Annotated in this window: 57 protein-coding genes (2 of these 57 running past the window's edge); 29 read left to right on the top strand and 28 right to left on the bottom strand. The window is 71.7% G+C overall.

The annotated features are described in order from the left end of the window. From AC069R_RS20240 to AC069R_RS20230, 3 genes are all read left to right on the top strand, one after another. On the top strand, positions 1-1049 hold the 3' portion of the coding sequence (locus AC069R_RS20240; protein WP_478768196.1) for a family 2B encapsulin nanocompartment shell protein. 358 nt of this gene lie to the left of the window's left edge; the window shows 1049 of its 1407 coding nt (coding positions 359-1407); the start codon falls outside the window, past its left edge; its stop codon occupies positions 1047-1049. Between the two features lie 112 nt (positions 1050-1161). Next, positions 1162-2298, top strand: coding sequence for a family 2 encapsulin nanocompartment cargo protein polyprenyl transferase (locus AC069R_RS20235; protein WP_478768195.1), 1137 nt, complete (start codon positions 1162-1164; stop codon positions 2296-2298). Positions 2299-2456: 158 nt separating this feature from the next. Next, positions 2457-2807, top strand: a complete 351-nt coding sequence (locus AC069R_RS20230; protein WP_478768194.1) for a DUF952 domain-containing protein — start codon at positions 2457-2459, stop codon at positions 2805-2807. A 6-nt stretch (positions 2808-2813) separates the two neighbouring features. Here the strand turns inward: AC069R_RS20230 and AC069R_RS20225 are convergent, their stop codons facing one another. Both AC069R_RS20225 and AC069R_RS20220 read right to left on the bottom strand, forming a co-directional pair. Then, the gene (locus tag AC069R_RS20225; protein WP_478768193.1) at positions 2814-3230 is read right to left on the bottom strand and encodes a VOC family protein; all 417 of its coding nucleotides are present in this window, start codon (positions 3228-3230) and stop codon (positions 2814-2816) included. A gap of 62 nt (positions 3231-3292) precedes the next feature. After that, positions 3293-3691, bottom strand: a complete 399-nt coding sequence (locus AC069R_RS20220) for a helix-turn-helix transcriptional regulator (protein ID WP_478768192.1) — start codon at positions 3689-3691, stop codon at positions 3293-3295. Positions 3692-3865: 174 nt separating this feature from the next. On the opposite strand from AC069R_RS20220, the gene AC069R_RS20215 reads away from it, so the two are divergent. The 4 genes from AC069R_RS20215 to AC069R_RS20200 all read left to right on the top strand — a co-directional run bounded on the left by AC069R_RS20215 (position 3866) and on the right by AC069R_RS20200 (position 6910). Beyond that, complete coding sequence (locus AC069R_RS20215) at positions 3866-5020, top strand: inorganic phosphate transporter (protein WP_478768191.1); 1155 nt, start codon at positions 3866-3868, stop codon at positions 5018-5020. A 16-nt stretch (positions 5021-5036) separates the two neighbouring features. After that, positions 5037-5261 carry a hypothetical protein gene (locus AC069R_RS20210; protein WP_478768190.1) on the top strand — a complete coding sequence of 75 codons (225 nt, stop codon included), beginning with the start codon at positions 5037-5039 and terminating at the stop codon, positions 5259-5261. Positions 5262-5339: 78 nt separating this feature from the next. Beyond that, positions 5340-5909, top strand: a complete 570-nt coding sequence (locus tag AC069R_RS20205) for a TetR/AcrR family transcriptional regulator (RefSeq protein WP_478768189.1) — start codon at positions 5340-5342, stop codon at positions 5907-5909. Positions 5910-5944: 35 nt separating this feature from the next. Next, positions 5945-6910 (top strand): alpha/beta hydrolase, encoded by a 966-nt coding sequence (locus AC069R_RS20200; protein WP_478768188.1) that lies wholly within the window; start codon positions 5945-5947, stop codon positions 6908-6910. A 66-nt stretch (positions 6911-6976) separates the two neighbouring features. Here AC069R_RS20200 and AC069R_RS20195 read toward each other — a convergent pair whose 3' ends face one another. From AC069R_RS20195 to AC069R_RS20185, 3 genes are all read right to left on the bottom strand, one after another. Further along, complete coding sequence (locus AC069R_RS20195; RefSeq protein WP_478768187.1) at positions 6977-7576, bottom strand: cysteine hydrolase family protein; 600 nt, start codon at positions 7574-7576, stop codon at positions 6977-6979. 22 nt (positions 7577-7598) lie between these two features. Then, positions 7599-8009: a MarR family winged helix-turn-helix transcriptional regulator gene (locus AC069R_RS20190; protein WP_478768206.1), complete on the bottom strand. Its 411-nt coding sequence runs from the start codon at positions 8007-8009 to the stop codon at positions 7599-7601. Between the two features lie 153 nt (positions 8010-8162). Further along, positions 8163-9404, bottom strand: a complete 1242-nt coding sequence (locus AC069R_RS20185) for a cytochrome P450 (protein ID WP_478768186.1) — start codon at positions 9402-9404, stop codon at positions 8163-8165. A 152-nt stretch (positions 9405-9556) separates the two neighbouring features. Between AC069R_RS20185 and AC069R_RS20180 the strand changes: the two genes are divergently transcribed. Further along, positions 9557-10030, top strand: coding sequence for a MarR family winged helix-turn-helix transcriptional regulator (locus tag AC069R_RS20180; RefSeq protein ID WP_478768185.1), 474 nt, complete (start codon positions 9557-9559; stop codon positions 10028-10030). A 572-nt stretch (positions 10031-10602) separates the two neighbouring features. On the opposite strand, the gene AC069R_RS20175 is transcribed toward AC069R_RS20180, so the two are convergent. From AC069R_RS20175 to AC069R_RS20160, 4 genes are all read right to left on the bottom strand, one after another. After that, on the bottom strand, positions 10603-11166 hold the full coding sequence (locus AC069R_RS20175; RefSeq protein WP_478768184.1) for a GNAT family N-acetyltransferase: 564 nt from the start codon (positions 11164-11166) through the stop codon (positions 10603-10605). 191 nt (positions 11167-11357) lie between these two features. Then, positions 11358-11858 carry an NUDIX domain-containing protein gene (locus AC069R_RS20170; protein WP_478768183.1) on the bottom strand — a complete coding sequence of 167 codons (501 nt, stop codon included), beginning with the start codon at positions 11856-11858 and terminating at the stop codon, positions 11358-11360. 36 nt (positions 11859-11894) lie between these two features. Further along, complete coding sequence (locus AC069R_RS20165; protein WP_478768182.1) at positions 11895-12458, bottom strand: peptide deformylase; 564 nt, start codon at positions 12456-12458, stop codon at positions 11895-11897. After that, the gene (locus tag AC069R_RS20160; RefSeq protein WP_478768181.1) at positions 12455-13429 is read right to left on the bottom strand and encodes a helix-turn-helix domain-containing protein; all 975 of its coding nucleotides are present in this window, start codon (positions 13427-13429) and stop codon (positions 12455-12457) included. The genes AC069R_RS20165 and AC069R_RS20160 overlap by 4 nt, the downstream gene beginning before the upstream one ends. 148 nt (positions 13430-13577) lie before the next feature. On the opposite strand from AC069R_RS20160, the gene AC069R_RS20155 reads away from it, so the two are divergent. From AC069R_RS20155 to AC069R_RS20135, 5 genes are read left to right on the top strand one after another with little or no spacing between them, the layout of a single operon-like run. After that, the gene (locus AC069R_RS20155) at positions 13578-14729 is read left to right on the top strand and encodes a glycosyltransferase (RefSeq protein ID WP_478768180.1); all 1152 of its coding nucleotides are present in this window, start codon (positions 13578-13580) and stop codon (positions 14727-14729) included. Further along, positions 14726-15430, top strand: coding sequence for a hypothetical protein (locus tag AC069R_RS20150; protein WP_478768179.1), 705 nt, complete (start codon positions 14726-14728; stop codon positions 15428-15430). The genes AC069R_RS20155 and AC069R_RS20150 overlap by 4 nt, the downstream gene beginning before the upstream one ends. Then, positions 15427-16656, top strand: coding sequence for a glycosyltransferase (locus AC069R_RS20145; RefSeq protein WP_478768178.1), 1230 nt, complete (start codon positions 15427-15429; stop codon positions 16654-16656). Before AC069R_RS20150 ends, AC069R_RS20145 begins: the two co-directional genes overlap by 4 nt. Further along, positions 16657-17523, top strand: a complete 867-nt coding sequence (locus AC069R_RS20140; RefSeq protein WP_478768177.1) for a glycosyltransferase family 2 protein — start codon at positions 16657-16659, stop codon at positions 17521-17523. Positions 17524-17570: 47 nt separating this feature from the next. Further along, on the top strand, positions 17571-18098 hold the full coding sequence (locus AC069R_RS20135) for a P-loop nucleotide/nucleoside kinase family protein (protein ID WP_478768176.1): 528 nt from the start codon (positions 17571-17573) through the stop codon (positions 18096-18098). A gap of 102 nt (positions 18099-18200) precedes the next feature. Here the strand turns inward: AC069R_RS20135 and AC069R_RS20130 are convergent, their stop codons facing one another. After that, entirely contained in the window at positions 18201-18368 is a 168-nt protein-coding gene (locus AC069R_RS20130; RefSeq protein ID WP_478768175.1) for a hypothetical protein, read from the bottom strand. A gap of 510 nt (positions 18369-18878) precedes the next feature. Then, positions 18879-19274 carry a superoxide dismutase, Ni gene (gene sodN / locus AC069R_RS20125; RefSeq protein ID WP_478768174.1) on the bottom strand — a complete coding sequence of 132 codons (396 nt, stop codon included), beginning with the start codon at positions 19272-19274 and terminating at the stop codon, positions 18879-18881. 145 nt (positions 19275-19419) lie between these two features. On the opposite strand from sodN, the gene sodX reads away from it, so the two are divergent. Further along, the gene (gene sodX, locus AC069R_RS20120) at positions 19420-19854 is read left to right on the top strand and encodes a nickel-type superoxide dismutase maturation protease (RefSeq protein WP_478768205.1); all 435 of its coding nucleotides are present in this window, start codon (positions 19420-19422) and stop codon (positions 19852-19854) included. On the opposite strand, the gene AC069R_RS20115 is transcribed toward sodX, so the two are convergent. Further along, positions 19758-20387: a CGNR zinc finger domain-containing protein gene (locus AC069R_RS20115; RefSeq protein ID WP_397984080.1), complete on the bottom strand. Its 630-nt coding sequence runs from the start codon at positions 20385-20387 to the stop codon at positions 19758-19760. The two genes, sodX and AC069R_RS20115, sit on opposite strands and share 97 nt — an antisense overlap. A gap of 100 nt (positions 20388-20487) precedes the next feature. On the opposite strand from AC069R_RS20115, the gene AC069R_RS20110 reads away from it, so the two are divergent. Then, on the top strand, positions 20488-21246 hold the full coding sequence (locus tag AC069R_RS20110) for a class I SAM-dependent methyltransferase (RefSeq protein ID WP_478768173.1): 759 nt from the start codon (positions 20488-20490) through the stop codon (positions 21244-21246). A 156-nt stretch (positions 21247-21402) separates the two neighbouring features. Here AC069R_RS20110 and AC069R_RS20105 read toward each other — a convergent pair whose 3' ends face one another. The 3 genes from AC069R_RS20105 to AC069R_RS20095 are packed head-to-tail and all read right to left on the bottom strand — an operon-like array spanning position 21403 to position 24120. After that, complete coding sequence (locus tag AC069R_RS20105) at positions 21403-22155, bottom strand: amino acid ABC transporter ATP-binding protein (protein WP_478768204.1); 753 nt, start codon at positions 22153-22155, stop codon at positions 21403-21405. A gap of 38 nt (positions 22156-22193) precedes the next feature. Next, a complete protein-coding gene (locus tag AC069R_RS20100; protein ID WP_478768172.1) occupies positions 22194-23126 on the bottom strand; it encodes an amino acid ABC transporter permease in 933 nt (310 codons plus the stop codon). A 40-nt stretch (positions 23127-23166) separates the two neighbouring features. Continuing rightward, positions 23167-24120, bottom strand: coding sequence for an ABC transporter substrate-binding protein (locus AC069R_RS20095; RefSeq protein ID WP_478768171.1), 954 nt, complete (start codon positions 24118-24120; stop codon positions 23167-23169). 564 nt (positions 24121-24684) lie between these two features. Here AC069R_RS20095 and AC069R_RS20090 point away from each other — a divergent pair. Together AC069R_RS20090 and AC069R_RS20085 are read left to right on the top strand one after the other, a co-directional pair. Beyond that, complete coding sequence (locus tag AC069R_RS20090) at positions 24685-25908, top strand: NADP-dependent malic enzyme (protein WP_397984076.1); 1224 nt, start codon at positions 24685-24687, stop codon at positions 25906-25908. 195 nt (positions 25909-26103) lie between these two features. Continuing rightward, on the top strand, positions 26104-27066 hold the full coding sequence (locus tag AC069R_RS20085) for a zinc-binding dehydrogenase (RefSeq protein WP_478768170.1): 963 nt from the start codon (positions 26104-26106) through the stop codon (positions 27064-27066). A gap of 63 nt (positions 27067-27129) precedes the next feature. Here AC069R_RS20085 and AC069R_RS20080 read toward each other — a convergent pair whose 3' ends face one another. Both AC069R_RS20080 and AC069R_RS20075 read right to left on the bottom strand, forming a co-directional pair. Next, positions 27130-28125 (bottom strand): PadR family transcriptional regulator, encoded by a 996-nt coding sequence (locus AC069R_RS20080; protein WP_478768169.1) that lies wholly within the window; start codon positions 28123-28125, stop codon positions 27130-27132. Position 28126: 1 nt separating this feature from the next. Next, the gene (locus tag AC069R_RS20075; RefSeq protein WP_478768168.1) at positions 28127-29002 is read right to left on the bottom strand and encodes a DUF4097 family beta strand repeat-containing protein; all 876 of its coding nucleotides are present in this window, start codon (positions 29000-29002) and stop codon (positions 28127-28129) included. 208 nt (positions 29003-29210) lie between these two features. On the opposite strand from AC069R_RS20075, the gene AC069R_RS20070 reads away from it, so the two are divergent. Further along, complete coding sequence (locus AC069R_RS20070) at positions 29211-29390, top strand: DUF6104 family protein (RefSeq protein WP_003992906.1); 180 nt, start codon at positions 29211-29213, stop codon at positions 29388-29390. 90 nt (positions 29391-29480) lie between these two features. Here AC069R_RS20070 and AC069R_RS20065 read toward each other — a convergent pair whose 3' ends face one another. From AC069R_RS20065 to AC069R_RS20050, 4 genes are all read right to left on the bottom strand, one after another. Beyond that, entirely contained in the window at positions 29481-33272 is a 3792-nt protein-coding gene (locus AC069R_RS20065) for a multifunctional oxoglutarate decarboxylase/oxoglutarate dehydrogenase thiamine pyrophosphate-binding subunit/dihydrolipoyllysine-residue succinyltransferase subunit (protein WP_478768167.1), read from the bottom strand. Between the two features lie 300 nt (positions 33273-33572). Then, on the bottom strand, positions 33573-34697 hold the full coding sequence (locus AC069R_RS20060; protein WP_478768166.1) for a HAMP domain-containing sensor histidine kinase: 1125 nt from the start codon (positions 34695-34697) through the stop codon (positions 33573-33575). Then, a complete protein-coding gene (locus AC069R_RS20055) occupies positions 34694-35440 on the bottom strand; it encodes a response regulator transcription factor (RefSeq protein ID WP_397984070.1) in 747 nt (248 codons plus the stop codon). Before AC069R_RS20055 ends, AC069R_RS20060 begins: the two co-directional genes overlap by 4 nt. Before the next feature lie 111 nt (positions 35441-35551). Beyond that, complete coding sequence (locus tag AC069R_RS20050) at positions 35552-36229, bottom strand: spermine/spermidine synthase domain-containing protein (protein WP_478768165.1); 678 nt, start codon at positions 36227-36229, stop codon at positions 35552-35554. Positions 36230-36460: 231 nt separating this feature from the next. Between AC069R_RS20050 and AC069R_RS20045 the strand changes: the two genes are divergently transcribed. Both AC069R_RS20045 and lon read left to right on the top strand, forming a co-directional pair. Beyond that, complete coding sequence (locus AC069R_RS20045; protein ID WP_478768164.1) at positions 36461-37213, top strand: rhomboid-like protein; 753 nt, start codon at positions 36461-36463, stop codon at positions 37211-37213. Between the two features lie 82 nt (positions 37214-37295). Further along, on the top strand, positions 37296-39716 hold the full coding sequence (gene lon / locus AC069R_RS20040) for an endopeptidase La (RefSeq protein ID WP_478768163.1): 2421 nt from the start codon (positions 37296-37298) through the stop codon (positions 39714-39716). A 132-nt stretch (positions 39717-39848) separates the two neighbouring features. Here the strand turns inward: lon and AC069R_RS20035 are convergent, their stop codons facing one another. After that, positions 39849-40673, bottom strand: a complete 825-nt coding sequence (locus AC069R_RS20035; protein ID WP_478768162.1) for a lysozyme — start codon at positions 40671-40673, stop codon at positions 39849-39851. Between the two features lie 252 nt (positions 40674-40925). Between AC069R_RS20035 and AC069R_RS20030 the strand changes: the two genes are divergently transcribed. Beyond that, positions 40926-41417 carry a MarR family winged helix-turn-helix transcriptional regulator gene (locus AC069R_RS20030; protein WP_397984065.1) on the top strand — a complete coding sequence of 164 codons (492 nt, stop codon included), beginning with the start codon at positions 40926-40928 and terminating at the stop codon, positions 41415-41417. 15 nt (positions 41418-41432) lie between these two features. Here AC069R_RS20030 and AC069R_RS20025 read toward each other — a convergent pair whose 3' ends face one another. Next, on the bottom strand, positions 41433-42221 hold the full coding sequence (locus AC069R_RS20025; RefSeq protein WP_478768161.1) for a protein phosphatase 2C domain-containing protein: 789 nt from the start codon (positions 42219-42221) through the stop codon (positions 41433-41435). A gap of 372 nt (positions 42222-42593) precedes the next feature. On the opposite strand from AC069R_RS20025, the gene AC069R_RS20020 reads away from it, so the two are divergent. From AC069R_RS20020 to AC069R_RS20000, 5 genes are read left to right on the top strand one after another with little or no spacing between them, the layout of a single operon-like run. Next, positions 42594-45536 (top strand): sensor histidine kinase, encoded by a 2943-nt coding sequence (locus AC069R_RS20020; protein ID WP_478768160.1) that lies wholly within the window; start codon positions 42594-42596, stop codon positions 45534-45536. Next, positions 45533-46024, top strand: coding sequence for a roadblock/LC7 domain-containing protein (locus AC069R_RS20015; RefSeq protein ID WP_397984062.1), 492 nt, complete (start codon positions 45533-45535; stop codon positions 46022-46024). The genes AC069R_RS20020 and AC069R_RS20015 overlap by 4 nt, the downstream gene beginning before the upstream one ends. After that, the gene (locus AC069R_RS20010; protein WP_397984061.1) at positions 46021-46437 is read left to right on the top strand and encodes a DUF742 domain-containing protein; all 417 of its coding nucleotides are present in this window, start codon (positions 46021-46023) and stop codon (positions 46435-46437) included. The genes AC069R_RS20015 and AC069R_RS20010 overlap by 4 nt, the downstream gene beginning before the upstream one ends. Beyond that, positions 46418-47077, top strand: a complete 660-nt coding sequence (locus AC069R_RS20005; RefSeq protein ID WP_397984060.1) for a GTP-binding protein — start codon at positions 46418-46420, stop codon at positions 47075-47077. Before AC069R_RS20010 ends, AC069R_RS20005 begins: the two co-directional genes overlap by 20 nt. A 23-nt stretch (positions 47078-47100) precedes the next feature. Then, positions 47101-48354, top strand: coding sequence for a styrene monooxygenase/indole monooxygenase family protein (locus tag AC069R_RS20000; RefSeq protein WP_478768159.1), 1254 nt, complete (start codon positions 47101-47103; stop codon positions 48352-48354). 108 nt (positions 48355-48462) lie between these two features. Here the strand turns inward: AC069R_RS20000 and AC069R_RS19995 are convergent, their stop codons facing one another. The 3 genes from AC069R_RS19995 to AC069R_RS19985 all read right to left on the bottom strand — a co-directional run bounded on the left by AC069R_RS19995 (position 48463) and on the right by AC069R_RS19985 (position 50597). Next, the gene (locus AC069R_RS19995; RefSeq protein ID WP_478768158.1) at positions 48463-49488 is read right to left on the bottom strand and encodes a C40 family peptidase; all 1026 of its coding nucleotides are present in this window, start codon (positions 49486-49488) and stop codon (positions 48463-48465) included. 115 nt (positions 49489-49603) lie between these two features. Next, complete coding sequence (locus AC069R_RS19990; protein WP_478768157.1) at positions 49604-49948, bottom strand: hypothetical protein; 345 nt, start codon at positions 49946-49948, stop codon at positions 49604-49606. Further along, positions 49935-50597 (bottom strand): TetR/AcrR family transcriptional regulator, encoded by a 663-nt coding sequence (locus AC069R_RS19985; RefSeq protein ID WP_397984056.1) that lies wholly within the window; start codon positions 50595-50597, stop codon positions 49935-49937. Before AC069R_RS19985 ends, AC069R_RS19990 begins: the two co-directional genes overlap by 14 nt. Positions 50598-50716: 119 nt before the next feature. Here AC069R_RS19985 and AC069R_RS19980 point away from each other — a divergent pair, with 119 nt between their 5' ends. Both AC069R_RS19980 and AC069R_RS19975 read left to right on the top strand, forming a co-directional pair. Beyond that, the gene (locus AC069R_RS19980) at positions 50717-51295 is read left to right on the top strand and encodes a HutD/Ves family protein (protein WP_478768156.1); all 579 of its coding nucleotides are present in this window, start codon (positions 50717-50719) and stop codon (positions 51293-51295) included. Positions 51296-51403: 108 nt separating this feature from the next. Then, entirely contained in the window at positions 51404-51973 is a 570-nt protein-coding gene (locus AC069R_RS19975) for a hypothetical protein (RefSeq protein ID WP_478768155.1), read from the top strand. 69 nt (positions 51974-52042) lie between these two features. Here AC069R_RS19975 and AC069R_RS19970 read toward each other — a convergent pair whose 3' ends face one another. After that, positions 52043-52981 (bottom strand): diiron oxygenase, encoded by a 939-nt coding sequence (locus tag AC069R_RS19970; RefSeq protein WP_397984053.1) that lies wholly within the window; start codon positions 52979-52981, stop codon positions 52043-52045. A gap of 204 nt (positions 52982-53185) precedes the next feature. Between AC069R_RS19970 and AC069R_RS19965 the strand changes: the two genes are divergently transcribed. Next, positions 53186-54031, top strand: coding sequence for a hypothetical protein (locus tag AC069R_RS19965; protein ID WP_478768203.1), 846 nt, complete (start codon positions 53186-53188; stop codon positions 54029-54031). On the opposite strand, the gene AC069R_RS19960 is transcribed toward AC069R_RS19965, so the two are convergent. Then, a protein-coding gene (locus tag AC069R_RS19960; protein ID WP_478768154.1) for a DUF3291 domain-containing protein crosses the window boundary here: on the bottom strand, positions 54015-54271 show its 3' portion. 229 nt of this gene lie beyond the right edge of the window; only the last 257 of its 486 coding nucleotides appear in the window; its start codon lies beyond the right edge, outside the window; its stop codon occupies positions 54015-54017. The genes AC069R_RS19965 and AC069R_RS19960 overlap by 17 nt on opposite strands.

Raw genomic sequence — 54271 nt, 5'->3', positions numbered from 1 at the left:
AGGTGATCGCCGACTTCGGCAACCGCAACGACGGGGTGCATCTGCTCGCCCACGGCCGCGTCGAGAAGATCGGCACCGGTCCCTACGGCGACGACTCGGTGCTCGGCGTCCTCGCCGACGGCTCCTACTTCGGCGACCAGGCGCTGATCGACCCGGACGCCATCTGGGAGTACACGGTCCGCGCGGCCACCGCCAGCACCGTGCTCATCCTCAGCCGCCAGGACTTCGAGCAGATCGCCGAGCGCTCCGAATCCCTGCGCGCGCACCTGGCCCAGCTCCGCTCGATCCCGGAGCAGCGCACCAACAAGTACGGCGAGAAGGCGGTCGACCTGGCGGCCGGCCACTCCGGCGAGCCCGACATCCCGCACACCTTCGTCGACTACGAGCCCCGGCCCCGCGAGTACGAACTGAGCATCGCCCAGACCGTGCTGCGCGTCCACTCCCGCGTGGCCGACCTGTACAACCAGCCGATGAACCAGACCGAGCAGCAGCTGCGGCTCACGGTCGAGGCGCTGAAGGAGCGCCAGGAGCACGAGCTGATCAACAACCCGGAGTTCGGTCTCCTCAGCAACTGCGAGTACGACCAGCGGATCCAGCCGCACGACGGCGTGCCGAGCCCGGACGACATGGACGAGCTGCTCAGCCGCCGCCGCGGGACCAAGCTGTTCCTCGCCCACCCGCGCGCGATCGCCGCGTTCGGCCGCGAGCTGAACAAGCGGGGGCTGGTGCCGGAGACCATCGACATGGGCGGCAACCGCATCCCCACCTGGCGCGGGGTGCCCATCTTCCCCTGCGGCAAGATCCCGATCAGCGAGGCGCGGACCACCTCGATCATCGCGATGCGTACCGGCGAGGAGGAGCAGGGCGTCATCGGCCTGCGGCAGTCCGGCATCCCGGACGAGATCGAACCGAGCCTGTCCGTCCGCTTCATGGGGATCAACGAGCAGGCGATCATCAAGTACCTGGTCACGGCCTACTATTCGGCCGCCGTCCTGGTGCCCGACGCGCTCGGCGTGCTGGAGAACGTCGAAATCGGCCGGTGGAGGTGACGTTTCCGCACGTCGCGGCCGTGTCCCCGGCCGTATGGGCGGGTACACCCTCGGGGTACGCGTCCGGCCGGGCAGGCTCCGCCGGTGCCCGCGGACCTGGCGAGGGGGAGACATGGCCGAGTCCATGACGGAGATCGATGAGCGTTCCTGTGGTGTGCCGTACCCCGGCGCACCACAGGGGCGGCGGGGGACCGGGGACACCGGCCCCGGTCCGCACGACGGGCAGGAGGCGCTGGCGCTGCTGGAGCGGAGCCGGGCACTGGTCGACCCGGCGATGCGCGCCGCCGTCGATTCGCTGCCCGGTTCCATGCGCCGGATCGCGCGCTACCACTTCGGCTGGGAGCACGTGGACGGCAGCCCGGCCGCGGGCCACGCGGGCAAGGCGATCCGCCCGGCCCTGGTGCTCGCCGCCGCCGGCGCGTTCGGCGGCCCGGCGGCCCGCGCGGCCGCCGTACCGGCCGCGGCGGCGGTGGAGCTGGTCCACAACTTCACACTGCTGCACGACGACGTGATGGACCGGGACCCCACCCGCAGGCACCGGCCCACCGCCTGGACCGTGTTCGGGGACGCGGACGCGATCCTCGCCGGGGACGCGCTCCAGGCGCTCGCGCTGCGCCTGCTGGCCGAGGACCCGCACCCGGCCGCCGCTCAGGCCGCCGCCCGGCTCGCGGACTGCGTGCTGGAGCTGTGCGCCGGCCAGCACGCCGACACCGACCTGGAGCACCGCGCCCCGGCCGAGGTCACGCTGGACGAGGTGCTCGCCATGGCCGAGGCGAAGACGGGCGCGCTGCTGGGCTGCGCCTGCGCCCTCGGCGCGCTGTACGCGGGCGTGGGGCCCGAGGAGGTGGCCGCGCTGGACGGCTTCGGGCGGCAGGCGGGGCTCGCCTTCCAGCTGATCGACGACGTCATCGGCATATGGGGTGAGCCGCTGCGCACCGGCAAGCCGGCCGGTGCCGATCTCGCGGCCCGCAAGAAGTCCCTGCCGGTGGTGGCGGCGCTGGTCTCCGGCACCCCGGCGGCGGCCGAACTCGCCGCGCTGTACGCAAAGCCGTACATCACCGGGGACAGCGAGGGCATAGCGCGGACCGCGCTGGCCGTGGAGCGGGCCGGCGGCCGGGACTGGGCGCAGGCGGAGGCGGCCGACCGGATGGCCCGCGCGATGCAGGAGCTGGCCCGCGCGATCCCGGACCCGGAGGCGGCGGGCGGGCTGCTCGCCCTCGCCGAGTTCGTGACCCGGCGCAGCAGCTGAGCGTCGCGGTCCGTGCCGCCGGCCCGTCCGGCGGCCCCGAGGACCCGGAGCCTCCGGGCCCGTGCGGCTCCTGACCCCGCACGGCGCTCCGGGGGCTCCGGTCGTACGACCGCCTGAATCCTCACCGGTTGCCTGGTCCCGGCGTCTACCGTGGGGGCATGCCGAAACCGTCCCGCATCGTCCATCTCACCGAGCGCTCCCTGTGGGAGGCGGCCCGCGAGCGCGGCACCTACGAGGTGTCCACCCGCGGCCGCACTCTCGACGAGGTGGGCTTCATCCACTTCTCCTCGCGCGAGCAACTCCCGCCCGTCGCGGCCTTCTTGTACGGCGATGACGACGGTCCGGACGAGCTGGTGCTTCTGGTGGTGGACCCAGAGCTCCTGGACGCGCCCCTGAGGTACGAGCCGGGGGAGCCGGGCGGTGAGGAATTCCCGCACCTGTACGGCCCGTTGCCGGTGAGCGCTGTGGTGGAGGTGGAGCCCTGGGGGGTGAAGGGACGCCTGCCGTAGGGGCGTTCAGGCGGCCGGGCGCTGGAAGCAGCGCAGCAGATTGCCCGCCGGGTCGCGGAAGGCGCAGTCGCGCACGCCCCACGGCTGGTCGGTCGGTTCCTGGAGCACATCGGCGCCGGACTCGCGCAGCCGCTCCCACAGCGCGTCGCAGTCGTCGGTGGCCAGGATGACCCCGCGCAGCATGCCCTTGGCGAGCAGTTCGGCGAGCGCCTGCCGGTCGGCCGGGGAGGCGTCCGGGTTGGCGCCCGGCGGCTCCAGCACGATCTCCACGTCCGGCTGGTGCGGCGAGCCGACGGTCACCCATCGCATCCCCTCGAAGCCCACGTCGTTGCGGACCTCCAGGCCGAGGACGTCGCGGTAGAAGGCGAGGGCCTTGTCGTGGTCGTCCACGGCGATGAAGCACTGCGCGAGTCGTACGTTCATGCGTTCACGCTAAGCCGGTCGGGACGGCGGCGCGCGCGGCTCGGGGGAACTACCGCGCGAGATCAGTAGGGGCGGCGGGGTGGCCGGGTGAAGGCGCGGGCCACGCAGGAGGGGATCACCGCGGCCGGTTCGTGCGAGGCCGCCCGGTAGGCGCTCGGGGTCTGGCCGACCAGCTCGGTGAAACGGGAACTGAAGGACCCGAGCGACGTACACCCCACGGCCAGGCACACCTCGGTCACGGTGAGGTCGCCCCGGCGCAGCAGCGCCTTGGCCCGCTCGATGCGGCGGGTCATGAGATAGCTGTAGGGCGTCTCCCCGAACGCCTTGCGGAAGCTGCGCTGGAAATGGCCGGGGGACATCAGGGCGCCGCGCGCCAGCTCGCTCATGTCGAGCGGCTCCGCGTACTCCCGGTCCATCCGGTCGCGCACGCGCCGCAACCGCCGCAGATCCTCCAGACTCACGGCCACCAGCTTGGCACAGCCCACCGACACCGGGCCGGGACCGGTCGGCCCCGCCGCACCCACCCCGCACCCACCCCGCCCTCAACCCCGTCCCCACCCCGTCTCCGCCTCGGCATCGGAGGGCATTCGCTCCCAGTTCGCGCGGGATTGGCCGGGTCTTGGTTGGCTGGAGTCATGGACCACTTCACGTTCCTCGTGGCGGTCGTCATCGTGACGGCGCTGGCGTTCGACTTCACGAACGGGTTCCATGACACCGCGAACGCGATGGCCACCTCCATCGCCACGGGCGCGCTCCGGCCCAGAATCGCGGTCCTGATCAGCGGTGTTCTCAATATCGCGGGCGCGTTCCTGTCCACCGAGGTGGCCCGGACGATCTCCGGGGGCATCGTGGACGACGCCCTGGTCACCCCCGCGATGATCTTCGCCGGGCTGGTCGGGGCGATCCTGTGGAATCTGGCGACCTGGCTCGCCGGGCTGCCCTCCAGTTCCTCGCACGCCCTGTTCGGCGGGCTGATCGGCGCGGTCTGGGTCGGCGCGGGGTCCAAGGGCGTGCACTTCGAGCAGGTGCTCGACAAGGTGCTGCTGCCCGCCGTCGTCTCCCCTCTCGTGGCCGGCGCGGCCGCCTGCGCCGCCACCTACCTCGCCTATCTGCTCTCCGCCCGCGCCCGGCAGGAGCAGGTGACCAAGGGCTTCCGGCTCGGCCAGATCGCCTCCGCGTCCCTGGTCTCCCTCGCGCACGGCACCAACGACGCGCAGAAGACCATGGGCGTGATCACGCTGACCCTGATCTCGGCGGGCGCGCTCGGCCATGACGCCGGGCCGCCGGTCTGGGTCATCGGCTCCGCGGGACTCGCGATCGGCCTCGGCACCTATCTGGGCGGCTGGCGGATCATCCGCACCATGGGCAAGGGCCTGACGGACATCCAGTCGCCGCAGGGCTTCGCCGCCGAGACGGCCTCCACCGCGGTGATCCTCACCTCCGCCCACCTCGGCTTCGCCCTGTCCACCACCCAGGTCGCCTCCGGCAGCATCCTCGGCGCGGGACTCGGCCGCCGGCTCGCGGAGGTCCGCTGGGGCGTGGCCGGGCGGATGGCGCTGGCCTGGCTGATCACCCTGCCGTTCGCCGCGCTGGTCGGCGGCCTCGCGGCCAGCGTGGTCAAGCACGGCGGCAACGTCGGCACGGTCGTCGTCGCCCTGGTGGCGCTGGCCCTCGCCGTGGGCGGCATCGCCGTCTCCCGCCGCAACCCGGTGCACGCCGACAACGTCAACGACCACCACGAGGTCACCCTCCGCGCCCAGGCCCCCACCGACATCGGCTCCGCCGTCTGAACTCCGGGAGTCCGCCATGCACATCGACTGGTCCGCCCTCGCCCGCGTCGCCGCGGTCAGCCTCGGCGTCACCGTCACCGTGGTCGTCGTCTTCACCCTCGGCGTGCTGGGCCTGTCCCGCGCCGCCGACCGCCGCGCGGGCGCCGCCACCGCGGCCCGCGCCCAGGCGGGGCTGTGCTTCCTGGCCTGCGCGGTGGTGGTGGGGTACGGGATCCACCTGATCGTGCCGCAGTTCCACTGACCGCGCCGGGCACCCGGCCGCCGGTCCCGCACGCAGGCGAGTTTTACAGATTTCCGCTTGGCTGTTAAATTCGTAGCCATGTCCAAGGTTGCGTCCGCCCAGCTCGTCCTCGAAGGCGCCTACCGCGCCTTCTGCCGTCACGGTTTCCGCCGTACGACGATGTCGGACATCGTCGAGGAGTCACGGCTGTCGCGGCCGACCGTCTACAAGTACGCCGGGACCAAGGACGAGGTGTTCGCCACGCTCGTCCGCACGGGCCTGGAACGGGCCGCCGCGGCGGCCGAGCGGGCGGCGGCGGACGCCGGTACGACCGAGGAGAAGGTGCTCGGCGTGCTCACCGTGAAGCTGGAGGCGGCCATCCGGCTCTGGCAGGACAGCCCCACGCACGCCTACGAGCTGCTGGCCGCGGCCTCCGCGCACACCCCCGAGCCGGTCGGCGCCTACATGGACACCCTGGCGCGGCTGCTCGCCGACGCCCTGGCCGAGGCCGTCCCCGGCACCGCCCGGCAGGCGGCCGACGTGCTGCTCACGTTCACCCGCGGACTGGAGGACGACCTGCGCGATGCCGACACGGCCCGCCGGGACCTCCGTACCGGCGTGCGGATGATCACCCGAGGGGCGCTGAGCCGCCCCCCAGCCCCCGCCTGACCCACCAGCAGGCCCCAGCCGGAAGGCACCCCCTCATGAGCTCCACCACCCCCACCTCCTACCGCGACCAGCGGGCCTGGCGCGACCTCCAGCGCTTCCTGCCGGAGCGGCTGCGCCTGACCGACGAGAGCGCCCCGCGGGAGGAGTTCTGGGACTGGCGCGGACACCGCGTCCACCTCGACCGGTACCCGAACCCCGAGGCCCGCGCCAAGGTCGTCCTGCACCACGGCGTGGGCACCAACGGCCGCCAGATGTCCCTCATCCTGGGCGCCCCGCTCGCCCGGCTCGGCTTCGAGACCGTCGCCCTCGACAACCTCGGCTACGGCCTCACCTGCGTCGCGCCGGGTACGACACCCTCGTACGACGACTGGGTCGATCTGGTCGTGGACTTCCTCGCCCACGAGCGCTCCCGCGACGACCGCCCGATCGTCCTGTACGGGCTCAGCGCGGGCGGCATGCTCACGTACCACGTGGCGGCCAAGGCACCGCGCGGCACCCTGGCCGGCATCGTCGGCATGACCTTCCTCGACCAGCGCCTCCAGCAGGTCCGCGACGAGACCGCGCACGACCGGATCGCCGCCCGCCTCGGCGGCCCCGTGCTGGGGCTGCTGGCCAGGACCCCGGCCGCTGGGCTGAAGTGCCCGATGAGCCTGGCGAGCAAGATGTCGGCGCTCGCCAACGACCCCGGCGCGATGAAGGTGTTCCTCAAGGACCGCACCTCCGCCGCGAACTGGGTGAGCGTCCGCTTCCTGGACCGCTACATGAACTACGCCCCCGCGGTCGAACCCGAGGACTTCGACGCCTGCCCGGTCCTGCTGACCCAGCCCGCCGAGGACCGCTGGACCCCGCACCACCTCAGCGTGCCGGTCCTGTCCCGCATCACCAGGGTGCCGGTCGACACCGTCATGCTCGACAACGCGGGGCACTACCCCCTGGAGGAGCCCGGCCTGCGGCAGATGCAGGACGCCATCGCGGACTTCGTCACGAAGCACACCGCGTGAGCGGCCGCGGCGGACGGCCGCGCGGACCGGGCCCCTGTGCCGGCGCCTGTGATCAGGCGCAACGCGTCAGGCGGAACCCAGCAGTTCGCGCAGCCGCGCGGTGTCGATGACGTGCGCCCGCATCGGGAACACCTTCTCCAGCAGCACCCGGTGGACCTCCGGGTCGCGGTCGGCGACCCCGTCGGACAGCACGATGACGCGGTAGTCGCGGTCGGCGGCGTCGGTCAGCGTGGACAGGACGACCCCGCTGGTGCTGATCCCGGAGAGGATCAGCGTGTCGATGCCGCGCGCGTCCAGCTGCTCGTACAGGTCGGTCGTGGAGGCCGCGCCGATGCGGACCTTGCGCACCACGATGTCGCCGTCCTCGGGCGCGATCCGCTCGTCGACCTGCGTCGCGGGGTCCTCGTGGTGGTTGAGCCGGGCCGCGGCGAGCGGGCCGAAGGGCTTGTTCCGCTCCGGGATCGCGGCCCAGTCCTCCTCGGTGAAGGCGACCCGGACGTAGCCGATGGTGCCGCCGGCGGCGCGGACCTCGGCGATGGCGCCCTTGACCAGCTCGATCAGCGCGTCCGGGTCCGGGGCGTGGGAGAGGATCCCGCCCTGGAGGTCCATCGCCAGCAGGGCGGTGCGCTCGGGGGCGATCGAGGTCAGGGTGGCGGGGGTGGTCATACGGTGGTTCTCCTCGCGGATCTCATGGGGTGTGCGGGTGGATCTCGGCCCCGGCGAGACGCTCCAGCAGCTCGACGGCCTTCTCCAGGTCGTCGAACTCCTCCGGGGGTACGACCTGTGCGATGGCGCGGGCCAGGAAGGAGGCGCGCCCCGCGAGCAGCCGTTCGATCAGTTCGCCGGCCGAGGGGTCGGCGCTGATCAGCTTGCGGCGGCCGTCGAGCGGATCGGGCGCGCCGTGCACCAGTCCGGCGGCCTTCAGCACCGCGAGGCTCTGGGCGATGGCCTGGGGCGTGACGTGCTCCAGCGCGGCGAGCCGCGCCGCCGTCACCGGCCCCTCGCGCACCACCTCGGCCAGGACGGCGAGCTGGGTGGCGGTCAGACCGGTCGCGTGCTGCCCCGACTCCGCGCGCAGCCGCGCCCGCAGGCGCTTCATCGCCTGGTTGAGCCGCTGCGCGGTGTCGGTGGGGGCTGGCGGGAAAGTGGGGGCGGAGCCGGAGGTCACACCCTCACCGTAGAATTCATCAAGCAACTTTGCCAAGTTGCTTGATGAATTCTTGGACTGGTCCTTGTCGGACCGTCTCCCCGGTCACCAGGCGACGGGCAGCTCGTACGCCCCGTAGACGGCCATGTCCTCCCGGAACGGGATCTGTGTCAGCGGCTTCTCCAGGCGCAGGCGCGGGAACCGGCGCAGCAGCGCGGGGTAGGCGACCTGGAGTTCCATCCGGGCGAGGTTCTGGCCGAGGCACTGGTGCGGGCCCGTGCCGAAGGCGATGTGCCGGCGGGCGGCCCGGTCGATGTCCAGCCGGTCGGGGTCCTCGAAGACCTCGGGGTCGCGGTTGGCGAGATCGGTGGCGAAGACGACGCCCTCGCCCGCGCGGATCACCTGGCCGCCGACCTCCACGTCCGCGACCGCGACCCGGCGCCGCCCCAGGTGCACGATGGTCAGGTACCGCAGCAGCTCCTCGACGGCGTTCACCACCCGGCCCGGCTCCCCGTCCCGCACGGCCGCGAGCTGCTCGGGGTGCTGAAGCAGCGCGCAGACGCCGAGCGCGATCATGTTGGCCGTCGTCTCGTGCCCGGCCACCAGCAGCAGCCGGGCCTGCTTGGCGCACTCGTCGCGGGTGCTGATGCCGGTGCGCAGGTACTCGACGGCCATGCGGCTGAGCAGGTCGTCGCCGGGGTCCTTCTCCTTGGCCACCACCAGGTCGCCGAGGTAGTCCACCAGTTCCCGGGAGGCGGCGAGCGCGGCCTCGGGGGTGGAGCGGGTGTCGATCATCACCGCGCTGACCCGCTGGAAGAAGGCGTGGTCGGCGTAGGGGACACCGAGCAGTTCGCAGATCACCAGCGACGGCAGCGGCAGCGCGAACGCCCGCACCAGGTCGGCCGGGGGCCCGGACCGCTCCATCGCGTCCAGCAGTTCGGTGACGATCGCCTCGACGCGGGGCCGCAGCGCGTTGATCCGCTTGACGGTGAAGTCCGCGGTGAAACGCCGCCGTTGCTCGTTGTGCTCCGGCTCGTCCATGGAGATGAATGTGCGGTTGTGGGCGCGGGTGGCCTCGCTTCCGGCGCTCACGCTCGGGAAGTCGGGCAGCCGGTTGTCCGCGCTGATCCGCTCGTCGCGCAGCAGGGCGACCTGGTCGGCGTGCCGGGTCACCAGCCAGGCGGTCTTGCCGTTCCACAGGGAGATGCGGGCCAGCGGGCCCTCGGCGAGCAGCCGGTGGCGCTCGGGCGGGGGGTCGAAGGGGCAGCCGGGGGCGCGGTGGGTGGCGTAGGCGGGGGGTGGGGCCGGGGCTGGAGCCGGAGCCGGCGGGACGGGGGTCTCGGGCATCGTCGTGGACCTCCTCGGTTACTTAACAAAAGTAAGTAAGTTACTTTCATGTTACTCCGGCGGGCGGGGAGGCGGAATAGATGTAGGGGGCAAGTTTCGGACAGAGGCGAGCAGAGGCGACGGGGGCGGGAGTCGTACGACATGATCGGTGGATGGACCGACGGGTGGACCCCCAGGAGCCCGAGGGCCGGGCGGCCCTGGACGGCCTGTACACCGCGCTCTCGGCGCTCGCGTACACCATGACCGGCAACCGCGCGCACAGCAGGCTGCGCCGGGAGGCCGGGGTCTCGGTGGACCGGGCCTCCCTCGCGGTGCTGCGGGTGCTGGCGGCGTCGCCGGAACCCCTGCGCATGGGCGAGCTGGCCGAGGCCCTGATGGTGAACGCCCCGCACGTCACCCGCGAGGTGCGCCGCCTGGAGGAGGGCGGCCTGGTCGCCATCACGCGGGAACCGGGAGACCAGCGGGCGCGCCGGGCGCGGGCCACCGAGGAGGGCCGGGCGGCGGTCGCCCGCGCCGAGGCCACGGGGAAGCGGTGGCTCGGCGAGGCGCTGGGGGAGTTCTCGCCGCTGGAGCTGGAGACGGCGGCGGCGGTGATCAACCGGATCGTGCAGGCGTTCCGCCCGTGAGACGGGGCCGGGCGCGGTATGGCGACGGGCGCGGCTGAACTGGCCGGCGGGCGCTGCGAGGAGGCCTTGCGGACACTTTTGCGTGCGCGGGTGCTCTACGGCGGTCTCGGGTCGGCCGGGGGAGAGACGGTGACCGGAGCCGCTGCGGGAGGGGCCGGGTCCGTGGGGGCGCCGGGTTTGTGGGAGGGCCGGGTCCTGGGGCGCCGGGCTTGTGGAAGAGGTCGGGTCCGTGGGAGGGGCCGGGTCCGTGGGGCGGCGTCGTGTCTGTGGGCGGCGCCGGGCTCGTGGGCGCCGGAGTCGGCGTGGCCGCGGGAGGGGCCGTGCCCGCGGGCGCCGGAGCCGGCGTGGCCGCAGGAGGCAGACAGCGCGCGGCCACCGGCTCTACGGCGTTCCGCACGACTGCCCGACCGCGTCCCGCACGACTGCCCGACCCACCGCCCCACTACCTGGGAACGCCGCTCCCCCCGTCCCCCAACCCCTGGCCCCTCCAAGCAAGTTGCCGACGGAATGGGCCATGCTCCCGGCCACCCCGAGCCGCCGCCCCTCTCACGACCAGGCGGCGCGGGAAGGGGCTACTGCTTCTCCCACTGCTCCTTGGTGATCTCGTACCGCACGCCTCCCAACTCGGCGCCCTCGACCTTCGCCATGTCAGGAGGAGTCGGGATGCTCTCCGCGAGCGTCATCCCGACCTTCTCCATGACATTGCGCGAACCCCGGTTCAGGGACATCGTGTCGGCCCAGACCATGCGCACCCCGAGCTCCGTGAACGCCTTGCGCAGCAGGGCCCGTGAGCCTTCGGTGGCGTACCCCTTGCCCCAGGCCGCCTGCCGCAGCCGGTAGCCGAGTTCGACCTCGTCCAGGGGGCCCTCCGCCTCGGGACGCAGGATGAACCAGCCGATGAACGCGCCGCCGTCCTTCTCATGCGCGGCGAACAGCCCCAAGTCGCCGCCCCACTTGTCGTAGCCGGCGAGGATGTTCGGCAGATGACGCTCCCGGACGACCTCCGGCGCGGTCGGCTCACCACCGCTCAGGTACCGCATCACCGCCGGGTCACTGTCCAGCTCTATCAGCAGATCGGCGTCCCCGTCGGTGAATCGGCGCAGCGCCAGGCGCTCGGTGTCCAGGTAGGTGCCCATGAGCCGATCATGCCGGAAGCCACTCGCACGACCTACCGGTTTTCGCGAACAGACGGACCGCGCGCACGCCGTTCCGCTCGGCCGGGCAAGCTGTCACTGTTTGCCAAGGAGCCACCCTATGAGTGACGGTAAGTCAATCGCTGGCCTCATAGCGAGGTGGCTCTGAGGTGTCCAAGACGGCGCATGGCCCGTTATCGCCAGCCGTCGAGGGAGACTTCTGGACCACCCATGAGGTATCGGGAGAGAGCACTCGCGGTTGTGTTCACGAACTCCGTAGGGATGGCGTCGGCATGGACCCAGCAAACCTGGGCGTGCTTGCGTGGCTCGCGGTTTTCTGGCTCGCCCGTCCACTCGTGGGCGGCGAAGACGACGGTGAGAAAGCCGTTGGGGGCCTCGACTCCCTTGGCGCCGTGGATGATGTGGGCGACCTTGAGGGATTCGGGCTTCACCGTGAGACCGGTCTCCTCGTAGAGCTCGCGGACCGCGGTCTCCGTGATGGGTTCGCCCGGCTCGCTTTTGCCGACGGGGAGGTCCCACATTCCCTGGGCGAACTTGGCGTTCTCGCTGCGCTGGAGGAGGACCACGCGGTTGGTGGCCTTGTCGTGGACGATGACGGCGGCGACCAGCAGGGTCATGGATTCCAGGGCAGGCTTGAGCGTCTTGGGCCGGTCATCGGTTGGCGGCTGAGCCACGGTGATCCCTTCGCCGGCCGGGTTGATGGCAGCCGCCTACTCGTAGGCCCAGGCCCGGCCCGTCTGCCGGTACTCCTCTACGGGGATGGGCTCGACGCCGGTCCTCATGCGGGCGGTGTACAGCAGGCCGTCGAGGTGGTCGATCTCGTGGTGGATGAGGCGCGCGAGTCCGCGTTCGTACACGGTGGTGACGGTCTCGCCGGTCAGGGTCGTGGTCTCGGCGGTGATCTTCAGGGGGCGGGGCACGAGGCCGCGGACGTCGAAGAAGCTGAGGCAGCCCTCGTACTGCTCGTCCACCTCCTCGGAGTGGTCGGTGATCTTCGGGTTGAGCAGGACGATGGCGGGCGCGGCGCCGGGCGGCTGGACGACGGCGGCGGCCCGGCCGATGCCGATCTGCGGGGCGGCGATGCCCATGCCCTTGGCGAAGGGGTGGACCTGACCGATCCGCTCCATGGCGGCGAACAGCTCGTCGGTGATGCGCTCGGCTTCATCGCGTTCGGCGGGCAGGTCGAATGCGCGGGCCGGTTCGGCGAGGATGCCGGCGCCGTGCTGGACGACTCCGAGGTCTCGCATCTGCTGGCTGGGCCGCACGTCAATCACCTGAACTCCCCTTGACTGGTCTCATGTTCGGGCCGTGCCCGGAACCGCCACTCAAGACGGTACCGAGCGTGCAGAGCGGGCGTGGCCGTGATCCACGTGAATTGCCGTAGGCCACCGTGGTCGCTGCGGACGGGCGGGGTCCGCAGCGGGGAGGCTTCGGCGGTCATCGAGGTCTCGGTGCCCCAGACCACCGGGTCGAGGTGGGCGGGGAAGGCGAGCTGGACTTCGAGTTGTTCAGTGGGCAGGCGGACGGCGCGCTGGAACCAGTTGCCCCACTTGTCGTCGCCGACGGTGTAGGCGTACTCGATCCACACGGACTCGCCGGGGTAGAGCGGGAAGCGGCCGTGTTCGTTGTCGAACAGCAGCCAGACTTCCTTGAAGGCGTCTCGGTCGTGTTTGGCCTGCCAGCGCATGGCCTCGGCCCGGCAGGTGGCCGTGAGGTCGAGTTCATCCCAGGTCAGCGGGTGCGCCCGGTAGTGCACGTTCGACCGCTCCGGGTCGCCGGGGTAGCGGTCGACGCTGATGCGGATCAGATAGCGAGTCACCGGTTCGGCGCCGGTGTTCCGCAACCGTCGGCGCATGGTGAGCCGGTACGAACGGCCGTCGTACTGGAGCCGGGCGGCGTCGTGCTCGACCATGAGGGCGGAGCCGGTGGCGTACGGCTGCTCGTGCCTGCGCGGGGCTGGCGGGGGTGCGGGCGGGCGCCTGCTACGGGTGCGGGCCTGCTCGTAGTCGCACCAGCGCCGCCAGATCGCCTTCCCGGCGTTCAGGGCCTCGTCCGCGAGCCGGGCGAACTCCTCGCTGGGCTTGGTGCGACCGGACTCCATATGGCTGACGTAGGACGGGTCGAAGCCCATGGCCTGGGCTAACGCCCGCTTGGACGTGCCGCGTACCTCCCGCCACCTGGCCACCTCGGCCGCGAAGTCCTCTGCCGCCTGCTCGACGGTGATCTCCTCGCTGTGCGCGTCCATCGAAGCCCCGCCCCGCGTCACTTGTTGGTGAGCATGAATGAACCGTGAGTGATCCAAGTTCATCATCCCGTCACGGCTCACGTCACCGGTTTCCTTCCCTCACCGACCCGGATCGACCCGTCCGGGCAGACGAGGGAGGCGACGCCCCATGCGCGTGCTGTACCTGCTGAATATCTCCAACCCCGACCGCCTGTCGGCGGATTCGGGCTGGATCTTCGCGGACCTGCTGGCCCCGGCCCTGGTGGACGCTGGCGCCGAGGTGACCGTTGCGGCCCCGGCTGCGGCTGGGGACGCCCGCTGCGGCTTCCACCGGACGAAGGTGCCGGGGACGAAGTACCGGGCCCGGTTCTCGGCGGACATCGACGAGCTGGTGGCGCTGATCCGGGCCGAGCGGCCGGATGTGGTGGTGGCCAACCAGGTCGAGGAGGCCCCGGCGATCCGCACGGCTCTGCTGGAGGCCGGATCGGACGCCCTGCTTGCCGGATACTGCCACTACCTGCCTTTCTCCTTCACGGACGGCGGGCAGCTCCTGCTGGACCCGTCCCTGAACGACGCGGGGCTGGGTAGGCCGGTGTTGCTGGCGTTCGCCGCCGGTCTGGCCGCCTGCGACCGGGTGATGGTCCACTCCTCCACGGCCGCATCCTGGGTGTCGGCCGCCGCCGCCCGGATGACCGTGGGCCTGGGCGACCGGTTGCGGATCGTGCCCGCGCCGCGCGATGAGCGCCTGGTCCGCGACCCCGCCGCCCGGCCTGCGGCCGGCGGTGCGGTGGGCGTCTACAACCACCGGCTGTACGCCCACTACGGCACCGAGCAGTTCGTGGACCTGGCCCGCGACCTGGTCGCCTCCGGCACCGTGAGGCTGTGGGTGATGGACCTGTTCGGCCGGCGCCGAGCCGAGCGTAAGGGCCTGGACGACAGCCCGGAGAAGATGCGTGACCAGCTCGCCGCCCTGCCGCACGTCCAGGTCGTCTCCGACCGGGGCGACCGCGTCCGCTACAAGAACCTGCTGGCCGGCGCCCGCTTCGGCGTCGCCCCCTTCCGGCCCGGCTGCCCCTGGTCGATGAGCGTGATCGACTGCCAGGGCATGGGGCTGCCGGTCATCTCACCGAAGTTGGGCTGGCTCACCGAGCACATCGACCCGGAGCTGTGCTTCACCACCCCGGCTGAGGCCGTCGCCCTGGCCGAACGCCTCGCCGCCGACGACGAGTTCCACGCCGTGCACGCCAAGCGGGCCCACGCCTCCACCGCCGACTTCGCCCCCGCCCTGGTCGCCACTCGCTACCTGGAGGCCATCTCGTGACCGGCTTCGACGCGGTGCTCCTGTCGTACGACGAGCCGATGGCCAACTCCCTGCACTCCCGGCTCCAGCGGACGCTCGGCGGCACGGTCAAGCGCCTGCACGGCGTGCACGGGATGCGGAGGGCCTACCGGCTGTGCGCCGAGGTCGTCGACCGCGAGCAGTTCTTCCTCGCCGACGGCGACTTCGCCATCGACCCCGACTTCGATGTGGCCGCCGTCGAGCCGCTGGACGAGGGGGTGTCCATGCGCGTGTGGCGGGCGGTCAACCCGGTCAACGGCCTGACCTACGGCTACGGTGGGCTGAAACTGATCCGCCGCAATGCCCTGCGGGAGATGGGCGAGGCCGTCGACGTGCTCGCCGCTCTGCCCGGCCGGATCGAGTTCGCCCAGCGCACCGCCGGGATCACTCGGTTCAACCAAAGCCCGTTCCACGCTTGGAAGGCGGGCTTCCGTGAGTGCGCGATGCTGGCCCGCGGCAGCGAGTACGGGATGGCCGACGGCGACGCCCACCAGCGGATTCAGGCGTGGACTGCGAGCCATAGCGGTGAGTTCGCATCCTTCGCCGCCTCAGGGGCCCGGGAAGGCGTCGCTTTCGCAGGCGAAGCCGCCCGGGAGTCGCAGCGGTTCGACCACCTCAACGAGCCCGCCTGGCTGCGGGAGAGGTTCACCTTCGCCCATGGCGACCAGGCGGTGTCCGGATGACCGGTCCGCTCGTGCTCATCGAGCCGTACGCGAACCGCCTGGGCGGGCACCACCAGCGCACGCTGGTGGCCCTCGCCCAGGCCCGGCCAGGCAGCCTGGTCATCGCCCCACACGGGATCGCCACCGAGGCGGCCCGCGCCCTGCGCGAAGCGGGCGCGCAGCTGGTCACCGGCCCGTCCGGGTGGACTGCGGGCGTCCTGCTGGCCGCAGCCCGGCTGACTGCCGGGCTCTCCGCGGCCGGGCAGTGTCTTTTGCGGTCGCGCCGCTGGTCCCGTCGCATGCGGCGGCTATCGCACCAAGTTACGCTCCTCGCCCGCTGCTTCACCGAGGGGGCTGCGCTGCGGTCCGCCCGCCGGTTGGAGCCTGACGCCGACGCGGTGGTGATTCTGACCGCGAGCGAGGCTCTGCACGGCGCCGCCGCACTCCTGGGCGGCCAGCTGCACCTGCGGTTCGTCCACGAGGCGGTCACCACAGAGGACGCCGCCGTACGGCTGCTCGGCCAGCTTGCCCGCGGAGGCGAGGAGCGGGTGGTCGCGGTGTATCCGACGCGCGCCGTCGCCGACCAGTTCGCCGCGGCCTTCCCCGATCTGCCGGCGGTTGTCGGCTGCTTCGCGGTCGATGACGGCCGCCGTCTGTCCGCTGCTGAACGCGAGGGCGGCCGGGCCGCATTCGACATCCCGGCCGCCGAGGCCGTGGTCTGCCTGGTGGGCGGCTGGTGGCCCTACGAGGACATCGCCGTCATCGATGCCGCCCTGGCCCGGCTGAAGGAGCCCCTGCACCTCGTGGTCACCGGCTCCCCGCTCGACGAAGCCGTCCTGCAGCGGTGGCGGGACCTGCCCAGCCTGCGTGTGCACACCGTGCCAGGCCCGGTCAGCGAAGCCGTGCTCCGGCTGGTGTACGCCGCCGCAGACGCCGCCCTGGTCACCCGCCACGCCGGGACCGGCAAGGAATCCGGGCTCGTCATGGACACTGCCCGCCTCGGCGTCCCTCTGATCGTCTCCGACCACGATGGTGCCCTCACCGCTCGCCTGCGCGGCCAACCCTGGGCCCTGGCGTTCCCCGTGAGCGACCCGGCCGCCCTCGCCGAAGCCCTGCACACCGTCATCCGCCAGCCGCTCCCGCTGCCTGGCCCCGACGCCCCGGGGCTGCTGGGCATGCGGTCGGCCGCCGGGCAGGCCGACTTCCTCACCCACACCTTCGCCCCCTTGCGATCGAAGGAGTCCTGAATGCTGAGCACGCCTCCCGCGCTGATCGCTGTGGTCGGCCCCGTCGAGCCGCCCCTGCTGGCCGCCTGGGTCCGCCACTACCGGTGGCTGGGCGTCGAGCGGTTCCTGATCGCCTTCCACTTTCCCGACCACGTCCCCGACATCCGACGGCACGAGCTCCAGGCTGCCGTCCGCGAGCTGGGCATCATCCCCACCGGCACCAGCACCGGCCCGTGGCACGAGCACACCAACACCCAGCTCAGAGACGCCCTGCGGCATCGGGCCGGGCCCGGCTGGCACCTGCTCGCCGACGCTGATGAGTTGCAGCAGTACCCAGCCCCGCTCGCCGAAGTGATCACCCAGGCCGAGAAGTCTGGGCACCGTGTGGTGGGCGGGCTGATGCTCGACCGGGTCGCCGCCAGCGGACGCCTGACCGGCTGGCGGCCCGAAGGCGGGCTCGACCTCGCCTATCCTTTGGGCGGCCACCTCACCCACCGGCTTCTGCACGGCGACCCCCGAAAGATCGTCCTCGCCCGCCACGACGTGGCCGTGGCTTCCGGCAACCACCGGGCTTCCGGCCACAGGCCCGATGCGGATCGCATCTGCGCGGTCCACCACTTCAAGTGGCGCGTCGGCGTTCTGGACGATCTCCGCCGCCGGGTCCAGCACTTCTCTTCCGGCACCTGGGAGGAACGAACCCCGGCCGTCCGTGACGAGGCCGGCCGCCTGCTGGCCCACGTCGGCCAGCATGGCGGCGTGCTCAACATCAGTGAACCCCGATTCGCCTTCCGCCGCGTGAGCATGGACCGCTTGCCCTTCGGCTGGCTCGCGGAGGCCCGCGGCATCTTCACCAGCTGGCGGCCCTACGCGCACACGAGTCAGGACTGAGACAATGCCCGATGCTCGCGCGCTCTCGTCGCGGAAGGGATGACCACGTGCCCCTCGCCATTCTCTTGGCCGGCCTGACCGGCTCGGGGAAGACCACCGTCGCACAAGCCCTGGCCGGCCATGGCTTCACCCGGCTCTCCGTCGATGAGGAAGTCCACCGCCTCCACGGCCGGTACGGCGTGGACTACCCCGAGCACACCTACTTCGAGCGCGAGCGGCCCGTCGTCGAAGCGATCCGCACGCGGTTCATCAAGGAGATCGAGGCCGGGAACGACGTCGTCCTGGACCACGGGCTGTGGCTCCGCACCGAGCGTGACGCCTGGCGGCAGGACGCCCGTGAAGCGGGCGGCCACCCCCTGGTCGTCTACCTCCCCGCCGACCGCGCCGAGTTGCTGCGGCGCCTCGCGGAACGCAACCAGCGCGAGGACGCCAACGCGCTGACGGTCACCCCTGAAGCCCTCGACGACTTCTTCGCCCGCTTCGACGTCCCTGCCGAGGACGAGGAGTTGATCGTCTACAACGGAGACCTCGACGCACTTCTTGCAGCGATCAGTGCGGTCGGAGACAGGAACTGAGTACGTTCACGAGGTGGGAAGCGATCAGCGTCAATACGCTCCGGCTTCATCTCGTACCGGCGCTGGGTGCCTGCGCCATGGCGGCGATACGACGCAACGACATCAGGCGCTCTTCATCGCCTCCAGCCCGTGCCGCCTGATCACCCTCCCCGCCATGCCGGGCGAGGAGGTCACCCCGCCCACGGTCGAGCAGGTCGAGACGATGGCACGGGTGGTGCCGCCGTACATCCGCGCGGCCGTCGTCACCCTCGCCGGGGCAGGGCTTTGCATAGGCGGGTTGCTCGGCCCGAAGGTGTCCGACGCCGACTTCAAGGTCGGCATCATCCGGGTCGACGGCAGCGGCTTCCGTCGGTGCTCGCGCACCTTGCCGCACGCCCCTCCAAGGAGCGGCTGTTCACCGTGGCGGAGAGGGAGCCCCTCAATTACCGCCGTTGGAAGACGGAGTGGAACTGCGCCCGTAGGACGCTCCAGGCGGAGGAGAACGAGGCAGCCGGGCGCGAGGGCCGCAAGCCCGTCGTAATGCCGCACATGACCTCGCCCGTCCTGTTGCACTTCTACGCCTCCGCGCTCATCGCCGGCGGCGCGAGCGTCAAGCTGGTGCAACTCGTCCTCGGGCACGCTTCGCCAGCATCACGCTGCGAATCTACGCGCACCTGTGGCGGGACGAAGAAGACCGCACCCGGTCCGTCATGGACGCCGTGCTCGGCGGCCTGCGGACCGGGTGCGGACAGGTAAACGGCACGACCCGCGAAACCGCGGGTCAGGCCGCCTAGCCAGAGATCAGGCCTTCTTCGTCTCCCAGAAGATCTTGTCGATCTGGGCGATGTAGTCGAGCGCCTTCTGGCCCGTCGCCGGGTCGGTGGAGCCCTTGGCGGCCGAGAGGGCCTTCAGGGTGTCGTTGACCAGCTGGTGCAGCTCGGGGTACTTCTCGAAGTGCGGGGCCTTGAAGTAGTCGCTCCAGAGGACGGAGACGTGGTGCTTCGCGAGCTCCGCGCGCTGTTCCTTGATGACGGTGGCGCGGGCCTGGAAGTGGGGGTCGTCGTTGCCGGCCATCTTCTCCTGGACGGCCTTGACCGACTCCGCCTCGATGCGGGCCTGGGCCGGGTCGTACACGCCGCAGGGCAGGTCGCAGTGGGCGCTGACCTTGACCTTGGGGGCAAACAGGCGGGAAAGCATGGAGCATTCCTTCCTCGTGATCGTCTTCTCAGGTGCGACATTACTCCCTGAGCGACCTGTTTTCCTGAGTGCCCCCTAGGGCTTAGGACAAAAGTCCAGGGTCAGACTGAGACTGGTGGAGGAACGGACCGGGGAGGTGCCGGGAATGCCGGAGCTGTCGCAGGAGAGCGAGCGGGGGAGGTCGCCCGCGCCGTTCGGGCTGGCCGAGGTGACGGGGCCGTCCATGGTGCCCACGCTCCAGCACGGCGATCAGCTGCTGGTGCGCTACGGGGGCACGGTCAGGCCCGGTGACATCGTCGTACTGCGGCATCCGTTCCAGCAGGACCTGCTGGTGGTCAAGCGGGCCGTGGAGCGGCGCGAGGGCGGCTGGTGGGTGCTCGGGGACAACCCGTACGCGGGCGGGGACAGCACCGACTACGGGGTCGTGCCGGAGGAGCTGGTGCTGGGGCGGGCCTGGGTGCGGCTGCGGCCGTTCCGGGGCGGTCAGCGTTCGCCGCTGGCCGTGCTGGGCTGGGCCGTCTCGGCCGTACGGCCGCTGCTGGGCGACCGGTCGGCCTCCAGGCGCTTGCGGGCGCGATAGGCGGCCACGTTGGCGCGGGTGGCGCAGCGGTCGGAGCAGTAGCGGCGGGACCGGTTGGTCGAGGTGTCCAGGTAGGCGTTGCGGCAGGGCGCCGCCTGGCACAGGCCGAGCCGGTCCACGCCGTACTCGGTGAGGTGGAAGGCCAGGCCCATCGCCGCGATCGCCGCGTAGCCCGCGGTGGCGTTGGAGGGGTGGTCGGCCAGGTGCATGTGCCACAGCGGGCGGTCGTCCTCGTCCCGGTGGTCGTGGCCGGAGATCTGGGGGCTGACCGGGAACTCCAGCAGCAGCGAGTTCAGCAGGTCCACGGCCAGCGTCTCGTCGCCGCCGTCGGCCGCCTCGAAGACCGAGCGCAGCCGGGCCCGGACCGAGCGGAAGCGGGTGACGTCGGCGTCGGTGGCGCGGCGGGCCGCGGACGCGTTGACGCCGAAGAGGTCACGGATGGCCTCGACCGAGGTCAGGCAGTCCTTGCCCCGGCTCGGTTCCTCGGTGTTGACGAGTCGTACGGCGTAATCCGAGTAATAGGCCAGTTCCACTTGTAGTCCTTACGGGGGCGCTCTATCGTCGTACCAGCGGTCGGGTAACAGTCGATCGTGCATCCAGGGTATTACGCATCCGAGGGGAAAGGCGGGTTCCATGTCCACGAGTACCGGAACCGACTGGGCGGCCTGGCAGAGCAGCTGGGACCGGCAGCAGGAGTGGTACATGCCGGACCGCGAGGACCGCTTCCGGATCATGCTCGACATGGTCGAGGCCCTCGTCGGAACGGCACCGCGCGTGCTCGACCTCGCCTGCGGCACCGGCAGCATCACCGCCCGGCTGCTGGCCCGGTTCCCCGAGGCCACCAGCACCGGCGTCGACCTCGACCCGGCCCTGCTCGCCATCGCGCGCGGCACCTTCGAGGGCGACGACCGGGTCTCCTTCGTGACCGCCGACCTCAAGGACCCCGACTGGACGACGCGGCTGCCGTACGAGTCGTACGACGCCGTACTGACCGCGACGGCCCTGCACTGGCTGCACAGCGAACCCCTCGCGGACCTCTATGGCCGGATCGCGGAACTCGTCCGCGCCGGCGGTGTGTTCATGAACGCGGACCACATGATCGACGACAGCACGCCCCGGATCAACGCGGCCGAGCGCGCCCAGCGGCACGCCCGTATGGAACAGGCCAAGCGGGACGGCGCCCTCGACTGGGCCGAGTGGTGGCAGCTCGCGGCGAAGGACCCGGTGCTCGCCGAGCCGACCGCCCGCCGCTTCGAGATCTACGGCGAGCACGCCGACGGCGACACGCCCTCCGCCGCCTGGCACGCGCGCACCCTGCGGGAGAAGGGCTTCGCAGAGGCCCGGCCGGTGTGGTGCTCGCCGTCGGACAGCCTGGTTCTCGCCCTCAAGTAGGCGTCGAACGGCGGGCGGACGGGCGGACGGACGAGGGAGGGGCGGTGCGTGCACCGCTCCTCCCTCGTCCGTTCGGTCCGTGGACCGGCCCTTCCGCCGGTCCGCGCACCGCCCCTACCGCTCCGTTCGCGCCGCGGCCGTTCGCGCCCCGGCCGGTTACAGCACCTTCGACAGGAACGACTGCGTCCGCTCGTGCCGCGGATTCGTCAGCACGTCCCGCGGATGGCCGGATTCGACCACGACACCGCCGTCCATGAACACCAGGCTGTCGCCGACCTCGCGGGCGAAACCCATCTCATGGGTGACGACGACCATCGTCATGCCGGACTCGGCGAGGTCGCGCATGACGTCCAGGACGTCGCCGACCAGCTCCGGGTCCAGGGCCGAGGTCGGCTCGTCGAACAGCATCAGCTTGGGGTCCATCGCCAGCGCCCGCGCGATCGCCACCCGCTGCTGCTGGCCGCCGGAGAGCTGCGAGGGGTAGTTGCCCGCCTTGTCGGCCAGGCCCACCCGCTCCAGGAGCCCCGCGGCACGCTCCCGCGCCTCGCCCTTGGCCACGCCCTTGACCTGGACCGGCGCCTCCATGACGTTCTCCAGCGCCGTCATGTGCGGGAACAGGTTGAAGCGCTGGAAGACCATGCCGATGTCCCGGCGCTTCCTGGCGACTTCGCTGTCCTTCAGCTCGTACAGCTTGCCGCCCTTCTGGCGGTAGCCGACCAGCTCGCCGTCGACGTACAGCCGCCCGGCGTTGATCTTCTCCAGGTGGTTGATGCACCGCAGGAAGGTGGACTTGCCCGAGCCGGAGGGGCCGATGAGGCAGAACACCTCGCCGGGGCGCACCTCCAGGTCGATGCCCTTGAGCACCTCCACATGCCCGAACGACTTGTGGACGCCCTCCGCCCTGACCATCGCGGTGGGGCTCTGCCGCTCGCTCGGCCGGTCGTCGCTCATGCCATGACCTTCCTGCTGGAGAAGGTCGTCAGATGCGCCCTGACCTTCTGCCACGGGGTGGGCGGGAGGCTGCGGCTGGAGCCGCGGGCGTAGTACCGCTCAAGGTAGTACTGGCCCACGCTGAGCACCGAGGTCATGATCAGGTACCAGGCCGCGGCCAGGAAGTACATCTCCACCGGGGCGCCGGAGTTCTGGCCGATGTCCTGGGCGTAGCGGAACAGCTCGGGGTACTGGACGGCCGCCACCAGCGAGGTCGTCTTCAGCATGTTGATGACCTCGTTGCCGGTCGGCGGCACGATCACCCGCATCGCCTGCGGGATGACCACCCGGCGCAGGGTCTTGCCGTGGCTCATGCCCAGCGCCTGGGCCGCCTCGGTCTGGCCCTCGTCCACCGCGAGCAGGCCCGCCCGGCAGATCTCGGCCATGTACGCCGCCTCGTTCAGGCCCAGGCCGAGCAGCGCCGTCAGCAGCGGCGTCATGAAGTTCGACCAGTAGTCCTTGTAGAGCGGCATCAGGTCGATGTACTCGAAGACCAGGCCCAGGTTGAACCACAGGAACAGCTGGACCAGGACCGGGGTGCCGCGGAAGAACCAGATGTAGAACCACGCGATGGACGAGGTCACCGGGTTCTTCGAGAGCCGCATGACGGCCAGGACGATGCCGCCGACGATGCCGATCAGCATCGACAGGACCGTCAGCAGGAGCGTCTTGCCGACACCGGTCATGATCCGGTGGTCGAAGAAGTACTCCGGCACCGCATGCCAGTTGATCTTGCCCTGGCTGAAGGCGTGGACGATCGCGACGAGGATCGCGATGGCGACGACGGCGGACACATAGCGTCCGTAGTGCCGCACCGGGATGGCTCTGATGGCTTCCGGGCCGGCCGGGGGAGTGCCCTGCTCCCCGGCCGCCTTCTCTATGTCAGTCACGGATGTGCTGCCTCTCGGTGGCCGCTGGATGCGCCGCGGGTCACTTGCCGCCGTTGATCACGGATTCCTTGACGGCGCCGTCCTGGGCGCCCCACTTCTCGAGGATCTTCCGGTACTCGCCGTTCTTGATGATCGCGTCCATCGCGGCCTTGAGCGCGTCCCGCAGCTGGGTGGCCTCCTTGGAGACGGCGATGCCGTACGGCGCCGCCGAGACCTGGTCGCCGACGAGCTGGAAGTCCTTGCCGCCGCCCGAGGTCTTCACCGCGTACGCCGCCACCGGGAAGTCGGAGGAGGCCGCGTCCACGCCGCCCGAGCGCAGCCGGGTCTGGGACTGCTGGTCGTCGTCGAAGGGCTCGATGGAGAGTTTCTTGCCGGCCGGACACTTCTTGGCCTCGGTCTTGGCCAGGTCCTCCGAGACGGTGCCGCGCTCGACGGCGATCTTCTTGCCGCACAGGTCGGACCAGCCGGTGATGCCCTCGGTCTCGCCCTTGCGCGTGTAGATCGAGACGCCGGCGGTCAGGTAGTCGACGAAGTCGACGCCCTCGCCGACCTTCTTGCCGGTGTCCGGGTCGACGCCCTGCTGGCGGTCCTTGTTGTCGGTCATGGCCGACATCGCTATGTCGTAGCGGCCCGAGCGCAGGCCGGTGAGCAGGGCGTCGAAGGTGCCGTTCTGGAACTCGAACTTCACGCCGAGCTGCTTGCCCAGCGCGGCCGCGAGATCGGGGTCCAGACCGACGGCCTTGCCGCTGGAGTCCTTGAACTCCACCGGGGCGTACGCGATGTCCGAGCCGACCAGGATCCTGCCCTTGCCGCGGACGGACTGCGGGAGCTTGCTCGCGAGCGGGGCGGAGGAGGCGGCGCCGGAGTCGTTGCTCTTGCCCTTCGTCTGGTCACCGCAGCCGGTGACCAGCAGGGCGCCTGCGACCGCGAGCGCACCGACCGCGGCCAGCCGGGGGCGGGTGGCGATCGGACGACGGGGGGAACGTGCGGTCATCGTGGATTCCTCCGGCGTATGCGAAGAGTTAGCCGCTGGGTAGACGAGAACACACACCATTGGGTGGCGCGACCTCGCGGGTTTACGGCATCTTGCCATTCGGACTACGCCATCCAGGGGCGCCGATATGTCAAAATCGGATAACGGGTGACCCCCGAATCCCATCAGGTCGGTACATCCCCGGTCCTTCGGTGTCATACCGCACCGGGCCACCTGCGTGAATCCCGTTCCGCCGCCGGAAAACCTCCGGCCCGTCCCGGCATGCGGACGGCCGGACGCCCCCGCCCCTCCCGTGCCGCCGTCAGCGCGGCCGTCAGCGGTGTGTCATCTCCGTGTGGCTATCTGGTTCCGAGATGTGACCTTGCACCTATTGGACTCGTCGTGGGCGCCGTCCGTCCGGTAAGAAGGTTCTTTACACCCCTCATCCGGGGCCCAGGGCGCGTGTGCGGCGCGCCCGTCGCGCATGACCCGTGCGTATCCGCAATCGGGCCCTGCGCGGTGCCCGCCCACCCCTCACCAGGAGTGGTCGACCCTCAAATCATGCATACCTAAGGGGTAGAACAAGTGGCAGCGGAGATCGTCAATCCTCGCAGCGACATCGGTACGGACCAGGACGGCGGGGCCGAGCCCCTCGATTCCTTCGACCCGGTGTTCGCTCTGCACCGCGGCGGCAAGATGGCTGTGCAAGCCACCGTGCCGGTCCGCGACAAGGACGACCTTTCCCTCGCGTACACGCCCGGCGTCGCGCGCGTGTGCACCGCGATCGCGGAGCAGCCGGAGCTGGTCAACGACTACACATGGAAGTCCTCCGTCGTCGCCGTCGTCACCGACGGCACGGCGGTGCTCGGACTCGGGGACATCGGCCCCCAGGCCTCCCTCCCGGTGATGGAGGGCAAGGCGATCCTGTTCAAGCAGTTCGGCGGTGTCGACGCGGTGCCGATCGCGCTCGACTGCACCGACGTGGACGAGATCGTGGAGACCGTCGTCCGGCTCGCTCCCTCCTTCGGCGGAGTCAACCTGGAGGACATCTCGGCGCCCCGGTGCTTCGAGATCGAGCGCCGCCTCCAGGAGCGCCTGGACATCCCGGTCTTCCACGACGACCAGCACGGCACCGCCGTGGTCACGCTCGCGGCGCTGCGCAACGCGGCGCGGCTCAGCGGCCGGGAGATCGGGCAGCTGCGCGCCGTGATCTCGGGCGCCGGCGCGGCCGGTGTGGCCATCGCCAAGATGCTGGTCGAGGCCGGCATCGGCGATGTGGCGGTGGCGGACCGCAAGGGCGTCGTCTCGGCCGACCGCGAGGACCTCACCCCGGTCAAGCGCGAGCTGGCCGGCTTCACCAACAAGGCCGGGCTCAGCGGCACGCTGGAGGACGCGCTCACGGGCGCGGACGTCTTCATCGGCGTCTCCGGCGGTACGGTCGCGGAGGCGGCCGTGGCCCGGATGGCCGAGGGTGCCTTCGTGTTCGCGATGGCCAACCCGAACCCCGAGGTGCACCCCGAGGTCGCGCACAAGTACGCGGCGGTCGTGGCCACCGGGCGCTCGGACTTCCCGAACCAGATCAACAACGTGCTGGCCTTCCCCGGCATCTTCGCCGGCGCGCTCCAGGTGCGGGCCACCCGGATCACCGAGGGAATGAAGATCGCGGCGGCGGAGGCGCTGGCCGCGGTGGTCGGGGACGATCTCGCGGCGGACTACGTGATTCCGTCGCCGTTCGACGAGCGGGTCGCTCCGGCGGTCACGGCGGCGGTGGCCGCGGCTGCCCGTGCGGAGGGCGTCGCCCGGCGCTGACACCGGCTGAAGACGGCCCCGCCTGGGTTCGGGCGGGGCCGTTTCCTTTCCACCCGCCCCCGGATTCCGTGTCGCAGGGCGGCCCTTGGACGGCCTCGCGGCAAGCTGCGCCGACCGGGTGCCGTCGTGCAAGAGGGCATGTGTCACAGCGCGGCCCGGTTCCGCCGGCCGCCCGGCGCACCTATCGTCGGCACCATGTTCGCCGTCTACGCCGCCCGAATCGACCGCGACCAGCCGCTCTCCGGCCTTGAGTTGGGGGAGCGTCCTGCTCCCGAGGCCCGTCCCGGCTGGAGCACCATCGATGTGCGCGCCGCCTCCCTCAACCACCATGACCTCTGGTCCCTGCGGGGCGTCGGCCTCCCGGAGGACCGGCTGCCGATGATCCTCGGCTGCGATGCCGCCGGGGTCGACGCGGACGGCAACGAGGTCGTCCTGCACTCCGTCATCGGCCAGACCGGCCACGGCGTCGGCCCCAAGGAGCCGCGCTCCATCCTGACCGAGCGCTACCAGGGCACCTTCGCCGAACAGGTCGCCGTACCGACCTTCAATGTGCTGCCCAAGCCGAAGGAGCTGTCCTTCGCCGAGGCCGCCTGTCTGCCCACCGCGTGGCTGACGGCGTACCGGATGCTGTTCACCAACGCGGGGGTACGACCCGGAGACTCGGTCCTGGTGCAGGGCGCGGGCGGCGGGGTCGCCACGGCCGCGATCGTGCTCGGCAAGGCCGCGGGGCTGAAGATGTTCGCCACCAGCCGGGACGAGGCGAAGCGGAAGCGGGCCCTGGAGCTGGGCGCGGTGGAGGCCGTGGAGAGCGGGGCGCGGCTGCCGCAGCGGGTGGACGCGGTCATCGAGACCGTGGGCGCCGCGACCTGGTCCCACTCGGTGAAGTCGCTGCGCCCCGGCGGCACGATCGTGATCTCCGGCGCGACCAGCGGCGACCGGCCCTCGCACGCCGAGCTGACCCGGATCTTCTTCCTCGAACTGAAGGTGGTCGGCTCCACGATGGGCACCAAGGAGGAGCTGGAGGACCTGCTCTCCTTCTGCGCCACGACCGGGGTGCGGCCCGTCATCGACGAGGTGCTCCCCATGGACCGCGCCCGCGAGGGCTTCGAACGGATGGAGTCCGGCGGGCAGTTCGGGAAGATCGTGCTGACCACGTGACTGCGTTCTGAGTCCGCCGGCGAAGTGGCGGCGGGTCCGGGCGGGTGCCGGGCCCGCCTTTTCCTAGCCCTTCGTCTCCTCTCCCTTCCGCGGGCGCAGCACCGAGGTGATCTCCGCCGCCGCGCGTGACAAATGCTCACGGGCCGCCCGGAGCTGGTCCGGGGTCACGCCGTGGTCGCGGGACAGATCGCGGATGTCGTCGCGGAAGCGGTCCAGGAGGCGGTCGAGGTCGCGGGCGGGGTTGTCGGTGGGGGGTTCGTGCGTCCACGAGGGGATGTACTCGGCCGGGAAGTCCGCCGTGGTGTAGGTCGGGGTCTGGGCCGGGGCCGGGCGGGGGGTGGTCCAGTCCTTGCCCAGGTCGCCCAGCTCCCGCGCCAGTTCGGTCAGGCCCTCGCGGACGCCCGCGGGCCAGTTGCCGTGCGCGAAGTGGTCCTGGACGCGGCGGGCGATGCGCTGCATCTCCTCCTGCGCCTGGGCGCGGGCGCGGGCCTGGGCCTCCTGGGCCTGGTGGCGGGCGCGCTGGGCCTCCTCACGGGCCCGGCGGCTCTCGTCCTTGGCGCGGCGGGCCTGCTCCTTCCACTCCTGCCTGACCCGGCGCATCTCCTCCTTGGCGGCGCGCCAGGCGTCCTTGGACTCCGGGCCGGCCCCGGCGTCCCCGGCGTCGCCCCCCTCGCGGGCCTCGGAGGCGGCGGCGCGCATCTCGCGGCGCAGATCGCCGGCCGCGCCGCGCACATCGGCCTTGATCTCGGCCGCCAGTTCCGCCACCGACTCGCGGATCTCCAGTTCCAGATCGGCCAACTCGCCGCTGCGGTCGGCCAGTTCGGCGCGGCCCGCGTCCGTGATGGCGTACACCTTGCGGCCGCCCTCGGTGGTGTGGGTGACCAGGCCCTCGGCCTCCAGCTTGGCCAGGCGGGGGTAGACGGTGCCCGCCGAGGGGGCGTACAGCCCCTGGAAGCGCTCCTCCAGGAGGCGGATCACCTCGTAGCCATGGCGCGGCGCTTCGTCCAGCAGCTTGAGCAGGTACAGGCGCAGACGTCCGTGAGCGAAGACGGGGGGCATGTCAGAGCACCTTCTTGTCGGTCGGGCCGTGTGTCGGGCCGGCGCCGGCGCCGTCGGCCGGGTCCTCGGGGGTCCGGTCGGGGCGGCGGAGCAGGGCGATCGCGCCGGAGACGGTGGTGGCCCGGAGCCGTCCCGTGCCCGCGCCCAGCCGGCCGGTGATCTTGTGGGCGCCCCACTGGCCGTGCACCCGCAGTTGCTCGAAGGCGTTGGAGATCCGGCCGCTCGCCGTGTTCGCCTCCACCTCCGCGTCCGCGGGGTGTGGCAGCCGGATGGCGATCTCGCCCGAAACACTGGTGAGGTGGACGTCCGTCGGCCCCTCCGGGTCCAGGTCCACGATCATCGAGCCGCTGACCGAGTCGGCCCGCACGGCGGGGCCCGAGCCCTCGACCACGGTCAGGTCGCCGGAGATCGAGGTGAAGCGCAGCTCGCCGGTGACCGCCTGCGCCTCCAGGTTCCCCGACACGGTGTTCGCCTGGACCGGTCCGGACAGGCCGACCAGGGTGGTGTCGCCGGTGACGCCCCGGACCACCGCGGGGCCCCGGATGCCGGAGACCACCGCGCCGGCGCCGACCGTGCCCACCTCCACCCTGGCGTCCGCCGGGACCGCGAGCGAGACGACCGCGCTGCGGCGCCGGCTCTTGCGGTCCAGGAACTTGGTGAAGCCCTGCCAGGTCAGGTCCTCGTACCCCACCGTCAGGGTGCCGTTCTCGTGTATCACCGTCAGCGGTGGCCCCTCGATGTCGGAGACCTCCAGGCGGGCCGGGCCCTCCTCGGCGCCCACCACGTTCACCGTGCCGCCCGCGATGCGCACCTGGAGGGTGCTCACCGGCGCGTCGAACGTCAGCTTCCGTGGCTCGGCGACGGACCACTCGGACATGGGGGACCTCCTCGGCCGTACGGCATCGCGACGCGTCATATCGCGTCCGTCGAGAAACACGATATATCGTGGTGTCGCGAAGCTCAAGACACTCTTTCGGGAACGCCGCCCCGCGCATTGCTTAGGCTGGTGAGGACGCCGCCGCCTGCCCCATCGGCTCGGGGCACCCACGCACACGGCGCATACGCACACCAGGAGACGCAACCCCATGTACTTCACCGACCGCGGCATCGAGGAGCTGGAGAAGCGGCGCGGCGAGGAGGAGGTCACCTTCGAGTGGCTCGCCGAGCAGCTGCGCACCTTCGTGGACCTCAACCCCGACTTCGAGGTGCCCGTGGAGCGCCTGGCCACCTGGCTCGCCCGCCTCGACGACGAGGACGACGAGTAGACGGGAAAAGCGCCGAAGTAGGCGGGAAAAACGCCGAAGGGCCCGGTTCCGCGATGGAACCGGGCCCTTCGGCGTTGCCGTGCCGGAGGCCTACGCCTCGAACACCTCACGCACCAGCTGCTCCTGCTCGGCCTGGTGGCGCTTGGCGGAGCCCACCGCCGGGGACGAGGAGTGCGGGCGCGAGATGCGCCGCAGCCGCTCGCCGGCCGGGATGTCCGCGCCGACCGCCAGGTCGAGGTGGTCGATCAGGTTGAGCGCGATGAACGGCCAGGCACCCTGGTTCGCCGGCTCCTCCTGGACCCACAGGTACTTCTCGGCGTTCGGGTACTTGTTGACCTCCGCCTGGAGCTCGGCACCCGGCAGCGGGTACAGGCGCTCGATGCGGATGATCGCCGTGTCCGTGGCGCCGCGCTTCTTCCGCTCGGCCTCCAGGTCGTAGTAGACCTTGCCCGCGCAGAAGACGACCTTGCGGACCGCGGCCGCGTCGGCCGTGGCGTCGCCGATGACCGGCTGGAAGCCGCCGGTGGTGAACTCCTCCGCCTTGGAGGCGGCGGCCTTCAGGCGCAGCATCGACTTCGGGGTGAAGACGACCAGCGGCTTGTGGGCCGGGTTGTGCACCTGCCAGCGCAGGAGGTGGAAGTAGTTCGACGGCGAGGTGGGCATGGCCACCGTCATGTTGTTCTGGGCGCACAGCTGGAGGAACCGCTCCGGGCGCGCGGACGAGTGGTCCGGGCCCTGGCCCTCGTAGCCGTGCGGCAGCAGCAGGACGACGCCGGAGGTCTGGCCCCACTTCTGCTCGGCCGAGGAGACGAACTCGTCGACGACCGTCTGGGCGCCGTTGACGAAGTCGCCGAACTGGGCCTCCCACATCACCAGCGCGTCGGGGCGCGCCAGCGAGTAGCCGTACTCGAAGCCCATGGCCGCGTACTCGGACAGCAGCGAGTTGTAGACGTTCAGCCGCGCCTGGTCCTCGGCGAGGTACTGGAGCGGGGTGTACTCCTCGCCGGTCTCCCGGTCGATCAGCACCGCGTGCCGCTGGCCGAAGGTGCCGCGCTGGGAGTCCTGGCCCGCGAGGCGGACCGGGGTGCCGTCGAGCAGCAGGGAGCCGATGGCCAGGGTCTCGCCCATGCCCCAGTCGATGGTGCCGTCCTCGACCATCGCCGCACGGCGCTGGAGCTGCGGCAGCAGCCGCGGGTGCACGGTGATGTGCTCGGGGATGTTGACCTGGGACTCGGCGATCCGCTTGACGACCTCGGCGGAGATCGCGGTCGGGACCGTGGCCGGGAAGCCGTCCTGGGCCTCCTGGGCGGCACCGGCGGCCGGCTGCGCGGTGGCCTCGCGGACCTCGGTGAAGACCTTCTCCAGCTGGCCCTGGTAGTCCTGGAGGGCCTGCTCGGCCTCTTCCAGGGTGATGTCGCCGCGACCGATCAGGGACTCGGTGTAGAGCTTGCGCACCGAGCGCTTCTTGTCGATCAGGTCGTACATCAGCGGCTGGGTGAAGGCCGGGTTGTCCGACTCGTTGTGACCGCGGCGGCGGTAGCAGATGAGGTCGATCACCACGTCCTTGTTGAACGCCTGGCGGAACTCGAACGCGAGGCGCGCGACACGGACGACGGCCTCGGGGTCGTCGCCGTTCACGTGGAAGATCGGGGCCTCGATCATGCGGGCCACGTCCGTCGCGTACATGGAGGAACGCGAGGACTCGGGGGCCGCGGTGAAGCCGACCTGGTTGTTGATGACGATGTGCACGGTGCCGCCGGTGCGGTAGCCGCGCAGCTGCGACATGTTCAGGGTCTCGGCCACCACGCCCTGGCCCGCGAAGGCCGCGTCGCCGTGGATCGCCACCGGCAGGACGGTGAAGTCCGTGCCGCCCTTGTTGATGATGTCCTGCTTGGCGCGGGCGACGCCCTCCAGGACCGGGTCGACCGCCTCCAGGTGGGAGGGGTTGGCGACCAGCGAGACCTTGATCTGCTCGCCGTCCAGGCCGGTGAAGGTGCCGTCGGCGCCCAGGTGGTACTTCACGTCGCCGGAGCCGTGCATCGACTTCGGGTCGAGGTTGCCCTCGAACTCGCGGAAGATCTGCGCGTACGACTTGCCGACGATGTTGGCGAGCACGTTCAGGCGGCCGCGGTGGGCCATGCCGATGACGACCTCGTCCAGGCGGGACTCGGCGGCGGAGTCGATGACCGCGTCCAGCAGCGGGATGACGGACTCGCCGCCCTCCAGGGAGAAGCGCTTCTGGCCGACGTACTTGGTCTGGAGGAAGGTCTCGAACGCTTCGGCCGCGTTCAGGCGGCGCAGGATGCGCAGCTGCTCCTCGCGCTCCGGCTTGGCGTGGCCGCGCTCGACGCGGTCCTGGATCCACTTGCGCTGCTTGGGGTCCTGGATGTGCATGAACTCGATGCCGGTGGTGCGGCAGTACGAGTCGCGGAGCACCCCGAGGATGTCGCGCAGCTTCATCATCGACTTGCCGGCGAAACCACCGACGGCGAACTCGCGCTCCAGGTCCCACAGGGTGAGACCGTGCTCGACGATGTCCAGGTCGGGGTGCTTGCGCTGGCGGTACTCCAGCGGGTCGGTGTCGGCCATGACGTGGCCGCGGACCCGGTAGGAGTGGATCAGCTCGAAGACGCGCGCGGCCTTGGTGACGTCGTCGTCGTGGGACGCGTCGATGTCCTTGAGCCAGCGGACCGGCTCGTAGGGGATGCGCAGCGCCTCGAAGATGTCGTCGTAGAAGTTGTTCTCGCCGAGCAGCAGGTTGGCGACCTGGCGCAGGAACTCGCCGGAGGCGGCGCCCTGGATGACCCGGTGGTCGTAGGTCGACGTGAGGGTCATGACCTTGGAGATACCGAGCTTGTTCAGGGTGTCCTGGCTGGTGCCCTGGAACTCGGCCGGGTAGTCCATGGAGCCGACGCCCATGATCACGGACTGGCCGGGCATCAGCCGCGGCACGGAGTGCACGGTGCCCAGGCCGCCGGGGTTGGTCAGGGAGACCGTGACCCCGGTGAAGTCGTCCATGGTCAGCTTGCCCTCGCGGGCGCGCCGGACGATGTCCTCGTAGGCCTGCCAGAACTCGAAGAAGTTCAGCGTCTCGGCCTTCTTGATCGCCGCGACGACGAGCTGGCGGTCGCCGTTGGGCTTGACCAGGTCGATGGCGAGACCGAGGTTGACGTGCTCCGGCTTGACCAGGGTCGGCTTGCCGTCCTTGACGACGAACGAGTGGTTCATCGCCGGCATGGCCTTGATGGCCTGCACCATCGCGTACCCGATGAGGTGCGTGAAGGAGATCTTCCCGCCGCGGGCGCGCTTGAGGTGGTTGTTGATGACGATGCGGTTGTCGAACAGCAGCTTCACCGGGACGGCGCGGACCGAGGTGGCGGTCGGCACCTCCAGCGAGGCGTCCATGTTCTTGGCGACCGCGGCGGCCGGACCGCGCAGGGTGATCTGCTCGGGGCCCGCGGGGGCCTCGGCGGCGGGAGCGGCCTTCGGCTTCGGCTGAGCGGGCGCCTGTGCGGGTTGCGCCGGCTTGGCCGGGGAGGGGGCCGTCTTCGCCGCGGGAGCCGCGGGAGCGGGCGCCGGGGCGGCGGCGGGCTTCGGGGCCGCCGGGGCCGCGGGCGCCGGAGCGGCCTCGGGTGCCGGGGTGGGGGTCGCTGCGACCCCCGCGGCCGCAGTACCCGCCGGCGCGGGCGTGGCAGGCGCGCCCGGCTTGTAATCGGCGAAGAAGTCCCACCAGGCACGGTCTACCGAATTCGGGTCCTGGAGGTACTGCTGATAGATCTCGTCGACGAGCCACTCGTTCGCGCCGAACGCGGCCGCGGGGTTCTTCCCGGCGGCTTGGTCGTCGGTGGAGATGCTCGAGTTACTGGGGGACTGTGGCGACACGGCGGCAACCGCCCTCTTCCGCTTCACAAGGTGATGGACAGCGGGAATAAAGGCTACGCCTTGGAGACGGGGAAGGTCAGGTCGGGCCGGTTCATCGTCGCGTAAGTCACACCGAAAATCTTGTTTCAGGGCTTGAAATGGCGGGAAACAAGCGTGGTTCCGGAGAACGAGGGTGCACTGGTCCGGCCCTGCGCCCCCGGCTTCTGCGGGCGGCGCGGGCCTGTGGCGACGCACACGTGTCCAGCTGCGCGAAGACGGCGCGGACGACCGTGGATCTTGTGCCTCCGCCCGCACTTTACGTCAACTTGAAGGGGAGCTCTCTCCCGGAAGAGTGACGATGATCCGGCAGCCCCGCTCGGATTCGGCCACACCGATCCGGCCGCCGTGCAGATCCACCGCCCAGCGGGCGATGGCGAGCCCGAGGCCCGTGCCGCCGTCGCTGCCGGGGCCGTGCGGCCGGGTCACGACGCCCCGGTTGAACCGCTCGAAGACGCGGTGCCACTCCGAGCGCGGGATGCCGGGGCCCTCGTCCAGGACCTCCAGCTCCAGCGAGTGCGGCTGGGGACCGCGCCGCGCCTTCACCGTCACCCGGCCGTGCGGCGGGCTGTGCTTGACCGCGTTGTCGATCAGGTTGGCGACGACCTGGTGGATGCGCTCGGGGTCCGCGTGCGCGGTCAGCTCCGGCGGGGAGACGTCCAGGTGCAGATGGACGTCGGTCCGGGTGTGGCTGCCGGAGCCGGTGGCCATGCCGGCGCGCGCCGAGGCGACCATGTTGGCCTCCTTCAGTACGCCCGACAGGTACGGCCACACCTCGAAGCGGCGCATCTTCAGCGGTACGACGCCGTTGTCCAGCCGGGACAGGTCCAGCAGCGTCTCCACCAGGCGGCCGAGCCGCTCGGTCTGCTTCAGGGCCGTCCGCATGGTCTCCGGATCGGCCTCGGTCACCCCGTCGACGATGTTCTCCAGCACGGCGCGCAGCCCCGCGATCGGGGTGCGCAGCTCATGGGAGACGTTCGCGACCAGCTCCTTGCGCTGGCGGTCCTGGGCCTCCAGCTCGTCGGCCATGACGTTGATCGTCTGCGCCAGGTCGCCCAGTTCGTCCCGCCGGGCCTCGCGCACCCGGCGGGTGTAGTCGCCCTGCGAGATGGCGCGGGCGACCGTGTTCATCTCGTCCAGTGGCATGGTGAGCGAGTGCGCCACGAACTGGGTGATCAGCAGGGTGGCGATCATCGAGAACACCGTGATGAAGCGCAGCTCCGTCTTGGTGTGCACCGCGACGATCGACAGCCCGGTGGTGATCAGCACCGCGATGATCACCAGCGCGGTCAGCTTGGTCTTGATGGAGAACGGGCGTACGCCGCCCCAGGGGTCCTCGGTGCGGGCCCCGGTGCTTCTCCGTGCGGCCTGGCGCCCGCTCGCGCTCACGGGGTCGGCGTCTCCAGCGCGTAGCCCACACCGTGCACGGTGCGGATGCGCTCGGCGCCGATCTTGCGGCGCAGCGCCTTGATGTGGCTGTCCACGGTGCGGGTGCCGGAGGCGTCCGCCCAGTCCCACACCTCGGCCAGCAGCTGCTCGCGGGAGAGCACCGCGCGCGGGGTGTTGGCCAGGCAGACCAGCAGGTCGAACTCGGTCGGCGTCAGGTGGACGTCCTCGGACTTCACCCGCACCCGGCGCTGCGCGTGGTCGATCTCCAGCTCGCCGAGGCGCAGGATGCCGGAGCGGGGCGTGGAGGCGGCGATGGCCGCCCGCTCCACCCGGCGCAGCAGCACATGCACCCGCGCGGCCAGTTCGCGCATGGAGAACGGCTTGGTCATGTAGTCGTCGGCGCCGACGCCGAGGCCGACCAGCATGTCCGTCTCGTCGTCCCGCGCGGTGAGCATCAGCACCGGCACCGGGCGCTGGGCCTGTACGCGCCGGCAGACCTCCAGGCCGTCGAAGCCGGGCAGCATGATGTCGAGGATCAGCAGGTCGGGCTGCCATGCCTCGGCGGTGTCCACGGCAGCCGGCCCGTCGGCCGCGGTCTGCACGAGGAAACCCTCGGCGCGGAGCCTGGCCGCGATGGCGTCGACGATCGTCTGGTCGTCCTCCACGACCAGTACCCGGCGCTGGGCGCCCGGAGTGGTGGTGGTCGCCGCCGCGCCGCTCTGGGAGGTGTGTGTCTGCTCCATCGCCCGCCCCTGCTTGTTGCTTTCCGGAACCCGTGGGGTGATCCCATGTCTGCGATCGACGCGAAAGATCCGCGTCAGGGCAGCACCCTACGGGGATCGGCCGTGCCGTCGCTATCCAGGGCGGACGCCGAGGTGCACGGCGTCCGGAACTCCGCGGGCAACGGGCACCTCTTCGGTACGCACCCGTCGGAACCCGGCATTCCGCAAGGTTCCTTCAAATTCCGGAGACGGTTTCGCCGACCAGACGGCGAGCACCCCGCCGGGTCTCAACGCCCTTGCGCAGGCGGCGAGTCCGGCCAGTGAGTACAGGCCCGCGTTGTCCTCGGTGACCGTCCAGCCGGGGCCGTTGTCGATGTCGAGGCACAGGGCGTCGAACGTGTCCGATGTCTCATTGACGTACTGGACGAGGTCGCCTTGGACGATCTCGGTGCGCGGGTCGGCGAGCGCCGCGGCGGTCAGCGCGGACAGGGGGCCGGTGCGGTGCCAGTCGATGACGGCGGGCTCCCGCTCCACGACCGTGATCCGCCCCCAGCGGGGGTCCTCGGACGCGTGTGCGAGTGAGAATCCGACGCCCAGCCCGCCGATCAGCACGGCCGGTGCCGGGCGGCCGTCCAGGGCGTCGCGCGCCGCGTCGATCAGCAGCCGCTCCGAGCGGCCGTCCGAAGTGTCCATGAGGAAGCAGCCGTTGGCGATGATCTGGAGCAGCGCGCCGTGCCTGCGCAGCACCACCTCGCCGTACGGCCCCTCGCGCCGGTCCAGCACCACGGGGGAGTCGTCTGGGGCAACCATGGGTCCATCCTGCTTGAACAGGGCTTTGCTTTCACGGCAATTACGGATGCCGGCCGGGGGCGCGGGGATCGGACGCGGGGGCGGGCGGGTGAGGCCGGGCGCGGACGCGGGCGCCCCTGGAACGCGTCCGGAACGTATGAGGTTGCCGTGAAATCGCTCTCCTGCGGCTGCGGTGATGGACAGCGGCTTCCCGCAGCACGGAGGGTGGGGCGGGACGGAAGGAGCGCCACCGTGGAACGGATCGCGCCGAAGACCGTGGGCGCCGACCTGCTGGACGGAGTGCCCCGCCAGCGGTCCGTGCTGCCCGCGCCCCCGCCCGCCCGCCGCCTCGCGGTGCCGCGCGGGCGCCCCTGGCTGCCGCTGCCGACGCCCGCCGGGACGCCGTTCACCCTCGGCTACGCGGCCCTGCTGCTCGGCACCTCCCTGATCGCGACCCTGGCGCCCCCTTCCCTGGTGTACGCCCTCTACCAGGGCTCCAGCACGGACGTGGCCCACCTGGTGCGCTCTCCGGCGGTGGTGCTGCTGACCAGCGCGCTGTGGATCGCGGGCGGGCTGCTGTCGCCGTACGCGGTCGCGTTCGTCCTGGTGCTCACCGCGCTGGAGCGCCGGATAGGGGGTGCGCGCACCGCCTGTGTCTTCCTCGCCGGTCATGTCCTCGCCACCCTGGCGACGGAGGTCCCGGTGGGCCTCGCGGTGCTGGCCGGGCATCTCCCGGCGACCTCCCTGCACCGCCTGGACTACGGCATCAGCTTCGGGGTGGCCGCGAGCACGGGCGCCCTGGCCGGGCTGCTGCGCCCCTGGCTGCGCTGGCCCCTGCTCGCCGGCACCGCGGCACTCCTGCTGAACGACCTGATGGCCTACGCGGACCCCATGACGAACTGGGGCCACCTGATCGCGCTGGCGATCGGCGTCTCCACCTGGCCGCTGCTGCGCCGGTGGGCCGCCGAAAGCCCCTCCCACCTGCACGGACGAGCTGATCGCTGACAGCGAACGCCGGACCGGGAACATTCCCCGCGCAGCAAACATTGAGTCGGCATAGCTCAAGTTGACTGCCGAAGGGGAGATCATGGCTGCTGAGTCACCGGCGTTCACGCTCGTCCTGCCCGTGCTTCCGCTCGACGACGAGGTCGTGCTGCCCGGCATGGTGGTCCCGCTGGACCTGAGCGACGCCGAGGTCCGCGCCGCGGTGGAGGCCGCACAGGCCGCCGCGCGCTCCGAACCCGGCAAGCCCAGGGTGCTGCTGGTACCGCGGGTCGACGGCACGTACGCCAGGACCGGTGTGCTGGGCACGGTCGAGCAGGTGGGCCGGCTGGCCGACGGCGACCCCGGCGCGCTGATCCGCGGCCGCAGCCGCGTCCGCATCGGCGCGGGTACCACCGGGCCCGGCGCCGCCCTGTGGGTCGAGGGCGCCGAGGTGGACGAGACCGTGCCCGAGCCGCTGCCCGGCCAGGTCGCCGAACTCGTCAAGGAATACAAGGCGCTGGCCACCAGCTGGCTGCGCAAGCGCGGCGCCTGGCAGGTCGTGGACCGCGTCCAGGCCATCGACGGCGTCGCCGCGCTCGCCGACAACTCCGGCTACTCGCCCTTCCTGACCACCGAGCAGAAGGTCGAACTCCTGGAGACCGCCGACCCGGTGGCCCGCCTCAGGCTCGCCACCCAGCAGCTGCGCGACCACCTCGCCGAGCAGGACGTGGCCGAGTCCATCGCCAAGGACGTCCAGGAGGGCGTCGACAAGCAGCAGCGCGAGTTCCTGCTGCGCCGTCAGCTGGAGGCCGTCCGCAAGGAGCTGCGCGAGCTGAACGGCGACACGGAGGGCGAGGAGTCCGACGACTACCGCTCCCGCGTGGAGGCCGCCGACCTGCCCGAGAAGGTCCGCGAGGCCGCGCTCAAGGAGGTCGACAAGCTGGAGCGGTCCTCCGACCAGTCCCCCGAGGGCAGTTGGATCCGCACCTGGCTGGACACCGTCCTGGAGATGCCGTGGCACGAGCGGACGGACGACGCCTACGACATCCGGGGCGCCAGGGCGGTCCTGGACGCGGAACACGCGGGCCTGGAGGACGTCAAGGAGCGCATCACCGAGTACCTGGCCGTGCGCAAGCGGCGCGTCGAGCGCGGCCTCGGCGTGATCGGCGGGCGGCGCGGGGGCGCGGTGCTCGCGCTCGTCGGCCCGCCCGGCGTCGGCAAGACCAGCCTGGGCGAGTCCGTCGCGCACGCCATGGGCCGCAAGTTCGTCCGCGTCGCGCTCGGCGGCGTCCGCGACGAGGCCGAGATCCGCGGCCACCGCCGTACGTACGTCGGCGCGCTGCCCGGCCGGATCGTGCGCGCCATCAAGGAGGCCGGGTCCATGAACCCGGTCGTGCTCCTGGACGAGATCGACAAGGTGGGCTCGGACTTCCGGGGCGACCCGGCCGCCGCCCTCCTGGAGGTGCTCGACCCGGCGCAGAACCACACCTTCCGCGACCACTACCTGGAGGTCGAACTCGACCTGTCCGACGTGGTCTTCCTGGCCACCGCCAACGTCCTGGAGGCGATCCCGGAGGCGCTCGCCGACCGGATGGAGATCGTCCGCCTGGACGGCTACACCGAGGACGAGAAGGTCGTCATCGCGCGGGACCACCTGCTCCCGCGCCAGCTGGAGCGGGCCGGGCTCGACGCGGACGAGGTCACACTGGCGGAGAGCGCGCTGCGCAAGCTCGCGGGCGAGTACACGCGCGAGGCGGGCGTGCGCAATCTGGAGCGCTCGATCGCCCGGCTGCTGCGCAAGGTCGCGGCCCAGCACGAACTGGGCGAGCGGGAACTGCCGTGCACCGTCGCGGACGGCGATCTGCGCGATTTGATCGGACGGCCGCACCACGTGCCCGAGTCGGCGCAGGACCCGGCCGAGCGCCGTACCGCCGTGCCCGGTGTGGCGACCGGGCTCGCGGTCACCGGCGCGGGCGGCGACGTCCTCTTCGTGGAGGCGTCCCTCGCCGACCCGGAGACCGGCGCCGCGGGGCTGACCCTCACCGGGCAGCTGGGCGACGTGATGAAGGAGTCGGCGCGGATCGCGCTGAGCTTCCTGCGCAGCCACGGTGCCGAACTGGAGCTGCCGGTGACCGACTTGAAGGACCGGGGGGTGCACATCCACTTCCCGGCGGGCGCGGTCCCCAAGGACGGCCCGAGCGCGGGCATCACGCTGACCACCGCGCTGGCCTCGTTGCTCTCCGGCCGCCAGGTGCGCCCGGAGGTGGCGATGACCGGCGAGGTCTCGCTGACCGGCCGGGTGCTGCCCATCGGCGGCGTGAAGCAGAAGCTGCTCGCCGCGCAGCGCGCCGGGGTGACCACCGTGATCATCCCCAAGCGCAACGAGCCCGACCTGGACGACGTCCCGGCCGAGGTGCTGGACAAGCTCGACGTCCACACCGTGACCGATGTGCGCCAGGTCCTGGAGCTGGCGCTGGCGCCCGCGGCCGAGGCGGCGGCGCCGGAGGTTCCCCTGGCGGCGTGACGGACGCCGGGGGAGAGGCAGGGCCCGGGTCCCGTGAGGGAGGCTCGGGCCCTCGCCGTGCGCACGCCCGGCCCGCCGGGCCGGGCGTGGCGGGGCACCGACCGCCGGCATCCGGCGGCGCGTGCCGGGCCGTCAGCCGTTGGCGAGCGCCTGGACGCGGTCGAGCGCGCCGTTGAAGTAGTCGTGGTCGCCGACGGTCGCGCCGGAGGAGGTGTACTGCCACATGGTGTAGTACGACCAGCCGGCCGGGAGCGTCCCCACGGTGGAGGCGTAGCGCGCGATCCACAGCGGGTTGCTGCCCGCGAAGCCGGCGTAGTTGCCGGTGCACTCGGTCCACCAGCTGGTGGCGGTGTAGATCACGGCGTCCCGGCCGGTGAGGGACTTGTAGGTGTTGAGGAAGTCCGCGATCCAGCTGACCATCTGGCCGGCCGTCTTGCCGTAGCAGTCGGCGCCGTACGGGTTCCACTCGATGTCGAGCACGCCCGGCAGGGTCTTGCCGTCCTTGGACCAGCCGCCGCCGTGCGCCACGAAGTAGCTCGCCTGGGTGGCGCCGCTGGTGGTGTCCGGGGTCGCGAAGTGGTACGAGCCGCGGATCATGCCCACGTTGTACGAGCCGTTGTACTGCTGGGTGAAGGAGGGGTTCGTGTAGTACGTGCCCTCCGTCGCCTTCGTGTACGCCCAGCGGACACCGCTGCCGTAGAGGGTCGACCAGGCCACGTTGCCCTGGTAGTTGGAGACGTCCACGCCCTCGGTCTGGGTGGCGTCACCGCTGGTGGGTGTGCCGTGCGTGCCGTCGTGGGCGGCGACGGTCTCGCCCATGTAGGCGGTGCCGCGGGTGGGCGTGGCGGCGGCCTGTGCGGAGCCGAGGGGCAGGGCGCAGGCGGCCGCCGCGAGCAGGGCCGTGACCAGGACGGCGAGCGGGCGGGGGCGGAGCGGGCGGGGTCTGGGCGCGGGCATGACGTGCCTCCGGGGAGGGTGGGGAGGGTGGGGTGCGTGTGGGGGGAACATGGCAGTGACGCGGAAGTGGCGCACTGTCGTGGGCATGTCATTCAATGCCTCTGACGAAAAAAGCTACGCACGTAGACAGCGGCGTGGGAAGGGGGTCCGGCCGCCGCCGTTGGTCTACGCCTGCGAAATACTTACGGAGCTGCGGCTATGGCGGCGTTTGGCAGAAACTTTCAGGACCGCGAAACCGATCAGGGGTGTGACGTGCACGAGGACGCAAACGGCGCAGAAGCACGCGTCGCCGAGCAGGTGACGCCCAGTGGTGCAGACCAGGAATTCCTGGCGCTCGAACGCGAGTTGACCGTACTGCTGCGACGCGCCCGCGCCAACCAGGGGGAGATGGCGCGGGAGGTCCACCCCGACCTGGAGTCCTCCGCCTACGGGCTGCTGATCCGGCTGAACGAGCACGGCGGCCGGCGCGCCACCGAACTCGCCGGCTACTTCGGCGTCGGCAAGGCCACCATGTCCCGCCAGCTCCGCGCCCTGGAGGAGCTGGGCCTGATCACCCGCGAGCCCGACCCCGCCGACGGCCGCGCCTGGCTCGTCACCCTCACCGAGGAGGGCCGCCGCCGGGTCGACACGGTCCGCGAGGCCCGCCGCGCCCGGTACGTCAGCCAGCTCGCCCACTGGGACCGCCGCGAGGTGGCCGAGCTGGCCCGGCTGCTGCACCAGCTGAACGGGGTCATGGAGAAGTAGCCGCGGCCGAGGGGGTCACAGCTCGACGTACACCACCGTCGCGTCGTCGTGGGTCTTGCCGCGTCCCAGGAACGCCCGCTCCTCCCGGTCCGCCGCCTCCAGCCGCCGTACCCGGTCGACCAGCGAGCGGGCGCCCTCGCGGGCGAGGAGGCCGAACAGATCCGCCCAGTCGCCCTGGCGGAACGTCTCCGTCCAGCGGGTCGCGCCGTCCGTGAGGGCGGCCAGCGCGGCGACCTCGGACCGGGGCACGGTGCCGGTCACGGCGCGGGCGGCGACGGCCGGATCCGCGGCGGCCGTGAAGAAGCCGCCCTCCTTGTTGCGCAGGCGCGTGTCCACCAGCGCTTCGGTGGCCAGCGCCGAGCGGGGCAGCCGGGCGAGCCGGTCGTCCAGGACCGGGGTGACCTTGCCCGAGGGGGAGCGCAGCAGCAGCGCCGAGTCCGAGAGCACCAGGTACTCGACCGTCTCGGCGGACCACCGCACCATGACCACGGTTGCCTGCGGCGTGCGCGGGTGAGAAAGGTCACAGGTGTCCGCATGTGTCTGCGCGGTGCGCTCGATCGCCCGCGAAAGGATGCAGGCCGGCGTCAGATCTCGGCTGGAAAGGGTCAGTTCGGTCAGCGCGCCGCCGAGCCGGGCGGTGAACCAGGGGACGGAATGCAGACAGCCGCTCTCCCCGGCCGGCGGTGTCACCCCGTCCAGCAAGATCGCGCAACCGCCCTGTCCGGAGGCGGCCAGTCCGACATCGGCGAAGTCCTCGTTGGGTCGGTTCGCGTCGCCGGGTTCCGAAACGAGATCAGTTCGCATCCGGCCAGTCTGCACGACCCCTTCACCACGTCCCCCAAAGGCTGGCAATCGCCGTCGGATTGACATGCTCGCGCAGGCCAGCCGCCTGGTTTGGGCGTAAATGGTCTACTCCGAAAAAGCGCGGTGGCGAATATTGCCAAACCCTGTCGCGTGCGTCCAACCGGCCCGCCGCAGGGCAGCCCCGCACACGCCAGAGGAACTTGCCCGCCAACTCCCCTCCGATGTTCACTCCTTCGGGTGGCGGGTCAGGTGATGCGCGGCCACTGCCCACCGGCGCTGGGAGGGTCGGGAACCGTACGAACCGGGTGCACGCACCACTTGGCACCGAGCTGACGGGGCGCCACCCGGACCCTTGGGTAGACGAGTTCAGGAATGCGAGCACCGGTGCAGATGAAGCGGCCTCGGCGCACAGGCAGGCAGACGGCCCCCGAGAAGGCCGCCCCCGAGACCCCCGTGGGCACCGGCCGGCCCACGCACGTGCGCACCCGGCTGATCGTCGCCGTCGCGGTCGTGGCCGCCGCGGTGGCCGGCGCCGGAGCGCCCTCGCTGCTCACCGCGTCCTCGGACGTGAGCGACTCCCAGGACCTGGTGACGCTGGCCGCCCGCACCCAGGACGCCCTCGCCCTTGAGGGCTCCCTGGCCGACGAGCGCGACGAGGTCACCGCCTACATCGCGGCCGGCCGCCCCGAGTCCAAGGCGCCCTCCGAGGACCGCAGCACCCGCGTCGACCGCCAGGTGCAGGACCTGCGCGCCGACAGCGGCACCCCGGCCGCTCTGCGCGGCGACCTCGACCACATCGCGGCCGTCCGGCGCGCCGCCCTCACCGGCAAGAGCACCGCCCTGGAGGCCCACCAGGCGTACACGGCGACGATCACCGAACTGCACCGGCTCGCCGAGCAGCTCGCCGACCGGATGCCCCCGCGGGCCGGCTCCGGCGCCCACGCGCTCGCCGAACTGGACACCGCCGTCCAGCAGTCCGCCGCCGCCCGCGGCCTGCTGCTCGCCGCCCTCAACGTCCCGGCGACCACCCAGACGGTGTACAACCCGGTCACCGGCCTGTCCACCACCACCTCCGTGCCCACCGCGGCCGGCCGCAAGCAGCGCGACGCGCTCGTCGCCGCCGCCCAGCAGGCCCGGCTGCGCTCCGACGCGGCCCTCGCCGACTTCCGCGACACCGCGCCCAAGGCGGCCGTCGACGCGTACGACTCCACGGTCACCGGCGGCGAGGTGAACTCGGCCGAGAAGTACCTGGACACCTTCACCGCCCAGCCCACCTTCCCCGAGGGCGCGTCGGTCCCCAGTGCCGCCAAGCTGGACGCGGCCCTGTCCGGGCGCATCGACCTGATGCGCGGCGCGGAGTCGGCCCTGTACGAGCACCGCACCCAGGACCTGGAGAAGCTGCGCGACGACGACGTCACCGCGCTGGAGATCCGCGTCGCCGTCCTCGGCGTGCTGCTGCTGGTCGCGGTCGGCGTCGCCACCGCCATGGCCCGCACCCTCACCCGGCCGCTGTCGGTGCTGCGCCGCGGCACCGCCCGGCTCGCCGAGCCCGGCGACGTCTGCGCCCGCGAACCCATCGCCTTCACCGGCCGCAACGACGAGTTCGCCCAGGTCGTCCGCTCGGTCAACGCCCTGCACGCACACGCCGTCGCCCTCCAGGAGCGGGTCACCACCCTGGAGTCCGACCGCAAGCACCTGGTCGGACAGCGGCAGAAGATGGCCGACGCCCGCGAGGAGCTGCGCGCCGAACTCGCCGGGGCGACGGCCGAGCTGGGCCGGGTACGCGCCAGCATCGGCGGCACCTTCGTCAACCTGGCGCTGCGCACCCTCGGACTGGTCGAGCGGCAGCTCGCCGTCATCGAGGGGCTGGAGGACCGCGAGCAGGACCCGGAGCGCCTCGCCACCCTCTTCAAGCTGGACCACTTCGCCACGGTGATGCGCCGGCACAGCGAGAACCTGCTGGTCCTCGCCGGCACCGAGCATGTGCAGCAGCACCACGGGCCGGTACCGCTGGTCGACGTGGTGCGCGCCGCGGTCAGCGAGATCGAGCGGTACGAGCGGGTGCGCATCGCCTCGCTGCCGCCGCACGCGCACCTCGCGGGCTTCGCCGCGGACGACCTCTCGCACCTGCTGGCGGAACTGATGGAGAACGCCACCACGTTCTCCCCGCCGGACGTGCCGGTCGAGGTCTCCGGCTGGCTCCTGGAGTCCGGCGAGGTCATGCTCTCCGTGCACGACGAGGGCATCGGCATGGCGGAGGACCGCCTCACCCGCCTCAACGCGCGCCTCGCCGACTTCGACCCCGAGGCGGCGTACGACCAGGAGAGCGACGACGGCCTCGGTCTCGGCCTGTACGTCGTGGCCCGCCTCGCCCACCGGCACGGGGTGCGGGTGCAGCTGCGCGAGCAGAAGCAGGGCGGGGTCGCCGCGGTCGTGGTGCTTCCGGCCACGCTGCTGTCCGAGGCCCCCGCCACCGCCGTACCCCCGCAGCCGGCCACCTCCACCACCGGCACCTTCACCCTGCCGGGCGCCGCCGCCGAGGCCAACTCCAACCTCCTGCCGGCCCGCCCGAAGGACGGCGCCGAGCAGCAGGACCCGCTGGTGGCGCTGGCCGAGAAGGCGGTCAGGGACGCCGGGGTGCAGCCGGTCCAGGACCAGGACCGGGACCAGATGCCGGAGCCGGAGCGGGCGCCCGAGCGGGAGGCGGCCCCGGACCCGTCCGAGGACGCGGAGCCGGAGGCCGGCGACGCGGGGCCGGACGCCGCCGAGGAGACGACGCACGAGCAGGCGGGGCCCGGTCCGCAGGAGGCGGAGGCGCGCCCCAAGGCCCCGGTGGAGACCTTCGCCGAGACGACGATGGAGCTGCTGCTCCCGGTCGCGGACGCGGTACCGGACGAGGCACCGGACCAGACGGCGGACGCGCCCGCGGCTCCCACTGTCACCGAGCCCGCGGCTCCCGCCGCCGAAGCCGCGGCTCCCGCCGGTGCCGACCACGCCGGTCACACCGGCCACACCGGCCACACCGGCCACAATGACCACACCAGCCACGCGCGGCCCGCGGACGGGGGCGCCGCCGAGGACGACGAGGCCGAGGAGCGGGTGACCAGCAAGGGGCTGCCCAAGCGCACGCCCAGGATCACCGCACCCGCACCCCCGCCCCGCCAGCGCAGTACCAGCGTCGATGCCGAGGCCCTGCGCCGCAGGCTCGGTGGCTTCCGCCAAGGAGCACAGGCCGGCTACCGCGACGTAGAGGCAGAGATCGCAGACCATTCCGAAGAAGCCACGGGGGGCCCTGTCGAGGAGGCAAGCAGTTGACCGCTCCCAGTACCTTCGGGCTGAGCACTGAGGCCCGCAATCTGCACTGGCTGCTGACCAACCTGGTCGAGGAGGTCCCCGGCATCCAGTCCGTCGCCGTGGTCTCCTCGGACGGTCTGCTGCTGCTGTCGTCCGATCCGGGCCACACGGAGCAGTCCCGCCAGGCCCGTCCCGGCAAGGGCCCCCGCGGTTCGTCCGCCGACCTCGCCACCATCGTCTCCGGCATCGGCAGCCTCACCGTCGGCGCCGCCAAGCTGATGGCGTTCGGCGGGGTCAAGCACACCATGGTCGCCATGGAGGAGGGCAGCCTGTTCGTGATGTCCATCAGCGACGGCTCACTGCTCGGCGTGCACGGCTCCGCAGAATGCGACATGAGCGTGGTCGCCTACCACATGGCGCTGTTCGTCGGCCGCGCCGGCCACGTCCTCACCCCGGAACTCCGCAGCGAGCTGCGCAAGTCCCTGGAGTCGGCCGGGAGCGCCCGATGAGCGCAGCGCCCAAGAAGCTCCCGGTGCGCGGCGGTGAGCGCAAACCCGCCCGCGTGCGCCCCTACTCGCTCACCGGCGGCCGCACCCGCTTCGGGCATGTCCTCCTCGTGGAGACGTTCGTGGCCAGCACCGCGGCCATCGAGGCGCCCGAGGAGCGCAGGGAACTGACGAAGGGATCGCTCGCCGGTGTCATGCCGGAGATGCGGGCCATCGTCGAACTGTGCCGCCGTATGCGCACGGTGGCCGAGATCGCCGCGCTGCTGAAGATGCCGCTCGGCGTGGTCCGCGTCCTCCTGAGCGACCTCGCGGACCAGGGAAAGATCCGTGTGTACGGCACCGGAACCGGTCACGGCACCGGCCGCCCGGACCGCGCTCTGCTGGAAAGGGTGCTGAGTGGACTTCGCCGTCTCTGACGCCACCGCCTCCATGGGAGGCGCCGCCCCCCTCGTGGCCGGGTTCGCCGAGCCCGACGAGGACCTGAAGGCCTGGCAGACGGACCGGACGCGGGCCCCCGTCGCGACGAAGATCGTGGTGGCGGGCGGCTTCGGCGTCGGCAAGACCACGCTGGTCACGGCCGTCTCGGAGATCACGCCCCTGCAGACCGAGGCGCTGATGACCCAGGCGAGCGAGGGCACCGACGACCTGTCCGACACCCCGGACAAGGTCACCACCACCGTGGCCATGGACTTCGGCCGCATCACGCTCGACGACGACCTGGTGCTCTACCTGTTCGGCACGCCGGGCCAGCAGCGGTTCTGGTTCATGTGGGACGACCTGGTGCGCGGCGCGATCGGCGCCGTGGTGCTGGCCGACACCCGCCGCCTCAAGGACTGCTTCCCCGCCCTGGACTACTTCGAGAGCTGCGGACTGCCGTACGTCGTCGCGGTCAACCACTTCGACGGCAGCGAGCGGTTCGACGCCGAGGACGTACGGGAGGCGCTGACGATACCCGCGCACATCCCTGTCATGATCATGGATGCGCGCCGGCGGATTTCGGCCATCGAGACCCTCCTGGCCCTGGTCGGCCACGCGCTGGACGAAACCCCCGAGTAGTCCTGTAAGGAGCCACCACCCGCATGCGGAAGATACTCGTCGTCGGAGCCGGCCAGTCCGGCCTCCAGATCGCCCTCGGCCTTCAGTCGCACGGCTACGAGGTCACCCTGATGTCGAACCGGACCGCGGACGAGATCCGGTCCGGCCGTGTGATGTCGACGCAGTGCATGTTCCACACCGCGCTCCAGCACGAGCGCGACCTCCAGCTGAACTTCTGGGAGTCCCAGGCCCCGAAGATCCAGGGCCTCGGCGTCTCGGTCGCGGCCCCCGGCTCGCACGACCCCGGCCCCACCCAGCGCGCCATCGACTGGGTGGGCAGGCTCGACGGCTACGCCCAGTCCGTCGACCAGCGCGTGAAGATGGCCGGCTGGATGGAGACCTTCGCCCAGCGCGGCGGCCAGCTGGTCATCCACGGCGCGGCGGTCGGCGACCTCGACTACTTCTCGCGCACCTACGACCTGGTGCTGGTCGCGGCCGGCAAGGGCGAGCTGGTGTCCATGTTCGCCCGTGACGCCGCGCGCTCCCCGTACAGCGAGCCGCAGCGCGCGCTCGCGGTGGCGTACGTCCACGGGCTCGGCCCGCGCCCCGAGCACCCGGAGTTCGACGCGGTGCGCTGCAACCTGGTGCCGGGCGTCGGCGAGCTGTTCGTCATGCCGACGTACACCGTCTCCGGGCGCGCCGACATCCTGTTCTGGGAGGGCATACCGGGCGGCCCGCTCGACGTCTTCAACGGCGTCAAGGACCCGGCCGAGCACCTCTCCCTGACCCTGGAACTCATGGAGAGGTTCACGCCCTGGGAGTACGCGCGGGCGACGAAGGTCGAACTCACGGACGCCGGTGGCACGTTGGCCGGGCGGTACGCGCCGACCGTGCGCAACCCGATCGGCCGGCTGCCCTCGGGCGGCCTGGTGCTGGGCGTCGCGGACGTGGTCGTCGCCAACGACCCGATCACCGGGCAGGGTTCCAACTCGGCGTCCAAGTGCGCGGCTTCGTACCTCGCCTCGATCCTGGAGCGCGGGGAGCAGCCGTTCGACGAGGAGTGGATGCGGGGCACGTTCGAGCGGTACTGGCAGACGGCGCGGCACGTCACCAAGTGGACGAACGCGATGCTGGCGCCGCCGCCGGAGCACGTCCTGAACCTCATCGGCGCGGCGGGGCAGCTTCAGCCGGTGGCCGACCGGTTCGCCAACGGGTTCAATAACCCGGCCGACTTCGAGGAGTTCTTCTTCGAGCCGGAGAAGGCGGAGGCGTACCTCGGGTCGGTGGCCGGAGCCTAGTCGCCGTGGGGGCGCGGCTGCGTGTTGCGGCTGCCGGTTCGTGGTGGCTGGTCGCGCCCGCGCGGCGGAGCCGCGTGCCCGGATACCGCCCCGCGCCCCCAAGGGCCGCTAATCCGGGCGCACGGCTCCGAGGACCGGGTTCGACGCCACCGGGGAGATCTTGATCCGGGTGCCCGGTCTCGGGGCCTGGACGACCTTGCCGTCGCCCGCGTAGATCGCCACGTGGGTGGCCTCCGGGAAGTAGATCACCAGGTCGCCGGGGCGCAGTTGGCGCAGGGGGATGTGGCGCAGGCGCCGCCACTGTTCCTGGCTGGTGCGTGGGATCGGGGTGCCCGCGTGGCGCCACGCCTGGGAGGTCAGGCCGGAGCAGTCGTACGACGAGGGGCCCTGCGCGCCCCAGACGTAGGGCTTGCCGACCTGCTTCAGGGCGAAGCGGAGGGCGCGTTCGCCGGCGCGGGAGGGCGAGCGGTCGTCGGAGAGGGAGCCGGCGAGGGCCCGCTGGGCCGCGGTGACGCCCTGCTGTTCGAGGCGGTCGACGGCGGCCAGCTGATCGGGGTCGAGGGTGGCCAGAAGGCGCTCCACGTCGGCGAGTTTCGCCTGGACGGCGTCGCGCTGCTTCTTCTGCTGCCCGGCGAGGGCCCGTTGGGTGTCGAGGGCCTTGCGGGCGGTGCGGGCGACGGCGTCCGAGTGCCGCTCGGCGCCGGTCAACCGGTCGACCGCGTGGGCGCGTTGGCGGGCCAGTTCGCCGAGCACATGGCTCTCGTCCAGCATGCGCTGCGGGTCCGGGGCGAGCAGCAGGCTGACGTAGGGGCCGAGCCCGCCGGAGGCGCCCTGGTACTGCTGGCGGGCCAGCCGCCCGGCGTCGGCGCGGCCGGCCTCCAGGGCGCGCCGGGCGCGCTGGAGCTCCTTGTCGAGGCGGGCCACCTCGGACTTCTGCCGGCCCAGCCGGTCGGCGGTGGCGTCGTAGGTCTCGGTGGCCTGCTCGGTCTGCCGGTACAGCGTCTGGAGGTCCGTCAGCAGCTGCGAGACGGAGCGCTGCGGCGAGTCGGGCGCGGCGGTGGCGGGCACGGGCGCGAGGACGGCCTGGGCCGCCACCGTGGTCGTACAGGCCAGGCGCACAAGCTTTCCTGACACGTCATCACCTCGGGTGCGGAAGGGGTGGGCGCATTGCCGTGCCCTATCCGACCGCGATAATCAGACGTATCCCCGCTTGGCGCGCGCCGCGTGTGCGCGGTTCGGCGCAACCGTGTCACCCGCGCGTGTCACCCGGCTTGTCGTCCGCCCCGGCGTGCGGTTCGGTGCCCGGTTTCGCGTGCGGCCTGGACCAGGGCCAGCGCGGGCGGCCGCCGGAGGTGTCGTCGGGGTCGTACACGTACTTCCACCCCTGGACCAGGCCCAGCCGCTTGCTGTGGCCGCGGGGCGCGCGCCGGTAGACGTACACCGTGGGCGGGCCGCCGTCCGGGGCGGGGACGGGGATGCGGTACGTCTTCGGGGGGTGTCCGGTCGGCCCGAGCAGGACGGGCAGCACGCGTCCGTCCATGGGGCCGTCCGCGAACGGGATGTCCTGGGTCTTCACGGTCTCAGTCTCGGCCATCCCCCGCGAGGGTGCCCACGAGGGCGGCGGTCTGCTCGTCGCGGGCCGCGGTGACCGAGAGGGCGGCGACGAACTGGTCCACCAGCCAGTCGCGCAGTTCCTCGGTGGGCGGCTGCTTGTCCTCGTCCAGCCAGATCAGCGAGGCCGCCTCGACGGCCGTGATCCACATGCGGATGGTCATGCGCAGCCTGGGGCCGGGGTCGGTGGCGCCGAGGTGGCTGAGAATGTGCTCGGCGGCGGCCCGCCGCACCCCGTCGACGATGGCCGTGGTGCGCGAGGTCTCCGCCACGCTGCCGCCGCGCAGCAGGGCGGCGAAGCCGGTGTCGTGCTCGTCCACGAAGGCCAGGTAGCGGGTGAGGGCGCGGGTCAGCCGGGCCAGCGGGGAGCCGGTGCGGGGCTCGTCGAAGCACTGCCGCAGCTCGTCCGCGGCCGACCCCAGCGCGGCCTCGTACAGCTGCTGCTTGCCGCCGGGGAAGTACCGGTACACCAGCGGCCGCGACACCCCGGCCGCCTCCGCCACGTCGTCCAGCGACACGTCCTCGGGCGCCCGGTGCGCGAACAGCGACAGCGCGGCGTCGAGCAGCTGCCGTCGCCGCTCCTCGACGCTGAGCCGGCGGTAGGCGGGGGTGGTGGCGGTCTGGGGGGTCATGCCACGCAGCGTAACCCCCGCGCCCGGTGGAGCGCGGGGTGCCGGCCGGCCTACCGCGCTCGACAGCGGGGGCGGTCCGCGGATACACACGGGGGAGATCGGACGAGAGGGAGTGCGGGATGACGGTGCGCGTGCTGAGGGCCGGGGAGCGGGCGGCGGTGGCGTGGAAGAACGGGGGCGGGCTGACCCGTGAGATCGCCGCGGCGCCCGCCGGGGCGGGGATGGCGGACTTCGCGTGGCGGGTCAGCCTCGCCGAGGTGGCCCAGGGCGGCCCGTTCTCCCGCTTCGAGGGGGTGGACCGGGTGATCACCCTGGTCGACGGCCCCGGCATGGTGCTGACCGTCGACGGGACCCCGCACACCGTGGCCGAGCCGTACGTCCCCTTCGCCTTCCCCGGCGACGCGGACACCGGCTGCCGGCTGCTCGGCGGGCCGCTCGTCGACTTCAACGTGATGACCCGGCGCGGGCGGGCCGGCGCGCGGGTGGAGATCGTACGGGGGCGGGTGGCGCTGCCCGCGCCGTCCGCCGGGGCCGTGCTGCTCGCCGTCGTCCTGGAGGGCTCCGCCGTCCTCGACGGGGAGGGCACGGCCCTCGGGCGGTTCGACGCGGCACTGTTCGACGGGGCCCACGAGGAGGCTTTGGATGTCACCGGTGTCGCCGCGCTCGTCACCCTCACCGGGGCGGGCGGGGAGTCGTAGGGCGTGCGCGTTGTTACCAAGTGCGGACAGAACCGGGTGAACTCCACCTGAGCGATGGTCATCTGATGGGGCGTAGGGAGCAGCAGACGACCAAGGGGGAGTCCGATCATGACCGCTCGCAGTGTTCGCCGTACCGCTCGCACCACCGGCCTGGTGGCCGTCGCCGCGGCCGCGGTGCTCTCACTGACCGCCGCTTCCGCTTACGCCGTCACCTCCCATGGCGCGCACCGCACCACCGTGGCGGCCGCGGCGGCGAAGAAGCCGTCCCCGGAGCGCACCCAGAAGCTGCCGGACGGCAGCACGGCCAGGATCTACCGGCTCGGTGAGCAGCGCTACCGCGCCGAGATCGTCAACGGCGGCTCGGTCCTCGCCACCCTGGAGACGAACGGGCACGACGCCGGGCTCGACGCCAACGACATGTTCATCGTGCTCACGCTGGGCGGCGAGGTGCACGCCTGGATGGGCGGCGGCCACCAGGGTCCGGGCACCTTCAAGCTCGCGGGCGGCTGGACCGCCAAGGTCACCAAGGTCGGCGAGCTGCGCTACCGCGCGCAGATCATCGGCCACGACGGTGTGGCCGCCACCATCGAGACGAAGGACCGGCACGACGTCGGCCTCGACGCCAACGGCGTGTACATCGTGCTCAGCAACGGCGGGGTGATCAGCGCCCACGCGTAGGGGGGACCGGCAGGCCGAAGTCCCCGACCGGCGGACCGAGTTCCGCCGGCGGGGACTTCGCGCGCCCGGCTACGCCAGCAGTCCGGACGACCGCCACAGCCGCCGTCCGGCGCCCCGCAGCACGCCGATGTCGTCCAGGAAGTCGGTCAGCCGCTTCGCACCGGTCTGCATGACCTCGCGGCGGTGGCCGCTGGCCTTGACCTGCGCCATCGCCTCGCGCTTGTCGAGCCCGACGTTGGTGTACACCTCGGGGTTGACGAAGGCGATGGAGAAGACGCGGGCGAACTCCCCGGAGGTGAGCCGGGTGAACTCCTGGGACCAGCGCGGCGCGGTCACCATCTGGCGCCGCAACTCCTCACGGGCGTACCGCACATGGCGTGCCTCCTCCACCACATGGATCCGCGTCACGCCCCGGACCAGCGGCTGCACCCGCTCGTCCGGGAAGGTCAGGCGCTGCATCCAGTCCAGGACCTCCTCGCCCAGCAGGGTCGCCGTGAAGGAACCCGGAGTGGTGGAGATGGTCTTGAAGAGGCGGCCCAGGTTCAGGTGGGTCCTGCTGACCGGGTACCAGGGCGTGTCGCCGCGCTCGATCAGGCGGGCGAACATCTTCGAGTGGCGGCACTCGTCCTCGATCTCGGTGAGGGCGTAGCGCACGTGCGCGCTCGTGGCGGCCTTGTCGTAGATGTGCCGCACCAGCAGCTGCATCAGGATCAGTTCGAACCAGATGCCGAGCGAGGCCAGCGCCGCCGCCTCGTGCTGGGAGAGCAGGATCCGCTGCTCCTCGCTCATCCGCTGCCACATCGGCGTGCCGTACAGCGAGACCAGCTCGGGCGGCCAGAACCACTTGCCCTCCTCGAAGGGCGCGTCCCAGTCCAGCTCCTTGTCGGGGTCGAAGGAGTGTTTGGCGGAGGAGACCAGCAGCCGTTCGGCCACCTGCTCCCGGTCCTTGAGCAGGCCGAGCGCGTCGCGCAGGCCGTCCAGCGCGTCCGCATCCGTCAGGGTCGTCATGGCTCCCTCACCTCGTTACCCGGTGGTATGTCGTCCGTAACTTATGAGACTGCCTGTCAGCAAGGCCGTCAATCCCCTGCGCACGACTTGTTGACTACGCGTCTACGTGTGGGCCCGCGGGATATGTCCGCCCATGACCTGTACGCACTGCGTCGGCTCGGTGCGCGCCCGTTCACTCCGGTGCAGTAGCGTGCTGGCGTGTCCATGCCTCCGCCGCAGCAGCCGCCGTACCCGAACCAGCCCGGTTCCCCGTACGGCCAGCAGTCCCCGTACGGCCAGCAGTCCCCGTACGGCCAGCAGTCCCCGTACGGGCAGCAGTCCCCCTACGGGCAGCCCCAGCCGCAGAACCCCGGCCCGTACGGCGGCCCGCCGTACCAGGGCTGGGGCGGTATGCCGCCCGTCGTGCCGCCGCCCCCGAAGAAGAGCCGGCTCGGTCTGATCCTCGGGATCGTCGGCGGTGCCGTCGTGCTGATCGTGGGCGGTGTGGTCGCCCTCGGCGCGATCGGCTACAAGGCGGCCACCACCTTCCCCGACGCCAAGAACAGGCTCACGCTGCCGCGGACGCTGCTGGACGGGAAGTACGAGTTCTCCAAGGACCTCTCCGCGGAGGACGGCCAGGAGATCGAGAGCGAGGCGAACTCCTCCTGGAGCGCCAAGGACGTGCACGCCGTGGTGGGCACGTACGCCCTGGGCGGCGACCCGGCCAGGGGCAACCTGGTGGTGTCGGGCATGTACGGCCGGCTCAAGGAGACGGACCAGATCCGCCGGAACATGATGAAGGGCGTCACCCAGACCGCCGGCTCCACGCTCGCCGTGCCCGCCAAGGACTTCGACCTGGGCATCACCATCAGCTGCGAGGTGGTGGTCCAGGACCACGCCGGCACGAAGATCACCATGCCCTCCTGCGCCTGGGCCGACGGCAACACGGCGGCCACGATCGCCATCGTGGACATGACCGACATGGCGCAGGACCCCTCCCAGGTCGACCTGGCGGCGCTCGCCAGGCAGACGCTCCAGGTCCGCTCCGAGGCGGTCAAGCCGATCGGCTGACCGCCGCCTCGGGACCGGGCGCGAACGGTGCCCGCAGGGTGAAGGCGTACGGCGTCGGGCCGTGCGCCCTCAGGTGCAGCAGCCGGTCCTCCGCCTCGGCGACCGCCGGGCGGTGGCCGGCCGGCACCCACCACAGCGCGGTCACCGCCTCGTCCAGCCGCTCGAAGAACTCCCTGCGCCGGGCCAGCAACTCCCGGTGCAGCCCGCGGTACATGAAGGCGGTGAGCGCCTCCGGGTCCC

This window comes from Streptomyces sp. NPDC043952 (assembly GCF_056435325.1).
The sequence above is the reverse complement of the archived record's forward strand: the minus strand, read 5'-3'. Positions and strand labels throughout refer to the sequence as shown.

Excerpts from the sequence above, each read along its gene's own strand:
- AC069R_RS20205 (WP_478768189.1), top strand. The coding sequence starts at position 5,340 with ATGTCCAAGGTTGCGTCCGCCCAGCTCGTCCTCGAAGGCGCCTACCGC.
- AC069R_RS20160 (WP_478768181.1), bottom strand. The coding sequence starts at position 13,429 with ATGGACGCGCACAGCGAGGAGATCACCGTCGAGCAGGCGGCAGAGGAC.
- AC069R_RS20035 (WP_478768162.1), bottom strand. The coding sequence starts at position 40,673 with ATGCCCGCGCCCAGACCCCGCCCGCTCCGCCCCCGCCCGCTCGCCGTC.
- AC069R_RS20230 (WP_478768194.1), top strand. The coding sequence starts at position 2,457 with ATGCCGAAACCGTCCCGCATCGTCCATCTCACCGAGCGCTCCCTGTGG.
- AC069R_RS20070 (WP_003992906.1), top strand. The coding sequence starts at position 29,211 with ATGTACTTCACCGACCGCGGCATCGAGGAGCTGGAGAAGCGGCGCGGC.
- AC069R_RS19985 (WP_397984056.1), bottom strand. The coding sequence starts at position 50,597 with ATGACCCCCCAGACCGCCACCACCCCCGCCTACCGCCGGCTCAGCGTC.
- AC069R_RS20025 (WP_478768161.1), bottom strand. The coding sequence starts at position 42,221 with ATGCGAACTGATCTCGTTTCGGAACCCGGCGACGCGAACCGACCCAAC.
- AC069R_RS20095 (WP_478768171.1), bottom strand. The coding sequence starts at position 24,120 with ATGACCGCACGTTCCCCCCGTCGTCCGATCGCCACCCGCCCCCGGCTG.
- AC069R_RS20055 (WP_397984070.1), bottom strand. The coding sequence starts at position 35,440 with ATGGAGCAGACACACACCTCCCAGAGCGGCGCGGCGGCGACCACCACC.
- AC069R_RS20085 (WP_478768170.1), top strand. The coding sequence starts at position 26,104 with ATGTTCGCCGTCTACGCCGCCCGAATCGACCGCGACCAGCCGCTCTCC.
- AC069R_RS19975 (WP_478768155.1), top strand. The coding sequence starts at position 51,404 with ATGACCGCTCGCAGTGTTCGCCGTACCGCTCGCACCACCGGCCTGGTG.
- AC069R_RS20050 (WP_478768165.1), bottom strand. The coding sequence starts at position 36,229 with ATGGTTGCCCCAGACGACTCCCCCGTGGTGCTGGACCGGCGCGAGGGG.
- AC069R_RS20140 (WP_478768177.1), top strand. The coding sequence starts at position 16,657 with ATGCTGAGCACGCCTCCCGCGCTGATCGCTGTGGTCGGCCCCGTCGAG.
- AC069R_RS20155 (WP_478768180.1), top strand. The coding sequence starts at position 13,578 with ATGCGCGTGCTGTACCTGCTGAATATCTCCAACCCCGACCGCCTGTCG.
- AC069R_RS20215 (WP_478768191.1), top strand. The coding sequence starts at position 3,866 with ATGGACCACTTCACGTTCCTCGTGGCGGTCGTCATCGTGACGGCGCTG.
- AC069R_RS20185 (WP_478768186.1), bottom strand. The coding sequence starts at position 9,404 with ATGCCCGAGACCCCCGTCCCGCCGGCTCCGGCTCCAGCCCCGGCCCCA.
- AC069R_RS20105 (WP_478768204.1), bottom strand. The coding sequence starts at position 22,155 with ATGGTCAGGGCGGAGGGCGTCCACAAGTCGTTCGGGCATGTGGAGGTG.
- AC069R_RS20235 (WP_478768195.1), top strand. The coding sequence starts at position 1,162 with ATGGCCGAGTCCATGACGGAGATCGATGAGCGTTCCTGTGGTGTGCCG.
- AC069R_RS20020 (WP_478768160.1), top strand. The coding sequence starts at position 42,594 with ATGCGAGCACCGGTGCAGATGAAGCGGCCTCGGCGCACAGGCAGGCAG.
- AC069R_RS20175 (WP_478768184.1), bottom strand. The coding sequence starts at position 11,166 with ATGGGCACCTACCTGGACACCGAGCGCCTGGCGCTGCGCCGATTCACC.
- AC069R_RS20210 (WP_478768190.1), top strand. The coding sequence starts at position 5,037 with ATGCACATCGACTGGTCCGCCCTCGCCCGCGTCGCCGCGGTCAGCCTC.
- AC069R_RS19965 (WP_478768203.1), top strand. The coding sequence starts at position 53,186 with ATGCCTCCGCCGCAGCAGCCGCCGTACCCGAACCAGCCCGGTTCCCCG.
- AC069R_RS20130 (WP_478768175.1), bottom strand. The coding sequence starts at position 18,368 with ATGCAAAGCCCTGCCCCGGCGAGGGTGACGACGGCCGCGCGGATGTAC.
- lon (WP_478768163.1), top strand. The coding sequence starts at position 37,296 with ATGGCTGCTGAGTCACCGGCGTTCACGCTCGTCCTGCCCGTGCTTCCG.
- AC069R_RS20110 (WP_478768173.1), top strand. The coding sequence starts at position 20,488 with ATGTCCACGAGTACCGGAACCGACTGGGCGGCCTGGCAGAGCAGCTGG.
- sodX (WP_478768205.1), top strand. The coding sequence starts at position 19,420 with ATGCCGGAGCTGTCGCAGGAGAGCGAGCGGGGGAGGTCGCCCGCGCCG.
- AC069R_RS20195 (WP_478768187.1), bottom strand. The coding sequence starts at position 7,576 with ATGACCACCCCCGCCACCCTGACCTCGATCGCCCCCGAGCGCACCGCC.
- AC069R_RS19990 (WP_478768157.1), bottom strand. The coding sequence starts at position 49,948 with ATGGCCGAGACTGAGACCGTGAAGACCCAGGACATCCCGTTCGCGGAC.
- AC069R_RS20080 (WP_478768169.1), bottom strand. The coding sequence starts at position 28,125 with ATGCCCCCCGTCTTCGCTCACGGACGTCTGCGCCTGTACCTGCTCAAG.
- AC069R_RS20200 (WP_478768188.1), top strand. The coding sequence starts at position 5,945 with ATGAGCTCCACCACCCCCACCTCCTACCGCGACCAGCGGGCCTGGCGC.
- AC069R_RS20000 (WP_478768159.1), top strand. The coding sequence starts at position 47,101 with ATGCGGAAGATACTCGTCGTCGGAGCCGGCCAGTCCGGCCTCCAGATC.
- AC069R_RS20190 (WP_478768206.1), bottom strand. The coding sequence starts at position 8,009 with ATGAAGCGCCTGCGGGCGCGGCTGCGCGCGGAGTCGGGGCAGCACGCG.
- AC069R_RS19970 (WP_397984053.1), bottom strand. The coding sequence starts at position 52,981 with ATGACGACCCTGACGGATGCGGACGCGCTGGACGGCCTGCGCGACGCG.
- AC069R_RS20145 (WP_478768178.1), top strand. The coding sequence starts at position 15,427 with ATGACCGGTCCGCTCGTGCTCATCGAGCCGTACGCGAACCGCCTGGGC.
- AC069R_RS20225 (WP_478768193.1), bottom strand. The coding sequence starts at position 3,230 with ATGAACGTACGACTCGCGCAGTGCTTCATCGCCGTGGACGACCACGAC.
- AC069R_RS20010 (WP_397984061.1), top strand. The coding sequence starts at position 46,021 with ATGAGCGCAGCGCCCAAGAAGCTCCCGGTGCGCGGCGGTGAGCGCAAA.
- sodN (WP_478768174.1), bottom strand. The coding sequence starts at position 19,274 with ATGCTTTCCCGCCTGTTTGCCCCCAAGGTCAAGGTCAGCGCCCACTGC.
- AC069R_RS19980 (WP_478768156.1), top strand. The coding sequence starts at position 50,717 with ATGACGGTGCGCGTGCTGAGGGCCGGGGAGCGGGCGGCGGTGGCGTGG.
- AC069R_RS20180 (WP_478768185.1), top strand. The coding sequence starts at position 9,557 with ATGGACCGACGGGTGGACCCCCAGGAGCCCGAGGGCCGGGCGGCCCTG.
- AC069R_RS20075 (WP_478768168.1), bottom strand. The coding sequence starts at position 29,002 with ATGTCCGAGTGGTCCGTCGCCGAGCCACGGAAGCTGACGTTCGACGCG.